At 54.5% G+C, this 57,671-nt stretch carries 48 protein-coding genes, 1 pseudogene and 1 other annotated feature (1 of these 50 running past the window's edge); of the genes and pseudogenes, 25 read left to right on the plus strand and 24 right to left on the minus strand.

What is annotated here, in order from left to right:
* Window positions 1-145 precede the first annotated feature (145 nt).
* Window positions 146-994 (minus strand): formyltetrahydrofolate deformylase, encoded by an 849-nt coding sequence (gene purU / locus EPE01S_RS02970; protein WP_062743110.1) that lies wholly within the window; start codon window positions 992-994, stop codon window positions 146-148.
* Window positions 995-1,036: 42 nt separating this feature from the next.
* Window positions 1,037-1,495, minus strand: coding sequence for a YchJ family protein (locus EPE01S_RS02975; RefSeq protein WP_062743111.1), 459 nt, complete (start codon window positions 1,493-1,495; stop codon window positions 1,037-1,039).
* Window positions 1,496-1,601: 106 nt separating this feature from the next.
* Here EPE01S_RS02975 and rssA point away from each other — a divergent pair, with 106 nt between their 5' ends.
* The 5 genes from rssA to EPE01S_RS03000 all read left to right on the plus strand — a co-directional run bounded on the left by rssA (window position 1,602) and on the right by EPE01S_RS03000 (window position 7,112).
* A complete protein-coding gene (gene rssA / locus EPE01S_RS02980; RefSeq protein ID WP_062743112.1) occupies window positions 1,602-2,510 on the plus strand; it encodes a patatin-like phospholipase RssA in 909 nt (302 codons plus the stop codon).
* Between the two features lie 95 nt (window positions 2,511-2,605).
* Window positions 2,606-3,619 (plus strand): two-component system response regulator RssB, encoded by a 1,014-nt coding sequence (gene rssB, locus EPE01S_RS02985; protein WP_062743113.1) that lies wholly within the window; start codon window positions 2,606-2,608, stop codon window positions 3,617-3,619.
* 195 nt (window positions 3,620-3,814) lie between these two features.
* Window positions 3,815-4,723 (plus strand): UTP--glucose-1-phosphate uridylyltransferase GalU, encoded by a 909-nt coding sequence (galU, locus tag EPE01S_RS02990; protein WP_062743114.1) that lies wholly within the window; start codon window positions 3,815-3,817, stop codon window positions 4,721-4,723.
* A gap of 26 nt (window positions 4,724-4,749) precedes the next feature.
* Window positions 4,750-6,090: a UDP-glucose dehydrogenase family protein gene (locus tag EPE01S_RS02995; protein ID WP_062743115.1), complete on the plus strand. Its 1,341-nt coding sequence runs from the start codon at window positions 4,750-4,752 to the stop codon at window positions 6,088-6,090.
* 14 nt (window positions 6,091-6,104) lie between these two features.
* On the plus strand, window positions 6,105-7,112 hold the full coding sequence (locus tag EPE01S_RS03000; RefSeq protein ID WP_062743116.1) for an NAD-dependent epimerase: 1,008 nt from the start codon (window positions 6,105-6,107) through the stop codon (window positions 7,110-7,112).
* 133 nt (window positions 7,113-7,245) lie between these two features.
* On the opposite strand, the gene hns is transcribed toward EPE01S_RS03000, so the two are convergent.
* Window positions 7,246-7,653: a histone-like nucleoid-structuring protein H-NS gene (hns, locus tag EPE01S_RS03005; protein WP_062743117.1), complete on the minus strand. Its 408-nt coding sequence runs from the start codon at window positions 7,651-7,653 to the stop codon at window positions 7,246-7,248.
* 362 nt (window positions 7,654-8,015) lie between these two features.
* Between hns and tdk the strand changes: the two genes are divergently transcribed.
* Window positions 8,016-8,642, plus strand: a complete 627-nt coding sequence (gene tdk / locus EPE01S_RS03010) for a thymidine kinase (RefSeq protein WP_062743118.1) — start codon at window positions 8,016-8,018, stop codon at window positions 8,640-8,642.
* A 118-nt stretch (window positions 8,643-8,760) separates the two neighbouring features.
* On the opposite strand, the gene adhE is transcribed toward tdk, so the two are convergent.
* Window positions 8,761-11,451: a bifunctional acetaldehyde-CoA/alcohol dehydrogenase gene (gene adhE / locus EPE01S_RS03015; protein ID WP_062743119.1), complete on the minus strand. Its 2,691-nt coding sequence runs from the start codon at window positions 11,449-11,451 to the stop codon at window positions 8,761-8,763.
* Window positions 11,452-11,930: 479 nt separating this feature from the next.
* Between adhE and EPE01S_RS03020 the strand changes: the two genes are divergently transcribed.
* From EPE01S_RS03020 to EPE01S_RS03050, 7 genes are all read left to right on the plus strand, one after another.
* Window positions 11,931-12,578: a YchE family NAAT transporter gene (locus EPE01S_RS03020; RefSeq protein WP_062743120.1), complete on the plus strand. Its 648-nt coding sequence runs from the start codon at window positions 11,931-11,933 to the stop codon at window positions 12,576-12,578.
* Window positions 12,579-13,390: 812 nt separating this feature from the next.
* Complete coding sequence (oppA, locus tag EPE01S_RS03025) at window positions 13,391-15,028, plus strand: oligopeptide ABC transporter substrate-binding protein OppA (protein ID WP_062743121.1); 1,638 nt, start codon at window positions 13,391-13,393, stop codon at window positions 15,026-15,028.
* An 83-nt stretch (window positions 15,029-15,111) separates the two neighbouring features.
* Window positions 15,112-16,032 (plus strand): oligopeptide ABC transporter permease OppB, encoded by a 921-nt coding sequence (gene oppB / locus EPE01S_RS03030; protein WP_062743122.1) that lies wholly within the window; start codon window positions 15,112-15,114, stop codon window positions 16,030-16,032.
* Window positions 16,033-16,046: 14 nt separating this feature from the next.
* A complete protein-coding gene (oppC, locus tag EPE01S_RS03035) occupies window positions 16,047-16,955 on the plus strand; it encodes an oligopeptide ABC transporter permease OppC (protein ID WP_062743123.1) in 909 nt (302 codons plus the stop codon).
* Between the two features lie 11 nt (window positions 16,956-16,966).
* Window positions 16,967-17,983 carry an ABC transporter ATP-binding protein gene (locus tag EPE01S_RS03040; RefSeq protein WP_062743124.1) on the plus strand — a complete coding sequence of 339 codons (1,017 nt, stop codon included), beginning with the start codon at window positions 16,967-16,969 and terminating at the stop codon, window positions 17,981-17,983.
* On the plus strand, window positions 17,980-18,981 hold the full coding sequence (oppF, locus tag EPE01S_RS03045; protein WP_062743125.1) for a murein tripeptide/oligopeptide ABC transporter ATP binding protein OppF: 1,002 nt from the start codon (window positions 17,980-17,982) through the stop codon (window positions 18,979-18,981). Before EPE01S_RS03040 ends, oppF begins: the two co-directional genes overlap by 4 nt.
* A gap of 136 nt (window positions 18,982-19,117) precedes the next feature.
* Window positions 19,118-19,975: an ion transporter gene (locus EPE01S_RS03050; RefSeq protein ID WP_062743126.1), complete on the plus strand. Its 858-nt coding sequence runs from the start codon at window positions 19,118-19,120 to the stop codon at window positions 19,973-19,975.
* Window positions 19,976-19,996: 21 nt separating this feature from the next.
* Here EPE01S_RS03050 and EPE01S_RS03055 read toward each other — a convergent pair whose 3' ends face one another.
* Window positions 19,997-20,320, minus strand: coding sequence for an HI1450 family dsDNA-mimic protein (locus EPE01S_RS03055; protein ID WP_048915935.1), 324 nt, complete (start codon window positions 20,318-20,320; stop codon window positions 19,997-19,999).
* Window positions 20,321-20,365: 45 nt separating this feature from the next.
* The gene (gene cls, locus EPE01S_RS03060) at window positions 20,366-21,826 is read right to left on the minus strand and encodes a cardiolipin synthase (RefSeq protein WP_062743127.1); all 1,461 of its coding nucleotides are present in this window, start codon (window positions 21,824-21,826) and stop codon (window positions 20,366-20,368) included.
* 170 nt (window positions 21,827-21,996) lie between these two features.
* On the opposite strand from cls, the gene EPE01S_RS23340 reads away from it, so the two are divergent.
* Window positions 21,997-22,170: a YciY family protein gene (locus EPE01S_RS23340; RefSeq protein ID WP_137269397.1), complete on the plus strand. Its 174-nt coding sequence runs from the start codon at window positions 21,997-21,999 to the stop codon at window positions 22,168-22,170.
* A gap of 44 nt (window positions 22,171-22,214) precedes the next feature.
* On the opposite strand, the gene EPE01S_RS03065 is transcribed toward EPE01S_RS23340, so the two are convergent.
* Window positions 22,215-22,511, minus strand: coding sequence for a YciI family protein (locus EPE01S_RS03065; protein ID WP_062743128.1), 297 nt, complete (start codon window positions 22,509-22,511; stop codon window positions 22,215-22,217).
* Between the two features lie 202 nt (window positions 22,512-22,713).
* Here EPE01S_RS03065 and tonB point away from each other — a divergent pair, with 202 nt between their 5' ends.
* On the plus strand, window positions 22,714-23,439 hold the full coding sequence (gene tonB / locus EPE01S_RS03070) for a TonB system transport protein TonB (protein WP_062743129.1): 726 nt from the start codon (window positions 22,714-22,716) through the stop codon (window positions 23,437-23,439).
* Window positions 23,440-23,543: 104 nt separating this feature from the next.
* On the opposite strand, the gene yciA is transcribed toward tonB, so the two are convergent.
* The 3 genes from yciA to EPE01S_RS03085 all read right to left on the minus strand — a co-directional run bounded on the left by yciA (window position 23,544) and on the right by EPE01S_RS03085 (window position 25,390).
* The gene (gene yciA, locus EPE01S_RS03075; protein ID WP_062743130.1) at window positions 23,544-23,969 is read right to left on the minus strand and encodes an acyl-CoA thioester hydrolase YciA; all 426 of its coding nucleotides are present in this window, start codon (window positions 23,967-23,969) and stop codon (window positions 23,544-23,546) included.
* A 71-nt stretch (window positions 23,970-24,040) separates the two neighbouring features.
* On the minus strand, window positions 24,041-24,577 hold the full coding sequence (locus EPE01S_RS03080; protein WP_062743131.1) for a septation protein A: 537 nt from the start codon (window positions 24,575-24,577) through the stop codon (window positions 24,041-24,043).
* 75 nt (window positions 24,578-24,652) lie between these two features.
* A complete protein-coding gene (locus EPE01S_RS03085) occupies window positions 24,653-25,390 on the minus strand; it encodes a YciC family protein (RefSeq protein WP_062743132.1) in 738 nt (245 codons plus the stop codon).
* A 375-nt stretch (window positions 25,391-25,765) separates the two neighbouring features.
* Between EPE01S_RS03085 and ompW the strand changes: the two genes are divergently transcribed.
* Window positions 25,766-26,401: an outer membrane protein OmpW gene (gene ompW / locus EPE01S_RS03090; RefSeq protein ID WP_062743133.1), complete on the plus strand. Its 636-nt coding sequence runs from the start codon at window positions 25,766-25,768 to the stop codon at window positions 26,399-26,401.
* 58 nt (window positions 26,402-26,459) lie between these two features.
* Here ompW and EPE01S_RS03095 read toward each other — a convergent pair whose 3' ends face one another.
* The 6 genes and pseudogenes from EPE01S_RS03095 to EPE01S_RS03125 form a co-directional block, all read right to left on the minus strand.
* Window positions 26,460-26,774, minus strand: a complete 315-nt coding sequence (locus EPE01S_RS03095) for a BON domain-containing protein (RefSeq protein WP_062743134.1) — start codon at window positions 26,772-26,774, stop codon at window positions 26,460-26,462.
* A gap of 151 nt (window positions 26,775-26,925) precedes the next feature.
* Complete coding sequence (gene trpA / locus EPE01S_RS03100; protein ID WP_062743135.1) at window positions 26,926-27,732, minus strand: tryptophan synthase subunit alpha; 807 nt, start codon at window positions 27,730-27,732, stop codon at window positions 26,926-26,928.
* Complete coding sequence (gene trpB, locus EPE01S_RS03105; protein WP_062743136.1) at window positions 27,732-28,922, minus strand: tryptophan synthase subunit beta; 1,191 nt, start codon at window positions 28,920-28,922, stop codon at window positions 27,732-27,734. Before trpB ends, trpA begins: the two co-directional genes overlap by 1 nt.
* 14 nt (window positions 28,923-28,936) lie before the next feature.
* Window positions 28,937-30,298 (minus strand): bifunctional indole-3-glycerol-phosphate synthase TrpC/phosphoribosylanthranilate isomerase TrpF, encoded by a 1,362-nt coding sequence (gene trpCF, locus EPE01S_RS03110; protein WP_062743137.1) that lies wholly within the window; start codon window positions 30,296-30,298, stop codon window positions 28,937-28,939.
* A gap of 2 nt (window positions 30,299-30,300) precedes the next feature.
* Window positions 30,301-31,892, minus strand: a pseudogene (gene trpD / locus EPE01S_RS23870) (bifunctional anthranilate synthase glutamate amidotransferase component TrpG/anthranilate phosphoribosyltransferase TrpD).
* The gene (locus EPE01S_RS03125) at window positions 31,892-33,454 is read right to left on the minus strand and encodes an anthranilate synthase component 1 (RefSeq protein ID WP_062743140.1); all 1,563 of its coding nucleotides are present in this window, start codon (window positions 33,452-33,454) and stop codon (window positions 31,892-31,894) included. Before EPE01S_RS03125 ends, trpD begins: the two are co-directional and overlap by 1 nt.
* A 23-nt stretch (window positions 33,455-33,477) precedes the next feature.
* Window positions 33,478-33,576 (minus strand) — a sequence feature (Trp leader region).
* Between the two features lie 155 nt (window positions 33,577-33,731).
* Here EPE01S_RS03125 and rnm point away from each other — a divergent pair.
* Both rnm and EPE01S_RS03135 read left to right on the plus strand, forming a co-directional pair.
* Window positions 33,732-34,607: an RNase RNM gene (gene rnm / locus EPE01S_RS03130; RefSeq protein WP_062743418.1), complete on the plus strand. Its 876-nt coding sequence runs from the start codon at window positions 33,732-33,734 to the stop codon at window positions 34,605-34,607.
* 36 nt (window positions 34,608-34,643) lie between these two features.
* Window positions 34,644-35,264 carry an L-threonylcarbamoyladenylate synthase gene (locus tag EPE01S_RS03135; protein WP_062743141.1) on the plus strand — a complete coding sequence of 207 codons (621 nt, stop codon included), beginning with the start codon at window positions 34,644-34,646 and terminating at the stop codon, window positions 35,262-35,264.
* 56 nt (window positions 35,265-35,320) lie between these two features.
* Here the strand turns inward: EPE01S_RS03135 and EPE01S_RS03140 are convergent, their stop codons facing one another.
* Window positions 35,321-35,947: a S1 family serine peptidase gene (locus tag EPE01S_RS03140; protein ID WP_062743142.1), complete on the minus strand. Its 627-nt coding sequence runs from the start codon at window positions 35,945-35,947 to the stop codon at window positions 35,321-35,323.
* A gap of 853 nt (window positions 35,948-36,800) precedes the next feature.
* On the opposite strand from EPE01S_RS03140, the gene rluB reads away from it, so the two are divergent.
* The gene (gene rluB / locus EPE01S_RS03145; RefSeq protein WP_062743143.1) at window positions 36,801-37,694 is read left to right on the plus strand and encodes a 23S rRNA pseudouridine(2605) synthase RluB; all 894 of its coding nucleotides are present in this window, start codon (window positions 36,801-36,803) and stop codon (window positions 37,692-37,694) included.
* A gap of 54 nt (window positions 37,695-37,748) precedes the next feature.
* Here rluB and cobO read toward each other — a convergent pair whose 3' ends face one another.
* Window positions 37,749-38,339: a cob(I)yrinic acid a,c-diamide adenosyltransferase gene (gene cobO / locus EPE01S_RS03150; RefSeq protein ID WP_062743144.1), complete on the minus strand. Its 591-nt coding sequence runs from the start codon at window positions 38,337-38,339 to the stop codon at window positions 37,749-37,751.
* Complete coding sequence (locus EPE01S_RS03155) at window positions 38,339-39,100, minus strand: YciK family oxidoreductase (protein WP_062743145.1); 762 nt, start codon at window positions 39,098-39,100, stop codon at window positions 38,339-38,341. Before EPE01S_RS03155 ends, cobO begins: the two co-directional genes overlap by 1 nt.
* Before the next feature lie 223 nt (window positions 39,101-39,323).
* Between EPE01S_RS03155 and sohB the strand changes: the two genes are divergently transcribed.
* On the plus strand, window positions 39,324-40,373 hold the full coding sequence (gene sohB, locus EPE01S_RS03160; protein WP_062743146.1) for a protease SohB: 1,050 nt from the start codon (window positions 39,324-39,326) through the stop codon (window positions 40,371-40,373).
* 37 nt (window positions 40,374-40,410) lie between these two features.
* On the opposite strand, the gene EPE01S_RS03165 is transcribed toward sohB, so the two are convergent.
* The 5 genes from EPE01S_RS03165 to EPE01S_RS03185 are packed head-to-tail and all read right to left on the minus strand — an operon-like array spanning window position 40,411 to window position 50,770.
* Window positions 40,411-42,423, minus strand: coding sequence for a YehQ family protein (locus EPE01S_RS03165; protein ID WP_062743147.1), 2,013 nt, complete (start codon window positions 42,421-42,423; stop codon window positions 40,411-40,413).
* Window positions 42,420-43,556: a vWA domain-containing protein gene (locus tag EPE01S_RS03170; protein WP_062743148.1), complete on the minus strand. Its 1,137-nt coding sequence runs from the start codon at window positions 43,554-43,556 to the stop codon at window positions 42,420-42,422. The genes EPE01S_RS03165 and EPE01S_RS03170 overlap by 4 nt, the downstream gene beginning before the upstream one ends.
* Before the next feature lie 10 nt (window positions 43,557-43,566).
* Window positions 43,567-45,867 (minus strand): DUF5682 family protein, encoded by a 2,301-nt coding sequence (locus EPE01S_RS03175; protein ID WP_062743149.1) that lies wholly within the window; start codon window positions 45,865-45,867, stop codon window positions 43,567-43,569.
* A complete protein-coding gene (locus tag EPE01S_RS03180; protein WP_062743150.1) occupies window positions 45,864-46,943 on the minus strand; it encodes an ATP-binding protein in 1,080 nt (359 codons plus the stop codon). Before EPE01S_RS03180 ends, EPE01S_RS03175 begins: the two co-directional genes overlap by 4 nt.
* A 29-nt stretch (window positions 46,944-46,972) precedes the next feature.
* The gene (locus EPE01S_RS03185; protein ID WP_062743151.1) at window positions 46,973-50,770 is read right to left on the minus strand and encodes a DUF4132 domain-containing protein; all 3,798 of its coding nucleotides are present in this window, start codon (window positions 50,768-50,770) and stop codon (window positions 46,973-46,975) included.
* 616 nt (window positions 50,771-51,386) lie between these two features.
* Between EPE01S_RS03185 and topA the strand changes: the two genes are divergently transcribed.
* The 5 genes from topA to acnA form a co-directional block, all read left to right on the plus strand.
* Complete coding sequence (gene topA, locus EPE01S_RS03190) at window positions 51,387-53,987, plus strand: type I DNA topoisomerase (RefSeq protein ID WP_062743152.1); 2,601 nt, start codon at window positions 51,387-51,389, stop codon at window positions 53,985-53,987.
* 298 nt (window positions 53,988-54,285) lie between these two features.
* Window positions 54,286-55,260 carry an HTH-type transcriptional regulator CysB gene (cysB, locus tag EPE01S_RS03195; protein ID WP_062743153.1) on the plus strand — a complete coding sequence of 325 codons (975 nt, stop codon included), beginning with the start codon at window positions 54,286-54,288 and terminating at the stop codon, window positions 55,258-55,260.
* 501 nt (window positions 55,261-55,761) lie between these two features.
* Window positions 55,762-55,920, plus strand: coding sequence for a YmiA family putative membrane protein (locus EPE01S_RS22730; RefSeq protein WP_072277393.1), 159 nt, complete (start codon window positions 55,762-55,764; stop codon window positions 55,918-55,920).
* A gap of 3 nt (window positions 55,921-55,923) precedes the next feature.
* Entirely contained in the window at window positions 55,924-56,091 is a 168-nt protein-coding gene (locus tag EPE01S_RS23345) for a YciX family protein (protein ID WP_118664070.1), read from the plus strand.
* A gap of 553 nt (window positions 56,092-56,644) precedes the next feature.
* On the plus strand, window positions 56,645-57,671 hold the start of the coding sequence (gene acnA, locus EPE01S_RS03200) for an aconitate hydratase AcnA (RefSeq protein ID WP_062743154.1). The gene runs 1,655 nt beyond the window's last position; only the first 1,027 of its 2,682 coding nucleotides appear in the window; it begins with the start codon at window positions 56,645-56,647; its stop codon lies beyond the right edge, outside the window.

A 57,671-nucleotide genomic window follows, 5' to 3' on the forward strand; every position in this document is an offset into this window, starting at 1 on the left:
ACTGGCCTTACTCACTCTGCTTGTTAAGCGGGGCGCATCATATCAAATGAAGTGACGCTGTAAAGCCCCGTTTTGTATAAAGCGGCGTGTTTGCCGTTTTTTTGCCCGGGATGCTGTTTTGTCAGACAAAACAGCATCATCCGGCTTACAGAATGATGGTGCGGTTACCATAAACAAAGACGCGCTGCGCCAGTACCTGATAGAGCGCACGGCTAAGCGCATTCTTCTCAACATCGCGACCGGCACGCATCATATCTTCAGCGGTGTAGGTGTGATCGACGTGGATCACGTCCTGCATAATAATCGGGCCTTCGTCCAGATTATCATTCACATAGTGCGCGGTTGCGCCGATGATCTTCACGCCACGCTCATACGCCTGATGGTAAGGGCGTGCGCCGATAAAGGCCGGCAGGAACGAGTGGTGAATATTGATGATCTGATTGGGATAACGCTGTACAAATCCTGGCGTCAACACGCGCATGTATTTTGCCAGCACCACGTAATCAGGCTGATAGCGGTCAATTTCTGCCGCCATATTGGTATCATGTTCTTCGCGGGTTAATCCTTCGTGGCTGACCAGAACGAAGGGGATGTCGAAGCGCTCGACCAGGGTACGCAGGGTATCGTGGTTACCAATGACCGCCGCAATTTCAACATCCAGGCCACCATAGGCACTCTTCATCAGCAGATCACCCAGGCAGTGTGCCTCTTTGGTAACCAGAATAACAATCCTGCGACGGCCAGCCGGTTGCAACTCACGTACAGAGCCCACTGGTAGTGCACTGTCAAGGTCGGCAAGCAGCGTACTGTCGTTGAATATGCCTTCCAGCTCGGTACGCATGAAAAAACGCCCGGTACGGTGATCAACGAACTCATTGTTTTGCACAATATTCAGCTCGTGTTTGTAGCAAATATTGGTAATTTTAGCGATCAGCCCTTTAGCATCCGGGCAGATGGTGCGTAGAACTTTACGTTGCAGTGTTTGCGCTTGCATTGCGATGGTAATCCTGTCGATACAGATGGGAAATCCAGGTCACTACTGACCACAGCATTTCTTGTATTTTTTACCTGAGCCACAGGGGCACTGGTCATTACGCCCGATTGGCGGGAAGGTTCCGTCAATATAGTACCAGCGTTGCTCCTCCCGAAGAAAGCGCGAACGTTCATGAATAAAACTTTCGCGGCCATTTTCCGTAAAACGCGCAAAAAATGTCACATATCCCATAGCCTTTTCGGGCAAGGTTTCCATACTGATTAGCGTTAAGCCACGCCAGTGAGTATGGGCATAACTCTCCTCAATACTGGTCGCAAAATGCTGCGCGTTACAGGAGGGGTGCCAGGTGGCGACCAGATAGGGTGTATCCTGCTTCACGTAAGCACTGTAACGTGACCGCATTAAGGCTTCTGGGGTGGCCGGGAGTGTGCTCCCGTTTAGATACGGCTCGCAACATAGGCTATACTGCAATCCGCTACCGCACGGACAATGTTCAGACACGTTGACTCCGGAAGTTTTTATAACAGGTAAAATGAGATTCAGGCGTCATGATAACCGGGGAGACGCGGTGATGCCATTTGATCGTTGAGTACTGGCCAGAGGTGGAATGAGACAGGTAAAGATCGGGCTTGCGTTGGGATCGGGAGCGGCCAAAGGATGGGCCCATATCGGGGTGATTAATGCGCTGGAGCGCGCTGGCATACGTATTGACGTCGTGGCGGGGTGCTCGGTGGGCGCGCTGGTGGGTGCCGCCTATGCGAATCAGCGCTTGCCGTTAATGGAACGCTGGGTCCGATCTTTCAGCTACTGGCAGGTGATCCGCCTGATGGACTTTTCCTGGCAGCGGGGCGGCTTAATCCGCGGTGAAAGAGTATTCAGCCATGTCCGCCGTTTGATGGACTGCGACACTATTCAGCAGTGCTCTCTCCCTTTTGGGGCCGTCGCCACCAACCTCAGCACGGGGCGTGAACTGTGGCTGACGGAAGGGGATATTCATCAGGCAGTGCGTGCTTCCTGCAGTATGCCAGGCTTACTGGCACCAGTAAGCTGGAATGGATACTGGCTGGTGGACGGTGCCGTCGTCAATCCTGTTCCTGTATCACTGACGCGTGCGCTGGGCGCGGACATCGTGATTGCTGTCGACCTGCAACATGATGCTCACCTTATGCAACAAGACTTGTTTTCCGTAACGCCGGAGCCTGAAGGGCCGGACATGCCGCTATCCGTTGACAGCTGGAGTGGCCGACTGCGGCAGCGTATCGGGCGTTTTAAATCGCGCAGAATGAATTACACGCCCGGTGCCATGGAAATCATGTCTACATCCATCCAGGTCCTGGAAAACCGGCTTAAGCGTAATCGCATGGCGGGTGACCCTCCTGATGTTCTGATACAGCCATTCTGCCCGCAAATTTCCACCCTGGATTTTCATCGGGCAGAGGAAGCGATTGAAGCGGGGAGACTATCCGTTGAGAAAAAAATGGACGAACTGTTACCGCTGGTGCGTGACAGACAATAGCGTGGTCAATTAAGCATGCTACTTCAGGAAATTCTGAGAGGCGCAAAGGCCGTTTATAGACCACTATTGAGGTATCTGTTATGCAGGGGGACACAATGGAAAAACCATTAAGCGGAAAACATATTCTCATCGTTGAGGACGAAGTCGTTTTCCGTTCCCTGCTGGACAACTTCCTTACCGGGCTTGGCGCCGTCGTCACGTTGGCTGATGACGGTGTTCACGCGCTTGAACAAATGAGCCGGACTCAACCCGATCTGATGATTTGTGATCTGGCCATGCCACGAATGGGCGGCATTCAACTGGTCGAGCATATTCGCAGTCGTGGCGGTGCGCTGCCAATTCTGGTGATTTCAGCGACTGAAAACATGTCGGATATTGCGAATGTGCTGCGCATTGGCGTGCAGGATGTGCTGCTGAAGCCGGTGAAAGATCTTGGCAGGCTGCGTGAAGCGGTCTTCGAATGTCTTTATCCCTCAATGTTTACTTCGAAGGTGGAGGAGGACGAGCAATTATTCCAGGACTGGGATGCGCTGGTCAATGACCCTCAGTCTGCGGCAAAACTGCTGAAAGAGCTGCAGCCCCCTGTGCAGCAGACTATCGCCCATTGTCGGGTGAACTACCGTCAACTGACCATGGCAGAACAGCCGGGTCTGGTCTTAGACGTGGCGGCACTCTCTGAAAAAGATCTCGCCTTCTACTGCCTCGATGTGACGCGTGCAGGAGATAACGGGGTACTGGCTGCGCTGTTGTTGCGCGCCCTGTTTAATGGCCTGCTGCAAGAGCAGCTTTCCGGTCAGGGGCCAAGGCTACCTGAACTGGGCGCACTGCTGAAACAGGTTAATCTGTTACTCCGCCAGGCCAATTTAAAAGGGCAGTTCCCATTGCTGGTGGGTTATTATCATCAGGGTTTAAAAAATCTTATCCTGGTTTCTGCTGGTTTAAACGCCACTCTCAATATCCATACCCACCAAATTCAATTAAGCAATGGTGTTCCGTTGGGCACATTTGGCAGCACACATCTTAACCAAATCAGCCAGCGTTGTGATGCCTGGCAATGTCAGGTGTGGGGGGCCGGAGGGCGACTGCGCCTGATGTTATCGGCCGAATGACCGCCACCCAACGCTTTTCAACTGGCCCTGGCAGACAGGGCCAGTGATAACCTTTACAATTGGGTAATTATCTTAATTTATGCAGAAAAGGTTTATCCAGGATAAATCCGCGTGGGTTCCACTGGTATACTCACTTCGTTATTTTAACTCGACATATCAAGTAATAACTTGAACGGCCTAAAGAGAGGTACTTTGATGTCTGCCTATAAGTCCAAAGTAAAAAAAGCGGTAATCCCTGTTGCTGGTTTGGGAACGCGTATGTTACCTGCCACCAAGGCGATTCCAAAAGAGATGCTGCCGCTGGTTGATAAGCCGCTGATTCAGTATGTCGTAAACGAGTGTATCGCAGCAGGGATCAATGAAATTGTGCTGGTTACGCACTCTTCTAAAAACTCCATTGAAAACCACTTCGATACCAGTTTTGAGCTGGAAGCCATGCTGGAAAAACGCGTTAAGCGCCAGTTGCTGGAAGAGATCCAGTCAATCTGCCCACCGCATGTGACCATCATGCAGGTGCGTCAGGGCCTGGCGAAAGGCCTTGGCCACGCAGTCATGTGTGCCTGGCCGGTGATTGGCAATGAACCCGTTGCCGTTATCCTGCCCGATGTCATCATCGACGAATACGAATCGGATCTGTCGAAAGACAACCTGGCAGAAATGATGAAGCGTTTCGACGAAACCGGTCACAGCCAGATCATGGTAGAGCCTGTTGCCGATGTAACGGCCTATGGCGTGGTTGACTGCCAGGGTGCCGAGCTGAAGCCTGGCGACAGCGCACCGATGGTCGGTGTGGTAGAAAAACCTAAAGCAGACAAAGCGCCTTCTAACCTTGCGGTGGTTGGTCGTTACATTCTGTCTGCCGATATCTGGCCACTGCTGGCGAAAACGCCTCCAGGTGCCGGTGACGAAATTCAGCTGACCGACTCCATTGCGATGCTGATGGAAAAAGAGACAGTAGAAGCTTATCACCTCAAAGGGATCAGCCACGACTGCGGTAACAAACTGGGCTATATGCAGGCCTTCGTTGAGTACGGTGTGCGTCATAACACGCTGGGCAGCGATTTCAAAGCCTGGCTTGAAAGCACCGTTAATAATAAAAAGTAAGTTTAATTTCTAACCGGGACAATTCAATGAAAGTCACCGTATTTGGTATCGGCTATGTTGGTCTGGTTCAGGCTGCGGTTCTGGCCGAAGTCGGACATGACGTTCTTTGCATCGATGTCGACGAGAACAAAGTCGAGAATCTGAAGAAAGGGATCATTCCTATTTTTGAACCGGGCCTGACGCCGCTGGTGATGCAAAACTATGAGGCAGGTCGCCTCAAGTTTTCTACCAACGCCGAAGATGGCGTTAACCATGGTGTAATGCAGTTTATTGCTGTAGGCACGCCACCGGATGAAGATGGTTCCGCTGACCTGAAATATGTTACAGCGGTTGCGCGTACCATTGCGCAGCACATGAAAGACCACAAAGTGGTGCTGGACAAGTCTACTGTTCCTGTTGGCACAGCCGATCGGGTTCGCAAGGTAATGGAAGAAACGCTGAAGGAGCGCGGTGAAGCGCTGACTTTTGATGTGGTTTCTAATCCGGAATTCCTCAAAGAGGGGGCTGCGGTCAGCGACTGTATGCGTCCTGAGCGTATCGTTATCGGCACTGATAACGACGAGGTGGTTGAACTGCTGCGTGAGCTGTATGAGCCGTTCAACCGCAATCACGACCGTATGATCCTGATGGATATTCGTAGTGCTGAACTGACCAAGTATGCGGCCAACTGCATGCTGGCGACGAAGATCAGCTTTATGAACGAAATCTCCAACCTGGCCGAGCGCCTGGGGGCAGACGTCGAAAAAGTTCGTCAGGGTATTGGGTCTGATTCGCGCATTGGTTACTCGTTTATCTACCCTGGCTGCGGCTATGGTGGTTCCTGCTTCCCGAAAGATGTGCAGGCGCTGATCCGTACGGCTGAGCAGATTGGCTATAAGCCACGTCTGCTGCAGGCGGTGGAAGACGTTAACGACTCGCAGAAGAACAAGCTGCCGACCTTTATCAAACGTCATTTTGGCGACAACCTGCAGGGCAAAACCTTTGCCGTATGGGGCCTGTCCTTTAAGCCAAACACCGATGATATGCGTGAAGCCTCCAGCCGTGTGCTGATGGAAGCACTATGGCAGGCAGGCGCAACGGTTCAGGCGTTTGATCCGGAAGCGATGGACGAAGCACAGCGCATCTATGGCCACCGCAGCGACCTTAAGCTGATGGGAACCAAAGAGGCGGCGCTTCAGGGTGCTGATGGTCTGGTCATTTGTACTGAATGGCAGAATTTCCGCGCGCCTGATTTTGACGTGATTAAAAATGCACTCAAAGAACCCGTGATTTTTGATGGTCGTAACCTGTATGATCCAGAAAGAATCAGCAAACGCGGTTTTGTTTATTATGCAATCGGCCGCGGAGCATCTCTTAACATTGCATAATTAACGAGGGTAGTATGAAATATCTGGTCACCGGCGCAGCAGGATTTATTGGCTTTCATGTCACTCAACGTCTGCTTGCCGCCGGTCACCAGGTTGTCGGTCTCGACAACCTGAATGATTATTACGATGTTAACCTTAAGACGGCACGTCTTGATCTGATTAACACCCACCCGAATTTTACCTTTATGAAAGGCGACCTGGCCGATCGTGAAGGCATCGCTGAGCTGTTTCGCTCTCAGCGCTTCCAACGTGTTATCCACCTTGCTGCTCAGGCGGGGGTGCGTTATTCACTGGAAAACCCCCTGGCTTATGCTGATGCCAACCTGATTGGCCACCTTAATATCCTGGAAGGGTGCCGGCATAATCAGGTGGAACATTTGCTGTATGCTTCTTCCAGCTCGGTATATGGGCTGAACCGTAAAATGCCATTCTCAACGGACGACTCAGTTGACCATCCGGTATCCCTTTACGCGGCGACGAAGAAAGCCAATGAGCTGATGTCACATACCTATTCTCATCTGTATGGTATTCCCACCACCGGCTTACGTTTCTTTACCGTCTATGGCCCGTGGGGGCGTCCGGATATGGCACTGTTTAAATTCACCCGAGCGATTATCGCGGGTGAAAAAATTGATGTGTATAACCATGGTCAGATGCGACGCGACTTTACCTATATCGATGATATTGCCGAAGCTATTCTTCGTTTGCAGGATGTTATCCCACAGGCGGATATAAACTGGACGGTGGAAAGTGGCAGTCCGGCCACCAGCTCTGCGCCTTATCGCGTTTATAATATCGGTAATAGTCAACCGGTCACGCTGATGAAGTATATTGAGGCGCTCGAAAGCGCTCTGGGACAGGTTGCTGAAAAGAATATGCTGCCTATGCAGCCGGGTGACGTGATGGAAACCAGTGCGGATACGACAGCGCTTTACAAAGTCATTGGTTTCAAACCTCAAACCTCAGTAGAAGAGGGTGTGGCCCGCTTTGTAGAGTGGTACAAAGATTTTTATCAGAAATAAGCCTGTCAGGCTGATGCAATGAAAAAGGGAGCCTGATGGCTCCCTTGTTTTATCTTAACCTGATGAAAAAATTAAAATATGACCCAAAACCCCATTTTAACTATGGAATATTAGAGAAGGACCCTGAGCAGTATTACAGCAGAAAATCATCCAGATTCTTGCCTTGCTCTTCAATTGCTTTTTTAATCACAGCAGGCGTACGGCCCTGACCCGTCCAGGTTTTGCTTTCGCCGTTTTCATCAATGTAAGAGTATTTAGCAGGACGTGCTGCACGTTTGGCTTTACCCGGCGCTTTAGCCGCAGCCAGCGTGGAGAGTAATTCATTAGGATCAATGCCATCAGCAATAAGCATGTCGCGATACTGCTGTAGTTTGCGCGTGCGCTCTTCAACTTCTGCCTGAGCCTGACTGTCTTCTTCACGGCGTTCGTTGACGACAACTTCCAGTTTTTCCAGCATTTCTTCCAGCGTCTCCAGGCTACATTCTCTTGCCTGCGCACGCAGTGTACGGATATTGTTCAGAATTTTAAGTGCTTCGCTCATTGTCCAATTCTCTAATTTTAATTGATGGGGATATTTCTGCCTGATAATAATAGTGTTCGCCATTACGAACTGCAATAGTTAATTTTGTAAGAAAATAGATTGTGGTAATAGAAAGTAAAAACGGGGGGAGGTTGAGCGGTTAATAGGATATTTCACAGAAATTAATGGCCAGCATTCAACAGGTATAGCCGCAGTGATGTCGCCGATAACGGCCATTCATTAATAGTAAAAAGCGGTTGGTTTATGCTGAAAATGCCTGTTCTTCTTCTTTTTCGCTGTGATATTTCCGCTGGCAGGAAAGCTTTCATTCCCTTACTTTATGATACACTGCGGCCTTCCTTGATCACTTTGGAGTAGGGTGGGTGGCTCAACTTTATTTCTATTACTCTGCCATGAATGCCGGTAAGTCTACGGCGTTGTTGCAATCTTCTTATAATTATCATGAGCGCGGAATGCGTACGCTGGTGTATACCGCTGAAATCGATAACCGCTTTGGTGCAGGCAAAGTCAGCTCACGAATTGGCCTTTCATCTCCAGCAAAATTGTATAATAACGCGACGTCATTGTATGGCGAGATTAACGCAGAACATCAGTTGGAACCGGTTCACTGTGTCCTGGTTGATGAAAGCCAGTTTTTAACGCGCGATCAGGTTCGGGCACTTTCAGAAGTGGTCGATCATTTAGATATACCCGTACTCTGCTATGGGTTGCGTACGGATTTTCGCGGTGAGTTGTTTATCGGCAGTCAGTATCTGCTGGCATGGTCCGATAAGCTGGTGGAATTAAAAACTATCTGCCACTGCGGCAGAAAGGCCAGCATGGTATTACGGCTGGATGAAAGCGGAAAACCCTTCGAAGAAGGGGAGCAGGTGCAAATTGGCGGCAATGAGCGCTACGTATCGGTGTGCCGTAAACATTATTACGAAGCGTTAAACAGTGGCTCGATGGAGGCTATATTCGGCCATCGCCACCTGACCTCCGGCAACTGACAATATTTTTCAGCAGGGGACTAAGCCAGCCGCTCGTTTCTCCGGTCCGTAAGCGTGGCTTACGGATGATGGAATAAAAAAACCCGCCATCAGGCGGGTTTTTTACGTCAAGGTGGGCTTAACGTTTTACTTTACGTTCACTTTTTTTTGTTTCTGCAGCAACTACCGGCGCGGTTACCGCTTCTGCCACATTAGCGAAGGGTTCGACAAAGTCACGGCCGTAGAAGCTGTCCAGCATAATCTGTTTCAATTCCGCAATCAGCGGATAACGCGGGTTAGCGCCGGTACACTGGTCATCAAAGGCATCGTCGGCCAGTTTATCAACCTTCGCCAGGAAGTCCGCTTCCTGCACCCCGGCTTCACGGATAGACTTAGGAATACCCAGTTCAGCTTTCATTCCGTCCAGCCATACCAGCAGTTTTTCAATTTTCTGTGCGGTACGGTCACCGGGCGCGCTGAGACGCAGGTGATCGGCAATTTCGGCGTAGCGGCGACGCGCCTGAGGGCGGTCGTACTGGCTGAAGGCCGTCTGTTTTGTCGGGTTGTCGTTCGCGTTGTAGCGGATAACGTTACAAATCAGCAGGGAGTTAGCCAGTCCGTGTGGAATATGGAACTCTGAACCCAGTTTGTGGGCCATTGAGTGACACACCCCAAGGAAGGCGTTAGCAAACGCGATACCGGCAATGGTGGCCGCGTTGTGCACACGTTCACGCGCTACCGGGTTTTTCGCCCCCTCGTTGTAACTGGCAGGCAGGTTTTCCTGCAGCAGTTTCAGAGCCTGCAGAGCCTGTCCGTCTGAATACTCATTCGCCAGCACGGAGACATAGGCTTCCAGCGCATGGGTAACCGCATCCAGCCCGCCAAAGGCGCACAGAGATTTAGGCATATCCATCACCAGGTTAGCATCCACAATGGCCATGTCCGGGGTCAGGGCATAGTCTGCCAGCGGATATTTCTGACCGGTCGCATCATCAGTCACTACCGCAAACGGGGTGACTTCTGAACCCGTGCCCGACGTCGTGGTCACTGCGATCATTTTGGCTTTCACGCCCATTTTCGGGAACTTGTAGATGCGTTTACGGATATCCATAAAGCGCAGCGCCAGCTCTTCGAAGTGGGTTTCAGGATGTTCATACATCACCCACATAATTTTCGCTGCATCCATTGGTGACCCGCCGCCCAGGGCGATAATCACGTCAGGCTTGAAGGAGTGCATCTGTTCGGCACCCTTGCGGACGATACTCAGTGTCGGGTCAGCTTCCACTTCAAAGAACACTTCAGTTTCTACACCACGCGCTTTCAGCACGTTAACGATTTGGTCAGCATAGCCGTTGTTAAACAGGAAACGGTCAGTCACGATAAAGGCGCGTTTGGCCCCGTCTGTTGCCACCTCGTCAAGCGCGATAGGCAGTGAGCCACGGCGGAAGTAAATAGACTTAGGAAGTTTGTGCCACAACATATTCTCTGCTCGCTTGGCCACGGTTTTCGTGTTGATCAGATGTTTAGGACCCACGTTCTCAGAAATTGAGTTACCGCCCCATGAGCCACAGCCCAGTGTCAGGGAAGGGGCGAGTTTAAAGTTATACAGGTCACCGATGCCGCCCTGCGAAGCCGGGGTATTGATCAGGATGCGTGCTGTCTTCATCTTGTCGCCAAACAGATTGACGCGTTCACGCTGGTTGTCCTGGTCAGTGTACAGGCAGGAGGTGTGACCGATACCGCCCATGGCCACCAGTTTTTCCGCCTTGCTGACGGCGTCATTGAAGTCTTTCGCACGGTACATAGCGAGGGTCGGAGACAATTTTTCATGAGCGAAAGGTTCTGACTCATCGACCAGCTTCACTTCGCCAATCAGAATTTTGGTGTTACCCGGCACGCTGATGCCCGCCATTTCGGCAATTTTTACCGCCGGCTGTCCGACAATCGCGGCATTGAGCGCGCCATTTTTCAGGATGATATCCTGAACCGCTTTCAGCTCCTGCCCCTGCAGCATGTAACCGCCGTGGCTGGCAAAACGTTCACGGACGGCGTCATAAGCGCTGTCAACGACAATCACTGACTGTTCAGAGGCGCAGATAACGCCGTTATCAAAGGTTTTTGACATCAGGATGGAAGCCACCGCGCGTTTAATATCGGCAGTCTCATCAATCACCACCGGGGTGTTACCCGCCCCGACGCCGATTGCGGGTTTACCTGAGCTGTAAGCGGCTTTGACCATACCCGGGCCGCCGGTGGCCAGAATCAGGTTAATATCCGGGTGATGCATCAACTGGTTGGACAGCTCAACGGAAGGAACATCGATCCAGCCAATGATATCTTTGGGGGCACCGGCAGCAATGGCGGCCTGCAGAACGATATCGGCAGCTTTGTTAGTGGCATTTTTCGCGCGGGGATGGGGCGAGAAGATAATCCCGTTACGCGTCTTAAGGCTGATCAGGGCTTTGAAGATAGCGGTAGAAGTGGGGTTAGTGGTCGGTACAATTCCGCAGATGAGGCCGATAGGCTCTGCGATAGTGATCGTGCCGAAGGTATCATCAGTGGCGAGGATACCGCAGGTTTTTTCGTCTTTATAAGCGTTATAAATATATTCGGAGGCGAAGTGGTTTTTGATGACTTTGTCTTCGACAATACCCATACCGGACTCAGCGACGGCCATTTTGGCCAGAGGAATACGGGCATCGGCGGCTGCCAGAGCGGCGGCACGGAAGATTTTGTCTACCTGTTCCTGACTGAAGTTAGCGAATTCACGCTGGGCTTGTTTAACACGTTCAACAAGGGCATTTAGTTCAGTGATATTAGTAACGGCCATGAGGCTCTCCTGAAAGTTAAACTCTATTAGTAAACAAGTCAGAACTAGAAATTATAGTCATCCTGCCTGTCACTGCCCGCTAAGGGTTTGTCAGAAGACTAAAAACATTCTAATAGGTTTACTAAAAGAGTCTGCCACAGCGCCCGGCTACGGCTCCCTTTAGGTACTTTATCAACTCCTTTTGATGTCACTGAGCATAGCGGTTGTCCTGGGGTGAAAAGATGATTTGGATCATTAATTATGCAAGCTGATACCTTTCAGCCTGGCGAAAAATCTGACATGTGACCGGTAATTTCCACTGGCCGAGGGCATTACACCCTTTGCCTTTTCATTATGCTGAATTTTGATATGTTTTTAGTGAAAAAATCTGGGTATAAGCCATTAATATAGGGTGATATTCCATGCCTGAAGGGATAGTCAACCTGGCGGATTTCCATTACATTAGCCGCCATGAATCCGTCCCCCTACAGGAGCGCAGTGTGAATCCTGCATTATTAGATCTTTCAGGCTATATCAAGTTTTTTGTGGGCCTGTTTGCTCTGGTCAACCCCATCGGGATTATCCCGGTATTTATCAGTATGACCAGTTATCAGGTCCCGGCGGCAAGGAATAAAACGAATCTGACCGCCAACCTGTCGGTGGCGATCATCCTTTGGACCGCGCTATTCCTGGGCGACGGTATTCTGCATATTTTTGGTATCTCCATTGACTCTTTCCGAATTGCCGGCGGTATTCTGGTTGTGACCATAGCCATGTCGATGATCAGCGGGAAGCTGGGGGAAGATAAGCAGAATAAGCAGGAAAAATCAGAGAGTGCCATTCGGGAAAGTATTGGCGTTGTACCGCTGGCGCTGCCGCTGATGGCCGGACCGGGTGCAATCAGCTCAACGATTGTGTGGAGCACGCGCTATCACAGCTGGCAAAACCTGCTTGGTTTTACCGTGGCGATAGCCCTCTTTGCGTTTTGCTGCTGGTTGCTGTTCCGTGCAGCCCCCCTGATGGTGAGAGTGTTAGGCCAGACCGGAATCAACGTGGTGACCCGTATCATGGGCTTATTATTGATGGCCCTGGGAATTGAATTTGTTGTCACCGGCATCAGAGCTCTCTTTCCCGGGTTAACACATTAACCCGGTTTAAATTCTGCAATGGGTCAGCTAAAGCGCATTTAATGCGCTTTTTTTTTCGCACCCCTCGCTTCATTGCACTATTTAAGTGCAAATTACGCATTGTGCGTTCTTTTTTGGTGCATTAATTCATTTCGCTTACTTCACCGCCGCCATTATTAATGTAATTACTGCAAACGAAAAATAAATCCATTCGTTTGTAGTGGGTGTGATTTTTTTAACATTACAACGTAGCGTGTATTTGCTAATTAGCTAGTTTTATATGCTGCTAATCTTGCAAATATTAGTGTTGTGATGACTATTCTTCGTTTTCAGACGATATTTGCTTAAAATTCAGGCGAAAAATTGTTTTTTTTCGATCCTTTTATCGTTAAATATCCTTTTTATGCTTATTTTTCATAATCTTAACTGTTATTTTTCAATAATAAATAACACTTTTCCCCTGCTTTTTATCATGATAAAAGAGAAATGGTTAACATTTTTGCTATTTAGCTTTAGCGGAAATGAGCCCCTTCTGATAATTTTTTAGTGGCCTTGATAAAAAGTGGCACTGGAAATGCAATCCACAAGGGCCGTGACCAGTGATGATCGACATCATCCTGCGTCAGCACAGATAATCCTTATCTGATCCGACACGACAGCGTGCGGCATGGCCGGGCGCTGGAAGGTGATAGCAGGCAGTTCTCAGCAGTTATGAGTATAAAAAAACAAACCGGACGGCCTCGTTCCGCCGTCCGGTGAAGTTTTCCCTAAAAATGGGGTAACCACGGTGCCCGGCACACGTCGGTATTAATAAAAACAGGAGTAGGTAAAAAATGATCAACATCACGAAGAAAAGTCTGATCGCCGCCGGCGTGATGGCCGCACTGGGGTCAATGACAGCGCATCAGGCGCTGGCCGCTGAGGTGCCTGCGGGCGTCGAACTGGCCGCCAAACAGGAGCTGGTGAAAGGGAACGGTGCTGAACTGCAGTCGCTGGATCCCCATAAAATTGAAGGTGTACCTGAATCTAACGTGAACCGTGACCTGCTGGAAGGCCTGGTAATCAGCGATACCAAAGGGCATCCTATTCCTGGCGTGGCCGAAAGCTGGGACAATAAAGACGGTAAGGTGTGGACCTTCCACCTGCGCAAAGATGCCAAGTGGTCAAACGGTGAGCCCGTCACTGCCCAGGACTTCGTCTACAGCTGGCAGCGCCTGTCCGATCCTAAAACGGCGTCACCCTACGCAAGCTATCTGCAATACGGCCATCTTGAGAATATCGATGATATTATCGCCGGCAAAAAAAGCCCCGATACGCTGGGCGTGAAGGCCGTCGATGCGCATACACTGGAAGTCACGCTGAGTGAGCCAGTGCCGTATTTCTTCAAGCTGCTGATCCATCCTTCCATGTCCCCGGTGTATAAACCGGCTGTCGACAAATTTGGGGAAAAATGGACCCAGCCTGCCAACTGGGTAGGCAATGGCGCCTTTAAACTGTCCGAGTGGGTGGTCAACGAACGTATCGTTCTGGTGCGTAATACCGACTACTGGGATAACAAAGACACTAAGCTGGATAAAGTAACCTTCCTGCCGATCTCGTCTGAAGTCACCGACGTCAACCGTTACCGCAGCGGCGGCAGCGACATGACCTATAACAACATGCCTATCGAGCTGTTCCAGAAGCTGAAAAAAGACATCCCGGGTGAGGTTCACGTTGATCCTTATCTCTGCACCTATTACTACGAAATTAATAACCAGAAGCCTCCATTCAACGACCCGCGCGTGCGCGCCGCACTGAAACTTGGCATTGATCGCGACATCATTGTCACCAAGGTGAAAGGTCAGGGCGATCTTCCGGCCTACAGCTACACTCCGCCATACACCGAAGGCATTAAACTGACCCCGCCGGAGTGGTTTGGCTGGACGCAGGAAAAACGTAATGAAGAGGCGAAAAAACTGCTGGCAGAAGCCGGTTATACGGCCGACAAACCGCTGACGTTTAGCCTGCTGTATAACACCTCCGATCTGCATAAAAAGCTGGCCATCGCCGCCTCGTCCATCTGGAAGAAAAACCTGGGTGTGAACGTTAAGCTTGAAAACCAGGAGTGGAAAACCTTCCTTGATACCCGCCATCAGGGTAATTATGATGTCGCCCGTGCGGGCTGGTGTGCCGACTACAACGAACCGACCACGTTCCTGGGCACCATGCAGTCCAACAGCAGTAACAACACCTCGCACTATAAGAGTGAAGCCTTCGATAAAGCGATGGATGCCGCGCTGTCCTCTCCGGATGAAGCCACTCGCGCGACACGTTATGCCGACGCTGAAAAAATCCTCGATAAGGATTCAGTGATCGTACCGGTCTATTACTACGTCAATGCCCGTCTGGTGAAACCTTACGTTGGCGGTTATACCGGTAAAGATCCGCTGGATAACGTTTACGATAAAAACTTGTATATCATCAAACATTAATGACCGGCGTCGGAGAGGAGAAATCCTCTCCGACAGGCCTTTTTTAGAGCAGCGCTGAGGCAGTAAGCCGGGCAGGTAGGGCAATGTTAAAATTTATCTTTCGTCGTTTTCTTGAAGCGATCCCGACGCTATTTATTCTGATTACCATCTCCTTCTTTATGATGCGACTGGCACCGGGGAGTCCGTTTACCGGTGAGCGTACGCTGTCGCCAGAAGTCATGGCCAATATCGAAGCCAAATATCATTTAAATGATCCGATCCTGACACAGTATTTCAGCTATCTGAAACAACTGGCACACGGGGATTTTGGCCCGTCATTTAAATATAAAGATTATACCGTCAATGACCTCGTGGCCGGTTCTTTCCCCGTTTCCGCGAAGTTAGGTGCGGCCGCCTTCCTGTTTGCCCTGGTACTCGGGGTGAGTGCAGGGGTTATCGCGGCACTCAAGCAGAATACCAAATGGGACTATGCGGTAATGGGGGTGGCAATGACCGGGATAGTGATACCCAGTTTTGTGGTTGCGCCACTGCTGGTACTGCTGTTCTCGATCACGCTGAAGTGGCTGCCCGGAGGCGGGTGGAACGGCGGGGCGCTGAAATTTATGATCCTGCCGATGGTGGCGCTGTCTCTGGCCTATATTGCCAGCATCGCGCGTATTACCCGTGGATCAATGATTGAAGTGCTGCACTCCAACTTTATCCGCACCGCACGCGCCAAAGGGCTGCCGATGCACCGCATTGTACTGCGTCATGCCCTGAAGCCTGCGCTGCTGCCGGTGCTGTCCTACCTTGGGCCGGCATTTGTCGGCATCATTACCGGCTCAATGGTCATTGAAACTATTTATGGCCTGCCTGGTATTGGCCAGCTGTTTGTGAACGGTGCGCTGAACCGCGATTATTCGCTGGTGTTAAGCCTGACCATTCTGGTCGGTGCGCTGACCATCCTTTTTAATGCGATTGTGGACGTGTTGTATGCGGTCATCGATCCGAAAATTCGTTACTGATCCTGGAGCCGGGAATGATGTTTGCTAAGAAAAACAGCGAAGCTCTGGATAACTTCACTGAAAAGTTAGAAATCGAAGGCCGCAGCCTGTGGCAGGACGCGCGCCGACGCTTTATCCATAACCGCGCGGCAGTCGCCAGTCTGTTTGTCCTGCTGCTGGTGGCTTTGTTTGTGATATTTGCCCCCATGCTGTCTGCATTTACTTATGACGACACTGACTGGGCAATGATGTCGGCGGCACCGGATATGACGTCGGGCCACTATATGGGGACGGACTCCTCCGGGCGCGACCTGCTGGTCCGTGTGGCGATTGGGGGGCGTATCTCCCTGATGGTCGGTATTGCCGCCGCGCTGGTGGCGGTGGTGCTGGGGACGTTGTATGGCACGCTGGCAGGCTATCTGGGGGGACGGGTTGACTCCGTGATGATGCGTCTGCTGGAGATCCTCAACTCTTTCCCGTTTATGTTCTTCGTTATCCTGTTGGTCACCTTCTTTGGCCAAAATATTCTGCTTATCTTCGTGGCTATCGGTATGGTTTCCTGGCTGGATATGGCACGTATCGTGCGTGGTCAGACTCTGAGCCTGAAGCGTAAAGAGTTTATCGAAGCGGCCGAGGTGGGGGGTGTTTCCACCCTGAATATCGTCCTGCGCCATATCGTGCCGAACGTGCTTGGGGTGGTGGTGGTGTACGCCTCGCTGCTGGTGCCGAGCATGATCCTGTTTGAATCCTTCCTCAGCTTCCTCGGACTGGGGACGCAGGAACCGTTAAGCAGTTGGGGAGCCCTGCTCAGTGACGGTGCTAATTCAATGGAGGTTTCACCCTGGCTGCTGCTGTATCCGGCTGGTTTCCTCGTGATTACCCTGTTCTGTTTCAACTTTATCGGTGATGGCCTGCGTGATGCCCTCGACCCGAAAGACCGTTAAGGAGTTTCCCGATGAGCGTAATTGAACTACAGCCTGCGAAGGCAAAAACCCAGGGAAGCGAACGGCTGCTGGAAGTGAAAGATTTACGGGTGACGTTTTCCACCCCTGATGGTGATGTGACGGCGGTCAATGACCTGAACTTCAGCCTCAGCGCCGGGGAAACACTCGGCATCGTCGGTGAGTCCGGCTCGGGTAAATCACAGACGGCGTTTGCCCTGATGGGGCTGCTGGCCAGCAACGGACGTATTGGTGGTTCGGCACGTTTCAACGGCAGTGAGATCCTCAACCTGCCGGAAAAACAGCTTAACCGGCTGCGTGCAGAACAGATTGCGATGATTTTTCAGGACCCGATGACGTCGCTTAATCCGTACATGCGGGTGGGCGAGCAGTTGATGGAAGTGTTGCAGCTGCATAAAGGCATGAGTGGGGCGCAGGCGTTTGAAGAGTCAGTGCGGATGCTTGACGCGGTAAAAATGCCGGAAGCCCGCAAGCGAATGAAGATGTTTCCCCACGAGTTCTCCGGGGGGATGCGGCAGCGCGTAATGATCGCAATGGCCTTGCTCTGCCGCCCGAAACTGTTGATTGCCGACGAACCGACCACGGCGCTTGATGTGACGGTACAGGCGCAGATCATGACGTTGCTGAACGAGCTGAAGCGCGAATTTAATACCGCCATTATTATGATCACCCATGATCTGGGTGTTGTCGCCGGGATCTGCGACCAGGTGATGGTGATGTACGCAGGGCGCACCATGGAATACGGTAAAGCGCGGGACGTCTTCTACCACCCCTCACATCCATATTCTATTGGCCTGCTGAATGCGGTGCCGCGTCTGGACGCTGATGAAGGTGAAACGCTGATGACCATCCCCGGCAATCCCCCCAATCTCTCACGGCTGCCGAAAGGGTGTCCTTTCCAGCCACGATGCCCGTATGCAATGGATATCTGTTCCAGCGCACCGCCGCTGGAGGCGTTCGGAGAAGGGCGCCTGCGAGCCTGCTTTAAGCCCGTGGAGGAACTGGTATGACAGAGGTTGCAGAAAAGAAAGTCTTACTCGAAATTGCCGACCTCAAAGTGCATTTCGATATCAAAGACGGGCGTCAGTGGTTCTGGCAGCCGCCGAAAACCCTGAAAGCGGTTGATGGTGTCAGCCTGCGCCTGTACGAAGGGGAAACCCTGGGCGTGGTCGGTGAGTCTGGCTGTGGTAAATCGACGCTGGCACGGGCCATCATCGGTCTGGTGAAAGCGACGGATGGCCGGGTTGCCTGGCTGGGGCGTGACCTGCTGGGGCAGAGTGCAGAAGAGTGGCGCGCCGCGCGTAGCGATATCCAGATGATCTTCCAGGACCCGCTTGCCTCCCTCAATCCGCGTATGAATATCGGTGAGATCATTGCAGAGCCGCTGCGCACCTATCATCCGCAGATGCCGCGTCAGGAAGTGAAAGACCGCGTGAAGGAGATGATGATGAAGGTGGGCCTGCTGCCTAACCTGATCAACCGCTACCCTCACGAGTTTTCCGGTGGCCAGTGTCAGCGTATCGGTATTGCGCGTGCGCTGATCCTCGAACCCAAGCTGATTATTTGTGATGAGCCGGTGTCGGCGCTGGACGTGTCAATTCAGGCGCAGGTGGTCAATCTTTTACAGAAACTTCAGCGAGAGATGGGGTTATCGCTGATCTTTATCGCCCACGATCTGGCGGTAGTGAAACACATTTCTGACCGCGTGCTGGTGATGTATCTGGGGCATGCCGTGGAGCTGGGCACCTATAAAGAGGTGTATCAGAATCCGCAGCATCCTTATACCCGGGCACTGATGTCGGCAGTACCGATCCCGGACCCTGACCTCGAAAAGCAGAAAGTCATACAGCTGCTTGAGGGAGAGCTCCCTTCACCGATTAACCCGCCATCGGGCTGTGTGTTCCGTACGCGCTGCCCCATTGCCGGGCCTGAGTGTGCCAAAACCCGGCCTCTGCTGGAGGGCAGCTTCCGCCACGCTGTTTCCTGTCTGAAAGTCGACCCGCTCTAATCTCTCTATCAACGCTATCGTTATCTTCCCGCATTGAACATTCAATGCGGGTTTTTTTTCTGCGTCTGCATAGTGCTTGATCTTCCGGCTGTTGCCTCTTAGTAATATTCCATCGCAAAGGAGTGCCGGAGGGCATATGACCGAACACGATCGGGACTGGCGTCACCGTCTGTATGTTTTTTTATTTGATGTGGGAAGCCCGGCCGGGCGTCGATTCGAACTTTTCTGGATCGTTACTACGCTGGTCAGCGTGATAACGTTGTTTATTGAGTCATCAGAACCCGACAATATTACGCTGCAATTTAAAGAAGCCTCCGTATTCCTTCTGATGGAATATGTTTTTACGCTGCTGTTCAGTCTGGAATATCTTCTGCGGGTAATCACCACCGAGCGCCCGCTGCAGTACATGCTCAGTTTTTTTGGCATCATTGACCTTATCACTACGCTCCCCCTGTACATTTTCTGGCTCTGGCCTGATATCGCGTTGCAATACATGATGGCGATACGTTTGCTACGGGTACTGCGCCTGCTGCGCCTGATGAAATTACTGCGCTATATGGGGTCGGCCAGCGTGCTCTGGGAAAGCCTGATTAGCGCGCGGAAAAAACTGTCGTTATTCTTCGGTGGGGTGATGATATTGCTCTGTATATTCGGCGGACTGATGTACGTGATTGAAGGGCCTGAACACGGTTTTACCAGCCTTCCGGTATCCGTCTACTGGGCCGTGGTCACGATGACGACAGTCGGTTATGGCGATATCACGCCCCATACCCCGCTGGGGCGGATGATTTCGTCGGTGCTCATCCTGCTGGGCTACTCACTGATTGCCATTCCGACCGGTGTAATGAGTTCGTATATGACAGAAGTGATGCAGCGCAACCGCCACCGTCGTCAGTGCAGCGACTGCAAGCAAACCGGTCATGATGATGATGCGCACTACTGCAAAAGTTGTGGGGGGGCGCTGGGGGATAAAAATGGAAAAGGCCCGCTTTAGGCGGGCCTTTTAAGCGGTGACTTACTCTTTCCACAGAATATGGCAGAGTTTGTGATCTTTTTCGCGGCACAGAAGCACGCGGGCAAAGACATCGGTAATCGGCTCACCGTCTTCTTCTCCCAGGCCAATCACGACCTCGGCAAAGAAATCAGGGTTAAGGTCGAAATCAACGTGTTCCGCCCAGTCTTCAGCCGGATCATAAAGCTCTGCGCCGCCGCGCTCCTCAAACTGAAGGTTAAACAGAATAACGTCGGCAGGATCAAGGTTATCCACCGCCAGCTCAAGAAAAATATCGTAAGCCTGTTCGAGGGTTTCATCTTCGGTAAGGCGGTTATTCAAATCCATAGTCTTTCCTGTCATGCCCGTGGGCGCTGTGCATTTTCGCTCGTTTTACAGCAATGGACTGAAGAAGTAAAACAGTCGTTCAACGATACGCTGCCAGTAAGCACGGTGCGCCCAGCGTTTACCGTCTACCAGGCGTGAGCGGGCAATATAATCCTCCTGCACCCGCGCCAGATCGCTGCCAAAACCGTCATCATCAATCACCAGGGTTATCTCGAAATTGAGCCAAAGGCTGCGCATATCCAGATTCACCGTTCCTACCAGGCTCAACTGACCGTCTACCAGGATACTCTTGGTATGTAACAGGCCTCCTTCAAACTGGTAGATTTTTACCCCTGCTTCCAGCAGCTCGCCAAAGAAGGCCCGGCTTGCCCAGCCAACCAGCACAGAGTCATTGTGCCTTGGCACGATAATGATCACCTCCACTCCCCGGTATGCCGCCGTACAGATGGCGTGCAGCAGGTCATCGCTCGGAACAAAATAGGGTGTGGTCATGATCAACTGCTCACGGGCAGCATAGACTGCAGTGAGCAAAGCCTGGTGGATCATATCTTCCGGGAAGCCCGGGCCGGAGGCGATCACCTGAATCGTATGACCGCTCTCTGCCTCGAAGGGCATGATGTTGTCATCCGGCGGCGGAGGCAGAATGCGCTTGCCGGTTTCTATTTCCCAGTCACAGGAGTAGATGATGCCCATGGTGGTGGCTACCGGGCCCTCCATACGCGCCATCAAATCCACCCACTGGCCGACGCCAGCATCCTGTTTAAAGAAGCGGGGATCCACCAGGTTCATGCTGCCGGTATACGCGATGTAGTTGTCTATCAGCACCACCTTGCGATGCTGACGCAGATCCATACGCCGGAGAAAGACACGCAGCAGGTTGACCTTGAGCGCCTCGATCACGTCGACGCCTGCATTGCGCAGCATTGCCGCCCATGGGCTGCGGAAAAAGTCGACGCTCCCGGCGGAGTCCAGCATCAGCCGGCAGTGAACCCCGCGACGTGCCGCCGCCATCAGCGCTTCTGCCACCTCATCGGCCTGGCCGCCAGGCTGCCAGATATAGAACACCATTTCGATATTGTGACGCGCCAGCTGGATATCGCGCACCAGCGTGCGCAGCGTATCGTCGGTGCTGGTCAGCAGCTGAAGCTGATTCCCTTTGACCCCGGCGATCCCCTGACGGTTCTCACACAGCTGAAACAGCGAGCGGGCAACGTCACTGTTGCTCTCAGCAAAAATATGATGGCTGGATTTCAATTCACTCAGCCAGCGTGCGGTTGAAGGCCACATGGTACGGGCCCGCTCTGCGCGACGTTTCCCCAGATGCAGCTCACCGAAGGAGAGATAGGCGATAATCCCCACCAGCGGCAGGATATAGATAATCAACAGCCAGGCCATGGCCGAAGGCACCGCGCGACGTTTCATCAGGATGCGCAGGGTTACACTGGCGATCAATAGCCAGTAGCCAAAGACCAGCAGCCAGCTCATCACGGTGTAAAAAGTGGTCATTAAGTGAAAATCCTGTTCACACGGAAGTCTTAGGAGTTTACGTGCAGATGAGAGCGCTGGGAACCTTTAAACCATAATCGTTTTAAAGACATCGGACCTGGTGTGAAGGAAGAAAGGTTTATACTGCGCCGCGAGTTTTAACGTATGCAGAAGTGAAGAGTGAGAGAGTCATGAGACGAAGCAGAAATGAAGTTGCACGCTGGCGTATGAGCCGCCAGGTTCAGCGTCGCCGCGCGCGCTGGTTAGAAGGGCAGTCACGTCGTTATGGCCGTATGCACTCTTTCCGGCACATGGTCAGCCAGCAGCAGCGCCGTTCTATTCTGTTTATCACTCAGCATCACTGATGCGCGGGGCTCATCCGGCGGTTCACTGAACCGCCGGAATGCGTTTAAAAGGCCCGTTTAAAGGGTTTAATATCGACATGTTTATACACGCCTGCGGCGATATAAGGGTCGTCCTGCGCCCATGACTGTGCTGATTCCAGTGATGGGAACTCGGCAATAATCGTCGACCCACTAAATCCTGCCACTCCGGGTTCGTTGCTGTCCACCGCAGGCATCGGGCCGGCAATAATCAGACGACCTTCATCACGCAGTAACTGCAGGCGCGCCAGGTGAGCGGGGCGCACGGCGGTGCGTTTTTCCAGTGAGTCACTATTATCTTCAGCGTAAATTACGTAGAGCACCTTCTGAACTCCTGTCGGGGATGAGATTCGGCATCACGTTAAGTGATCGTTAACATTTGTGCAAACGAAAGATAATTTGAGCTTGATAAAGGTCAGGCTGTCACGCTTTAAAGCGCAAAATGGCGATTCATTGTGAGAGGTTATTGAAATTGATTGCTATTTGCATTTAAAATCACCCCCTCACATTTTGACCAGAAAGATTATGACGACGCTAATAACCGATCTACCTCGCCGCTCACCTCTGCCCCTGCTGATTTCGGTCGTCCTGCATGGATCGGTGATCGGGGCGCTGCTGTATGCCTCTTTTCATCAGGCGGTCGAAATGCCCAAAGCGTCTGAACCCATCAGCGTGTCGCTGGTGGCGCCTGAAGTGCAGCCTGAACCTCAACCGGCACCGCCGGTCGTAGAGCCTGTACCTGAACCAGAGCCGGAACCGGAACCTGTACCGGAACCTCCTAAGCCGGAACCCGTACCGATCCCTAAACCGCAGCCAAAGCCGAAACCCAAACCCAAACCGAAACCGGTGAAGAAAGAGGTGGTCAAGCCGAAGCAGGAAGTGAAGCCACGTCCGGCCGCCCCGGCAGAGACCCGGCCGACAGAGCAGACCCGGCCGTCTACGGCACCGAAAACCTCACAGGCCCCGTCAACGGCCGTATCAACTGGCCCGCGCGCGCTGACGATCGGCAAGCCTGGTTATCCGGCGCGAGCCTCTGCCCTGCGTGTGGAAGGGCGGGTACGCATCCAGTTTGATGTTAACAGCGGAGGTCAGGTTGAGAATCTGCGCATCCTTTCGGCAGAGCCGCGCAATATGTTTGAACGTGAAGTGAAGCAGGCCGTGCGCAAGTGGCGTTATGAACCCGGTAAACCGGGCAAGGATGTGACGATGAATATTGTCTTCAAGATGAACGGTGGCAGCAACATCGAATAACACCGCCCTGTCGGGCTGATCCCGGGTGCTTACGTCTTTAAGCGCCCGGGACGGGCAACATGCTGCCGATGGTGGGGCGCAGCAGATGGATAAACAGGGTGAGGTTAGTCTGTTTCTAACGAGAAATGACTTTTATCTTCTGGCAGCGGGCGCGGTTTCCCTTCGGGATCCACGGCCACGTAGATAAACACCGCCTCGGTCGTGCAGTAGCGTTGCCCGATAGGTTCAGACGACACTTTTTTAATCCACACTTCAATATTAATGGTAATAGAGCTGGTCCCGGTGCGGATACAGCGGGCATGGCACGTGACGACATCCCCCACGGCCACCGGCTTCAGGAATGTCATGCCGTCGGCACGCACAGTAACCACGCGGCCTTCGGCAATCTCTTTCGCCAGTATGGCCCCACCCATATCCATCTGCGACATCAGCCAGCCACCGAAAATATCGCCATTAGCGTTAGTATCAGCGGGCATGGCAAGGGTACGCAGCACCATTTCACCCTGCGGTGTTCTTTGTTCTTCACTCATCGTTGTGTTCCTGACATGGCTGACAGCGTCAATACGCTATCACCCGGCATTATTCTGCCGGGCAGCGCGGGTTATTTTTCTTCTTGTGGCATCAGGCGATAAATATAGACGCCGCTTAACAGGGTAAAGATCAGGGTCAACGCACTTAACCCAAACACCTTAAAGTTCATCCAGATATCCTGAGAAAGCCAGAATGCCACATAGATATTGGCCAGGCCACAGCTGAGGAAGAACAGGGCCCAGGCAATATTCAGACGCCGCCAGGCAAACTGAGGCAGCTGGATCTCTTTACCTAACATTTTTTGAATCAGCGGCTGCTGCATAAAGAAGTGGCTGAACAGCAGGGCAAGGGTGAACAGACCGTAAATAATGCTCACCTTCCACTTTATAAAGTCCGGGTTGTGCAGGGCAATCGTCAGGGTACCGAATACGGCAACCAGCGCAAAGGTGACCAGGGACATCTTCTCCAGCTTGCGATACAGAAACCAGCTGATCACCAGCGCCAGCGCGGAGGCGACAATCAGCGCCCCTGAGGCGACAAAAATGTCGTACAACTTATAAAAAATAAAAAACACCACGAGGGGGAGAAAATCGAGTAACTGCTTCATAGCGCTTCCAGATGACAGAATAAACCGAAATATCATTAACCAGCGGAATGCCTCTGTCGAGGCATTCCTGATGAATTAACGTAACAGCATATACAGCCGGGACAAATAGATTATCAGTATGGCTGACACCAGATTACTGAGTCCATTGATCACGACTGAGGCGACATCCGGCGGCAGACGCAGCATGGATGAGGCCAGCAGTAACAAAATAAGTTTGGCAACTATCCACAAGATAACGGCCGGTGCAATCAGGCGCATATGACCCCATCCGAGGCGTACGCTTGAACGCATGGCGGCGAACACACCTACTTTTTCAGTGGTCATGATCATCGGCGACAGCGCCAGCGTAACCGCCAGCAGTACCCCCGGGACGACCAGCACCATAAAGCCCAGCTGAATCACCAGCGTCATCAAAAACGTCAGCAGCAGCAGGCGGGGCAGATAAGGCGCAGAAGCACCGATGGCACGCAGGGCGCTGACGCGCTGACCGGAAGAAACCATCGGAATAAGGCATAACATTCCCCCCAGTAACAGCACATTACCGACCAGTGAGGCGAATGTACCTGCCGCAGAGGCGCGAAGCAGCACCGCCTGTTGCTCCGGTGACATGTTCTGCACCATCTCCATCAGGCTGCTGGCGGAACCGGCTGCGCCATCGCCGAGGATCTGCATCTGGTCGGCATCCGGCGTGAAGGCCTTACCGATCAGCATGGTAATAAATGAAGTCAGTAAAGCCATCAGCACAATGGTGACCAACTGATGGCGGAAGAAATTTCCCGTGTCACGGTATAGCGAACCCGCCGTGATAGACATGTACTCTCCTTGAAAGATCGGTGTTATCGATCCGGCGATTGTACATGTTCAGATGGGGTGCTGGCACCCAGATTGACATAACTTTCGATTTAAGAAGGGATTAACCCTTTTTTACCCCCGCGTGATGATCTCACCTTTCCTGCAGATGACGTCCTGGCGGTCTTACGCCCATTTACCTCAGCGGATCAATAAGAATCCTACTAGGGCAGAGGGGTGAAAATTGATCTAAATCAACCCACTGTTTTTTATCAAGTTTATTGGTATTGATTTGAATGATTTTTGGCATGGAACAGCGTAGAAATATGTCGTGAATTTGCACTAAGGCCTCGAAGCAGGTCACATGCTGACAATAATTTTGAAGAAAAGGAGTGGTCTATGAAACTGAAAGCACTGGCACTGGCCGTTGTTACCTTACTACCGGCTGTCGCTTCCGCGCATGAAGCGGGCGATTTCTTTATGCGTGCCGGATCGGCTACCGTTCGCCCTACAGGGGGATCGGATAATGTTATGGGACTGGGCGAATTTAATGTTGATAACAACACCCAGCTTGGTCTGACGTTTACTTATATGGCTACCGACCATATTGGTGTGGAACTGCTGGGCGCGACACCGTTCAGGCACCATGTTGGCCTGCGTGCTACCGGAACGCTGGCGACCGTGCACCAGCTGCCGCCAACCCTGATGGCACAGTGGTATTTTATGGGGAACACCAGTAAATGGCAGCCTTATGCCGGGATTGGCGTTAACTACACCATGTTCTATAACACCGACTTCAATCAGACCGGGCGCGATGCCGGCCTGAGCAATCTGAGTGTGAAAAACAGCTGGGGTGTGGCAGGGCAGCTGGGCCTGGATTACCAGTTAACACCAGACTGGATGCTGAACGCCTCCCTGTGGTACATGGACATCAACACAAAAGTCCGCTTCGACTCGGCAGCCGCGGGTCGTCAGAGTATTGAAACCCACATCAACCCGTTCGTCTTCTTCTTTGGCGCGGGATACCGTTTTTAAGTTTTTGTAGCAGAAAAAAAGGCGCGAAATTCGCGCCTTTTTGATTGGGAAGGTCAGATTACTTAATCTGCATATTGTTCACAACAGACTTCACACCCGGTACGCCACGCGTCACCTGTACGGCACGGTTAGCCGCCTGCGGTGAGCTGACAAAACCACTCAGCTGTACGCGACCTTTAAAGGTCTCGACATTGATTTCCGTCGACTTCAGCGATTTATCACCCAGCAGCTCCGCTTTTACCTTGGTCGTCACCACGGTGTCATCAATGTATCCACCAGTACCTTCTTTGGTAGACGTTGGCGCACAGGCGCTGACGGACAGTGCAACCACCGCAGCAATAACCACACCCGATAAGACTTTAAACAATTTCATTGCATCTCTCCCTGTCATCATCAATAGGCTGTAACCAGCATAATTGCGGTTCACAGTAATAGTTGTTCAGAGAAGGGAAGAAAGCAAATGAGAAGTGTGAGAAATAGAAATAAAATAATGCCTTATCGCCGGGATAAGGCATTAAGTGAAATTAACGGCGTGTCGCTGCTTTCAGGGTAGCGGCAAAGGCGGTTAGTTCTTTCAGCATCACATCGGGATGTGACACATTGCGCTCAATGATTTTGACAATCGCTGACCCTGAGATCGCACCCGCAGCGCCGGAATCAATCGCTTCCCTGACCTGTGATGCTTCAGAGATGCCGAAGCCCTGCAGCGCCGGAGCGGCGTGATACTCACGCAGTTTATCAACCAGATGCTTCAGCGGCAGATTCGCGCGGGTTTCTGAACCCGTGACCCCGGCGCGTGACAGCAGGTAGGTGTACCCCCGGCCGTGCGAGGCGATTTCGCGCAACAGATCGTCACTGGCATTCGGCGGACAGATAAAGATCGGCGCGACATTATGGCGCATGGCTGACTGGCGGAAAGGGGCAGATTCTTCAACGGGGACATCGGCAATCAGTACCGAATCCACGCCTGCCTGCTGGCAGCGGGCATAAAATTCATCGATGCCGTTAGAAAATACCAGGTTGGCGTACATCAGCAGGCCAATCGGCAGGTCAGGGTATTTCTGACGAATGGTCGCCAGCATTTCAAAACATTGTGACGGTGTCACGCCTGCGGCAAAAGCGCGCAGGTTCGCGTTCTGAATCGTCGGGCCATCTGCCAGCGGATCGGAGAAAGGAATACCCAGCTCCAGCGCATCCGCGCCCCCGGCCACCAACGCATCGATAATCTGTAATGACAGCTCCGGCCCCGGATCGCCCAGCGTGACGAAAGGCACAAACGCCCCTTCATGACGTTCAGCAAGACGTTTAAAACAGCGGTCGTAACGTTCCATCAGATCTCTCCCTTTGCAGTCAAAATGTCATGCACGGTGAAAATGTCTTTATCGCCACGGCCGGAGAGATTAACCACCAGCAGTTGCTCTTTCTCCGGGTTTTCACGCATCATTTTCAGCGCATGGGCCAGGGCGTGGGAGGATTCCAGTGCGGGGATAATCCCTTCACTGCGGCACAGGATTTTAAAGGCCTCCATGGCTTCATCATCGGTGATAGAGACATAGTCGGCACGTCCGATGCTGTTCAGGTGGGCATGCTGTGGTCCCACGGACGGGAAGTCGAGCCCGGCAGAAATGGAGTAAGACTCTTCAATTTGGCCGTCGGTGGTCTGCATCATTGGGGATTTCATGCCGAAATAGATGCCGACGCGGCCATGTTTTAGCGGTGCGCCGTGCTCCCCGCTGTCAATCCCGTGCCCGGCCGGTTCAACGCCGATCAGGCCAACGCTGCTCTCATCAATAAAGTCGGCAAACATGCCAATGGCATTGGAGCCACCGCCTACGCAGGCAATCAGCGCATCCGGCAGGCGGCCTTCTTTTTCCATGATCTGGGCTTTTGTCTCTTCACCGATCATGCGCTGAAATTCACGCACAATGGTCGGGAACGGGTGCGGACCGGCGGCGGTTCCCAGCATGTAGTGGGCCGTGTCATAGCTGCCAGACCAGTCACGCAGGGCCTCATTACAGGCATCTTTTAGCGTGGCGGAGCCGCTGTGCACCGGGATGACCTCTGCGCCCATCAGCTTCATACGGAAGACGTTTGGCGACTGGCGCTCAATATCTTTGGCCCCCATATAAATGCGGCACTTCAGACCCAGCAGAGCGCTGGCGAGGGCGGAAGCCACGCCATGCTGCCCGGCACCCGTCTCGGCAATGATTTCATTTTTACCCATGCGTTTTGCCAGCAAAGCCTGGCCCAGCACCTGATTGGTTTTGTGCGCGCCGCCGTGCAGCAGATCTTCACGCTTGAGATACAGACGGGTTTTTGTGCCTGCCGTCAGATTTTTGCACAGTGTCAGGGCGGTCGGACGGCCAGCATAGTTTTTCAGCAGGTCGGTGAATTCCGCCTGGAACGCAGGATCACTCTGTGCACTGATAAAAGCCTCTTCCAGTTGAAGAAGGGCGGGCATCAGGATCTGCGGCACATACATGCCGCCAAACTCACCAAAATATGGATTTAATCGGGTCATGTCGTTTCTCTTTATCAGTAGGCTTTCAGTGTCTGAAACACTGAAGCAATTTTACCGGCATCTTTCACTCCGGGGGCGCTTTCCACGCCGGAGTTGAAGTCAAGACCTGCGCAGCCGAGCTGTGCGGCCTGTACGCAATTATCCGCGCTGAGGCCCCCAGCCAGCAGCACGTTGTCCAGCGTTTCACCCTGCAGGAGCGACCAGTCAAAAGGCTGACCGCTGCCGCCCTGACCGTGATCGAATACGTAGCGATCAACGCCGTCCCAGTCGCGGGCGGGCAGGTTGCCATTGATGCTGAACGCCTTCCAGATCTGCACGCTTTCCGGCAGCTGGCTGCGTAATGCGCTGACGAAATCGCGGTCTTCATCACCGTGTAACTGGACGGCAGAAAGCGAAAGCTGTCGGGCAAAGGTGACAATGTCACTCATTTTATTGTTGCGGAACACGCCGACATATTTCAGCGTGGCCACCGGAATAATCTGCTGTGCCTGTTCGATGCTGATCTGGCGGGGTGAACCTTCTGCAAAGATCAGACCGCCATACAATGCTCCGGCTTCATGGGCGCTGCGGGCATCTTCGGCACGCGTCAGGCCGCATACTTTATTATCACCCATAATCACCCGACGCACGGCGGCAGCCAGGTCATCCTCGGACATCAGGGCGGAACCGATAAGGAAGCCGTTCGCGAAGTGGCTCAGTTCCCGAACCTGAGCATAGCTGTTGATACCAGATTCACTGATCACCGTCACGCCGTGGGCGACTTTGGGTGCCAGGCGACGGGTGCGGTCAAGGTCAATAGAAAGATCGCGCAGATCGCGATTGTTAATTCCAACCACTTTCGCCCCCAGTGCGGTGGCGCGCTCCAGCTCTTCATCGCTGATCACCTCTGTCAGCACACCCATATTCAGACTGTGGGCAACGGCGGCCAGCTGGCGGTACTGTTCATCGTTCAGCACGGACAACATCAGCAGAATGGCGTCGGCCTGATAATAGCGTGCCAGATAGATCTGATAGGGATCGATAATAAAATCTTTGCACAGCACCGGCTGCGTCACGATGCTGCTGACAATGGGCAGAAAATCAAAACTTCCCTGGAAGTACTTCTCATCCGTCAGTACGGAAATAGCGGAAGCATAGTGTTTGTATACCCCGGCGATGACCGCCGGGTCGAAGTCCTCGCGGATCAGTCCCTTAGACGGGGAGGCTTTCTTACACTCCAGAATAAAGACGGTGCGTGCGCCGCGCAGCGCATCATAGAAGCTGCGCGTTGAGGGGATCACGTCATTCTGGAAGTTGGCCAGCGGCTGCTGCTGCTGACGATCTGCCAGCCACAGCGCTTTATCCTGGACGATTTTAGTGAGTACGGTTTCCTGCATGATTATCCTCTTGCTGCCAGTGCGGCCACATGCTCATAGGCTTTGCCGCTGCGAATGGTTTTCAGCGCCTGCCGGGCATTGTGCCGTAAGTCTTCATGACCAAAAATTTTCAGCAACAGGGCGACGTTTGCCGCCACGGCTTCTTCGTGCGCCAGCTCGCCATTACCCTGAAGTAAACGGGTCAGAATGTCACGATTTTCTTCCGGGGATCCCCCGGCCAGCGCCTCCTGCGGATGATAGCTCAGGCCAAAATCTTCGGCAGTCAGCTGGTAACTGGTGATCTCACCGTCGCGCAGTTCTGCCACGTGTGTGGCACTGTGTAACGCCACTTCATCCATGCCGCCGCCGTGAACCACGGCCGCACGCTGATAACCCAGGACTTTCAGTGTCTGGGCGATCGGCAGTACCAGCTCCGGGCTGTACACACCAATCACCGCCAGCGGCGGGCGTGCGGGGTTAATCAGTGGGCCAAGCACATTAAAAATCGTTCGGGTCTTCAGCGCCTTACGCACCGGCATCGCATGGCGAAAGCCGCTGTGGTACTGCGGGGCGAACAGGAAGCAGACATTAAGCTCATCCAGTGCCTCACGTGCCTGTTCGGCTGGTAAATCGAGGCTGATGCCGAAGGCGGCCAGCAGATCGGACGAGCCTGACTTGCTGGAGACGCTGCGGTTACCGTGTTTTGCCACTTTCAGGCCACAGGCCGCGGCCACAAAGGCACTGGCGGTGGAGATATTGATACTGTTACTGCCATCCCCGCCGGTGCCGACGATATCGGCAAACGGATAGTCAGGGCGCGGAAAGGGTTTGGCATCTTCCAGCAGGGCAGTTGCTGCTCCGGCGATTTCCTGCGGTTGCTCACCGCGAACCTTCATGGCGATCAGCGCTGCCGCCAGCTGTGTTGGCTCCAGTTGACCGGTAATAATGGCGGAAAACAGCTGGTGGCTCTCTGCCTGCGTCAGGATCTCTGCCTGGTATAATTTTTCCAGAATCGTGTTCATCGCTATCTCCATGATTACGCCAGCGCCCAGGCAAGGGTTTGTTCCAGGAGGCGTGCGCCCTGACTGGTCAGAATGGATTCCGGATGGAACTGGAAGCCGCAGACGCGGCGGGCGTCATCACGGACCGCCATGACCATCCCGTTATAGGTCGCGTTCACTGTCAGACCGGCAGGGATATTGCTGCCCACCAGCGAGTGATAGCGTGCTACTGGCAGTGGGTTGCTTAATCCGGCAAACATGCCCTGATCATCATGAACAATCGCCGATGCTTTCCCGTGAAGAATTTCGCCGGCCTGGCCGACGTGGCCACCATAGGCTTCAACAATGGCCTGATGACCCAGGCAGATACCGATAATTGGGAGCTGGCCGCGTAACGTTTGCAGCAGCTCAGGCATACAACCTGCTTCGGAGGGCGCACCCGGGCCAGGCGACAGCATCAGCACGGGGTTTTCCATTTGCTGCAGGCGCGCCGTCAGTTGCTCTGCCGGGACGTTATTACGGTAAATCACCACGTTGTGGCCAAAGGTACGTAACTGGTCGACGAGGTTATAGGTAAATGAGTCGAAGTTATCGAGCAGCAGAATATCGGCCATCAGAACATCTCCTTACTGTGGTGCGCAGTAGCAATGGCACGCAGAACGGCACGCGCCTTATTGCGGCTTTCATCTGCCTCCGCCTGCGGATGGGAATCCAGCACCACTCCGGCGCCGGCCTGAACCGTCGCCACACCGTCTTCGACGTAGGCTGAACGGATAACAATGCAGGTATCGAGGTCCCCGCTGGCGGTGAAGTAACCCACGGCACCGCCGTAGCTGCCGCGGCGCGTACCTTCCGCTTTAGCAATCAGCTGCATGGCACGTACCTTTGGCGCGCCGCTCAGGGTGCCCATATTCATACAGGCCCGGTAGGCGTGCAGGACGTCAATATCGGCACGCAGCTGGCCGACCACACGGGAAACCAGATGCATGACGAAGGTGTAGCGATCGACTTTAGTCAGGTCGGCCACATAGCGCGTGCCGGGCTGGCAGATACGTGCAAGATCGTTGCGGGCCAGGTCGACCAGCATCAGGTGCTCGGCCATCTCTTTATGGTCAGTACGCATCTCCAGCTCAATACGGCTGTCCAGGTCGCGATCCAGCGTGCCGTCGGCATGGCGACCGCGCGGACGTGTACCGGCAATGGGATAGATCTCAATCTGATTGCTGAGGGCGTCATATTTCAGCGAACTTTCAGGCGAAGCACCAAACAGGCTGAAATCGCGATCCTGCATGAAGAACATATATGGACTGGGATTGCTGTTTTTCAGCGTGTCATAGGCCGCCAGCGGTGACGGGCAGGGGAGCGAGAAACGACGTGACGGTACTACCTGGAAAATCTCACCAATGCGGATCGCCTCCTGCATCTGGCGGACCACCTGGCAGTAATCCTCATCACTCTGGCTGATGCTCAGGGTCATCTTATCCACCGTCTGTACCGGCAGCGCGGTGGCCGGCTGCAACATCTGGCCACGCAGCTGTTCAATACGGCTTTGCAGGCGTAAAAACTCAGAGGGTGCGGAAGTGAACAGGCTGGCCTGCAGGCGCGCACTCTGCGTCTGGTGGTCGATCACCAGCAGCGTCTCAGCCAGGTAGAAACAGTAGTCCGGGCAGCGCTGCTCATTTTTAAGCTCAGGAAGGGACTCGAAACCGGCCACCAGGTCATAGGCAAACAGCCCGCCCAGCAGAACCGCTTCGCGCTCCTCAGCGGGTGAACTGACCAACTGGGGGATGAGCCGCAGCGCATCAAACACCGACAGCGCGCGCAGGTTGGCGTCTTCATCAAGAAATTCATGGTTAACCGGGAATACCAGCTCACGGCCATCCGGACGCACGCTGTTGTTCACAGAAGCGGGCAGAGCGGCATCCAGCAGCGGCAGCAGGGCACGACCATTTTCTGACAGGGCCTGCACCTGTACGCGATTATCCAGTGCAGTGATGCGCAGAGCGCTGTCGACAATCAGCAGACTCTTCAGGTTACGCTTACTGTCAACGTCAGCGGACTCCAGCAGCAGCGTTTCAGAACGTGCAGCGCAGAGCTGATGAAAAACCGCTGCCGGATCTTCACGGTAAGGGGCGTTGCCGGTGATCAACTTCACTCCAGGTCTGGCATTTTGCATGTGATGTTCTCTGTTTTTTGCTCAAAAAAAAGCCCGCGTCATGCGGGCCTGAGTATCTGCACTCTGTCTTTAGCGTGCATGACCACCTCGCCCGTTCAGGGAGAAGGACGCCACCAACCAGTCATCAGAGAGAATGAATATGTCATGATACAGATACCCTTGCTTGTGAACTTGCGTACTAGTTAACTGGTTCATGGGGAAAAAGTCAATACTCTTTTTGCCTCAGGATCAAATGTCGGTATCATGCTGCGATGTTTTTCTGTTTGCCGGAGTCCTTTTGACCGCAGTAGCCACCCCATTAAGCGCTTTCCCCATATATGACCTGCACAGCCACACGCGCGCCTCCGACGGTCTGCTGACCCCGGAGCAGCTGGTGCTGCGAGCGGTTGAGCATCGCGTAGGCGTGCTGGCTATCACCGATCACGACACCACGGAGGGCATCAAGCCTGCCCGGGAGGCGATAGCCCGCCATGCGCTGCCGCTGCAGCTCATTAATGGCGTGGAGATTTCTACGCTGTGGGAAAACCATGAGATCCATATCGTCGGGCTGGGGATTGATATCGACCATCCGGCGATGATCGCTTTCCTCGCGGAACAGAGCGCGCGACGGATGGCGCGAGCAGAGCTGATGGCCGCACGGCTGGAAAAAGCGCACATTCCCGGTGCGCTGGCGGGCGCGCTGGCCCTGGCCGAAGGCGGTGCCGTGACGCGTGGGCATTTTGCCCGTTTTCTGATTAACGCCGGAAAGGCGGATACCATGCAGCAGGTATTCAAAAATTACCTGGCGCGGGGCAAAACCGGTTATGTCCCGCCACAGTGGTGTACAATTAAACAAGCTATTGATGCCATTCATCATTCTGGTGGCAGGGCCGTGGTGGCCCACCCGGGCCGCTACGGCCTGTCGGCTAAATGGCTGAAGCGCCTGCTGGCTCACTTTAGTGAGCAGGGTGGCGAGGCGATGGAAGTGGCGCAGTGCCAGCAGGCACCGAATGAGCGTCAGCAGCTGGCACGCTATGCGCAGGACTACCAGCTGGCGGCCTCGCAGGGGTCTGACTTCCATCAGGCCTGTCCCTGGATTGAACTGGGGAAAAAATTATGGCTGCCGGGCGGCGTAGAAGCAGTATGGCACCGGTTTCCTGAAATTGCTGAATAAGTCTGTAGCGATGACGCGCAGAGAAAGAGGTGTGTAATGAGTCAATTTTTCTATATTCACCCGGACAATCCTCAGCCACGTCTGATTAAACAGGCGGTTGAAATGCTCAACAAGGGCAGTGTGATTGTTTATCCGACCGATTCGGGCTATGCCCTGGGCTGTAAGCTGGAAGATAAAAATGCGATGGAGCGAATCTGTCGTATCCGCCAGCTCGACGGCAACCATAATTTCACCCTGATGTGCCGGGATTTGTCGGAGCTGTCGACTTACGCCCATGTTGATAATACCGCGTTTCGCCTGATCAAGAATAATACGCCGGGCAACTACACATTTATCCTGAAAGCGACAAAAGAAGTCCCGCGCCGCCTGATGAGCGAGAAGCGTAAAACCATCGGGCTGCGGGTGCCGTCGAACCCGATTGCACTGGCCCTGCTGGAGGCGCTTAATGAGCCGATGATGTCGACGTCGCTGATGTTACCGGGCAATGACTTTACTGAGTCCGATCCCGAAGCTATTCAGGACGAAATTGGCAAGCTGGTCGATTTGATTATTCACGGCGGTTATCTTGGGCAGCAGCCGACCACCGTTATTGATTTAACGGAAAATACGCCGGAAGTGATCCGCGAAGGCGTGGGCGATATTCAACCCTTCCTGTAATTAATAATTAACAGGCCGCTGAGAATGGGCCTGTTAATTATTCTCATTCATTGTTGTCAGGATGTAGATTTTTCCAGCCACTCTTTAAAATCCTTATAGGGGATGTATAAAGAAACATCCTTAAGCGGAACTGGAGATTTGCGCGGTCTCTTTATTTCGTCGGTAAAACCTACAATGACGCCGCCAATCGTGTCATCGCTATTATATACGGCTCCCCCGGACATCCCTTTCACCACACCTGCATTTGAAGCCATCGCGACGCACGGGCGCTTATTCCACTCATTACGGATCCCCGTCAGCGCAAGGTTAACCCCCGCTGATTCCACTGGCATGGCGGAAATAAAGCTGTAGCCGTACATTTTTATCGGATCGCCGACCGCCCCGCTGCGGAATTTCGGCAGCGTTTTCAGATCATTTTTGTGGTAGATAATGGCGAGGTCACAGTAGGGATGATAAGCCTTTACTTTCTGAACAGAAAGTCTGGCGACATGCGCTGCGGTGAGGCTGTATTCAGGGGTGACAGGAATACTCGAGCCCAGTGCGCCGATGCCCAGAATGGTCGGAATACCGGTAAAATTCATGTCCACGCGTTTCATAGCTTCGCTGCTGTAGTCATATTTGCCTACAGAGCAGCCGGTCAGCATTAGCAATGCCAATGCCGGCAGGGTATTTTTAATTTTCATTATGATCACACTTTGTCGGACACGTCGGTAAAATCCCTGGTGAGGAGTTATGACGTGTAATGCCGATGCTGAGGATTACTCAGCGTTTTTTTTGGCGCTCTCGCGCCTGTTTTTTACTGCCTACAACGAAAAGAAAAACAAAAAGATTATGTGTCACGTTTAACGTGTACTTGTAATATATATTTATGTATCTATTTATGCGGCGCTCTTTTGCCTGAATGAATTGTACACAATCTAATTAGCAGAGCAAATTAATATGACGACGATCACTATAAAAGCCGGGATAATCCAGAATTAACTCAACCTGCAATATTAAAGAACTGATTATTTGATGTTTACACTCCGCTATTAACGTCTGATAGGGCTTATGTCAGCATAAAGTATCGTTAAAATGAACTCACCCGGTGTTTGGAACCAGAAAAATAAAGAAAATTGGGGTGACGGTCTGATTAGTGTGATTTTTGAAGAGGATTCAGGCCGACAGTCGCGTGGGCCGGGGCTGGCAGCTAAGTGACTCATCGGGAATTATCGTAAAGCAAGTGGCTGTTATTACAGTTAATTCAATTTGGAATGAATTCCCGACACCCGGCCAAATGATAAGTGATTATCATTTCATCACTTATCTTTACTGTTAAGTCTTATCAATGTGTATCGTCAGCGGCTTTGCAGCACGAGACATCCGTGTCGGGTTATACGCCAGTCCGATTGGAAGCGGTCAGCACCGGTAACAAACAGGGTTACAGCGCAGTAAAAAGTCTGTATAATGGCACGTGATATACAACTTAAGTTATTGAAAACAAAAGAAATTATGTTTTCACCATGACGCCTGGGAAGGCGACACAGAGGGTGCTCCATGAGCGAGAAGTTACAAAAAGTTTTAGCACGCGCCGGGCATGGTTCCCGTCGTGAAATCGAAACCCTGATCTCTGCCGGACGCGTCAGCGTCGATGGCAAGCTGGCCACACTGGGCGACCGTGTTGAACCCAGCGCATCAATGAAAATTCGTGTAGACGGCCATATTGTGCCCGTCAGTGAATCCATTACAGAAGTTTGTCGCGTTCTGGCGTATTACAAGCCTGAAGGTGAACTCTGTACCCGTAACGACCCGGAAGGGCGGCCAACGGTGTTTGACCGTCTGCCAAAGTTGCGCGGTGCCCGCTGGGTTGCCGTCGGCCGTCTGGACGTCAATACCTGCGGTCTGCTGCTGTTCACGACTGATGGTGAACTGGCTAACCGTCTGATGCACCCAAGCCGCGAAGTCGAGCGTGAATACGCCGTGCGCGTGTTTGGTGCCGTGGATGATGAGAAGATCAAACAGTTAAGCCGTGGCGTGCAGTTAGAAGATGGCCCGGCAGCCTTTAAGACCCTGAAGTTTACCGGGGGCGAAGGGATCAACCAGTGGTATAACGTCACGCTGACCGAAGGCCGTAACCGTGAAGTGCGCCGCCTGTGGGAAGCCGTAGGCGTGCAGGTCAGTCGGCTGATCCGCGTCCGCTACGGCGATATCGATCTGCCTAAAGGTCTGCCGCGTGGCGGCTGGACGGAGCTGGATCTGGAGCCGACTAACTACCTGCGTGAGCTGGTCGGTCTGGCACCGGAAACGGTCAGCAAAGTGCCGGTAGAAAAGGATCGTCGTCGTACCAAGGCGAATCAGATCCGCCGTGCGGTGAAGCGCCATACCACCACCACAACCAAAACCAGTAAGCCGGGCAGCAACCGCCGCTCATCGAAACGCCAGCAGGGCTAGCGCCCACGCTGAGACAAAAAAGGGACCTCCGGGTCCTTTTTTTATGGGCGCGGGTTACCAGTCAATCCCCTGCTGCGCCTGGATCCCGGCATCGAAGGCGTGTTTTACCGGACGCATTTCACTGACGGTATCTGCCAGCGCCAGAATATCCCGGTGACAGCCGCGCCCGGTGATAATCACACTCTGCCCGGCAGGGCGCTGCCGCAGTGCCTCAAGGACCTCCTCCAGCGGCAGATAGTCAAAACTCACCATATACGTCAGCTCATCCAGCACCACCAGGTCCAGCGTCGGGTCCTGCAGCATCCGCCTGCCGTGCTGCCACACTGCCAGGCAGGCGGCGGTATCGGTTTCACGATTCTGTGTGTCCCAGGTAAAGCCGGTGGACATCACCTGAAACTCCACGCCGTGGGGCTCCAGCAAATTACGCTCGCCGTTCGGCCACTCGCCTTTGATAAACTGGATCACCCCTACGCGTTTCTGATGGCCAACGGCGCGGCTGGCGGTACCAAACGCGGCAGTGGTTTTCCCTTTGCCGTTGCCGGTAAAGACCATCAGGATGCCGCGCACGTCGGTGGCTGCCGCAATGCGCGCATCGACCTGCTCTTTCAGACGCTGCTGGCGCTGCTGATGACGATCGGTGGCCATTATTCCGCCGCTCCCGCTTTGCGCCCGGGTTGCGCGTCAAAAGTCTGCCCGGTTTTAAGCCTGCTGTCATCGCCCATCAGCCAGAGATAAAGCGGCATAATTTCGGCCGGGGTCTTCAGCTTGCGGGCGTCTTCCTGCGGGAAAGCGCTGGCGCGCATTTTGGTTCGGGTGCCTCCCGGGTTAATGCAGTTTACCCGCAGTTGCCGCGCATCATACTCTTCGGCCAGCACCTGCATCATGCCTTCGGTGGCAAATTTCGATACGGAGTAGGCCCCCCATCCCGCGCGACCCTGGCGGCCGACGCTCGACGAGGTGAAGACCAGTGACGCTGCATCGGATTTAAGCAGCAGAGGAAGCAGTGCCTGGGTGAGGAAAAACGTGCCGTCAATATTGACGCGCATCACCCGTTGCCAGGTGGCCGGATCCTGCTGATCCATGGGGATGACATCGCCCAGAAGCCCGGCGTTATGCAGCACACCGTCAAGGCGCGGCACCTGAGTGGCCAGTGTCTCTGCCAGCGCACGGCAGCTTTCTGCGGTCGCTGTTTCCAGATCCAGGGTAAACCACAGCGCGGGAACCTGACTGTGCGCGTTCACTTCATCACAGACGCGTTGCAGCTTTTCCGCATTCCGGCCAAGCAACACTACCTGTGCGCCGTAGCGGGCATAGGAGAGTGCCGCTTCCCGACCTATACCATCGCTGGCACCGGTCACAAGAATAATTCGGTTATTAAGTAGATCGCTTTTCGGTTGATAGTACACGGGATGATCCTCTGGCGATGGGGGATATCAGGGGCAGACTGCGATTTTCGCCTGATGTAAGCCCTTGCACGGATTGAATAAAGTGTTTTATGCCTGAAAACGGCGCTGAGTTCAATCGTGCACCCGGGTTATTGGGACGCAGAAACGGGTTGCAGGCGACTCCTGAGCGTGACTCAGCTACACTAAGGCTGTCTCTAACACAATGTAAATCAAGGCGGATTGAGTGGATCTACTCTCTTATTATGGACTTTTCCTGGCGAAGACCGTCACCGTAGTGGTGGCGATCGTGGCAATTGCCATCACCATCGCCACCCTTGCCATGCGTAAACGTGCTCAGGGTGGGCAGCTAAAACTGACGCACCTCGACGAACGTTACCGCGAGATGCAGGACACGATGCGGCTGACGAAGATGAAGCCGCTCCAGCAAAAACTGTGGCATAAAGCGCAGAAGAAAAAAGATAAGCAGGAAGCAAAGACGGCAAAGCAGCAGGCGAAGCTGGGCCATGCGCCGGTGCAGGAAAAACCAACGATCTACGTGCTGGATTTCAAAGGCAGCATGGATGCCGGGGAAGTCTCTTCACTGCGTGAGGAGGTGTCGGCGGTGCTGGCGGTGGCGGCCGCAGGGGATGAGGTTCTCCTGCGCCTGGAGAGTCCGGGCGGCGTGGTGCACGGTTATGGCCTGGCTGCATCGCAGCTTCAGCGTCTGCGGGACAAAAAAATCCCACTGACCGTGGCCGTGGACAAAGTCGCGGCCAGTGGGGGTTACATGATGGCCTGTGTGGCCGACCGGATTGTTGCTGCGCCATTCTCTATCATCGGCTCCATTGGCGTCGTGGCGCAAATCCCCAACTTCAATCGCCTGCTTAAGCGTAATGAAATTGACGTTGAGCTGCACACGGCCGGTGAATACAAGCGGACGCTGACGCTGTTTGGTGAGAATACCGAAGAGGGGCGTGAGAAATTTCGCGAAGATCTGAACGAAACGCACGTGCTGTTTAAGCAGTTCGTGCATCAGATGCGGCCCTCGCTGGACATTGACCGCGTGGCGACCGGTGAACACTGGTACGGAACGCAGGCGCTGGAAAATGGTCTGGTGGACGCCATCAGCACCAGCGACGACCTGATCATCGAACGCATGAACGCACACCAGGTGATCGGCGTGCGCTATGCCCGTCGTAAAAGCGTGATGAGCCGTTTCACTGACAGTGCCTCTGCCAGCGTTGAACGTCTGCTGCTGCGCCTCTGGCAGCGTGGCGATAAACCGCTGCTCTGAGCCTGAGTTAACGCCCGCTTCTGCGGGCGTTATGCCGTTAAGACGCCGCCGGCGTCAGCAGGGACTCCTGCTCCAGCCTGTCACGCAGCAGCACAAAGGCGGTCAGCGTCTTCACCAGCTCATCAGCATCGGCACCCCGCAGGCACGCAGGGATCTGACCCGCCAGCCTCGCCAGTCTTTCAAATCCACAGCGTTGAAGCTCGGCTGCCAGGGCTTCGGCCTCCCGGCACGCACGCTGTTCCTGATGATGCAAGCCGTTATGCAGCCAGTCGACCAGCATCTGTTGGCAGCGCTGAAGCAGTTGCAGCGAGAGCGGCAGGGGGCTTTCAACGGCACCCGACGGCAGTGCCTGCGGCGGATGTTCGCCAGCATGCAGCACCCAGGCCCGTTTCGCGGTCATGACCACCAGAGGTTCCAGTATCAGTTTCCCCCCGGCCAGAGAAACCAGTCCGGAAACCTGACAGATTGGATCATCCGGCTGTTGCAGTACGTTGATGAAGCAATCAATGGCACCCGGTGCGGCCGGGGTGACACTCAGCGACAGACACAGCACGTTATCTTCGCCGGGGCCGCTGATGACTTCGGCTTCCAGCGTCTGACGCCCGGCATCCCAGCGGAGGCTCAGGCACTCACCCAGCGGCAGGATAAACAGGTTGTCGCTGTCACTCAGCGGGCGGGTAAAGGCGGGGGGACGATGCAGCAGATGCTCACGCAGCGCCACCACCCCGGGCTGACTGAGGGGTGAGTCCGTCATGGCCCAGGCGACGGGCGTCAGGGGCGCAACGGCATTGAGGCGATCGCGCGCGCTGAGGTGCAGTTCACCCCGGGCATCACGCTGCGCCGCCTGGGAAATAATCTGACCGCCCGCCAGCATATCAGCCTGAAAGCCGGCAATGCGCCGCTGCCAGCCCGGGGCGTTCTCCTGTTCCGCCAGAGGCCACTGCCGGGAGAGATGTAACACACTGCCGGTATCAGGGTCGGTAAACCAGATGCGCACGCCATAATGCAGCGCGTTCTGCCAGCACTGCATACCCAGCGACACCAGGCGCAGATGATCGAGCCTGACCTGATCCTGCACCCCAAGCCCAACCAGGCTGCGCCAGGGTTGCGCGGGCGTCCGATCGTCAGCGGCAATGCCTGCCATCTCCCGGGCAGCGCACAGACGGGCCGTCAGTGCGGCGAACTGGCTGAGAAACGCTCCTGCACGATAGTGGGAAGCGCGTTGATGAAAGTCATCAATGCCTTCCGATACCTGTTGCAGTGCCAGGGTGACCCAGCGCCAGTCCGCCTGTTTTGCCTGGCGCCGGGCGCGAATAAGAAGAGGCGTAAACGTGACGGCGGGCTGGCTGATGCCGCCGCTCCACAGGGCATAACTCAGGTCATTCAGCTGCGCCAGACCGTCCTCCTCCGGCATCTGTATCGCGGTTGCCCCCGGCTGCCCGGCTGCGGTCTGCCAGGTAAGATGGTCGAAACCAGGATGACGGGCTTCGGCCGCGGCGAAGGCCTGTACCGCAAGAATAATATGTTCACACAGCGTGCCTTCAATACAGTCACAGCGGGCAAAACGCATACTGCTGCGTGAGAAAAACCGCACGTCGCTCATTGGCAGCCTGGCGGCAGGCACCTGGCCGGGAGCACAGTGAAGCTCAATGATCAGGCCTTTATCCGCCAGCAGCTGCGCCCGCTGGCGCGTCGCCGCAGGCAGGGAGGTGAGTTCGGCCAGCCAGTCTCCTGGCTGCCAGCGTGTGTCTGGCAGCGCTGCTGCCGGAGCATGGCTGTGCTGATACCCCAGCACCAGCATTACCCGATGACGACACATACCGCTGGCATTGCAGGTGCAGCTCGCCTCTTTCAGCGCCTGGCCTTCGTTTAACCGGGTCAAGGTACCATCGCTGAACTGTGCGGTCAGCACACCTCCTGCATCGCTGAACAGCGGCAGGTTTCCGGCGGCGATCTCCTTCTGGCTGCGTTTAACAAAACCTGCGTTGCTTAGCGCGGTCAGTGCCTGGGGCGTCAGTTCGAGCAGTTCATTGCGCACGGGAGCACTCATGATTGTAAATTCTCTGCCAGCCACGCTGCCAGTTCTCCCGGCGTCATCGCGGCAATCTGTGCACCGGCATTAACCAGCCGCTGGGCCATTTCCCGGTCATAGCTCGGCGCGGCTTTATTGTCCAGTGCGGCCAGTCCAAGGACTTTGCTGCCATCCTGCACACACTGTCTGACCTGGTTGACCAGCAGGGAGGGAGAACCGCCCTCGAAGAAATCGCTGACCAGCACAATGGCGCTTTTTTCCGGCTGCGTAATGAGTTGCCGGGCGTACTGCACGGCTTTACCGATATCCGTGCCGCCGCCCAGTTGCACTTTCATCAGCAGGTCAACCGGGTCCTGCACGTCGTCCGTCAGGTCAACCACACTGGTATCAAACGCCACCAGATGAGTACGAATGCCCGGAAGCTGCCACAGACAGGCGGCCATCACCGCTGAGTGGATCACCGAATCCACCATCGATCCGCTCTGATCGACCAGCAACACCAACTGCCATTTTTCACTGTGACGTTTAACCCGGCTGAGAAACACCGGGGATTCAATATACAGACGACGGCGATCCGGATCCCAGCGATGCAGGTTATCTCGCAGCGTACTTTTAAAATCGAAGTTACGGGCGATAGCGACCGGTGACCGTCGCCGCCGGTCGCGGGTGCCGGAAAAGGCCTGGCGGACGTCGGTCGCCAGCCGCGCCATAATCTGTTCCACGACCTGGCGCACCAGGCGACGTGCGGCCTGTAATACCTGCGGATTCATCAGGTGCTTGGTATGCAGAACGGCGCGCAGCAGGCCTTCAGAGGGGGCGATGCGTTCCAGGACATCCAGATTGGTGACCACGTCATCAATGCCAAAGCGCAGCACGGCGTCACTTTCCAGACGCTCAATCACCTCCGCGGGGAATAGCTGGTGGATGGCATTAATCCATTCTGGCGTGCTGAGCTGTGAACCCTCCATCCCGCCGTGACGTTCACCACGCTGGATCCGCTGCGGATCGCGCCCGTACAGCCACTCCAGGGCATTATCAATGGCGCGGGCCTGTTCATCCAGCCCACTGAGGCTGTTTTCTGCCGCCTCTCCGAGCAGCAGACGCCAGCGCTGCAGCTCAGGGCTGGATAAAATATCAGAGAGTTCAGGCATCAGTGTTCCTTTACAATATGCCCCAGGCGCGCAGTTGATCGGCTGCGCGTTGATCCTGCTGCTGGTGACGGAAAAGTTCGGCGGGTGTGCAGGACGCCACCTGCGGGGTCTGTAACAGATGTTCAGGCAGGTGTGGCAGCTGATAATGCGCCAGCACCTGACGCGCCAGCGCTGCCCGTTCACGCGGTGGCAGCCAGGCGAGCGCCGCCCGCATATCGGGCAGGGCGCGAATGAACTGATCATCGTCCAGCTGCATCAACTGCTGATTGAATCCCCCGACAAACGCGGGATGCGAGGCCAACTGATGACGGGCAAGCGCAATCAGGCCATGCAGTGCTTCCCCCAGACGATCGGGGGGAAGATCGTTCAGCAGCGCCAGCGCCGCCTGGGTATCGGCATCGGGATGCTCCAGCCGGATGAGCGCGCCCAGCGCCGCACCCCGACTGAGGGCACAGGCGTCTTTCGCCCGGTACCGGCGGGTCAGCACGGCCAGTGCGCGCGGCAGAGGCACCAGTTCGCCCGCGGGCTGGCGGTTCTGTTCATCGCGCAGAATATGGCACAGCGCCTGCCAGCTGTGCAGATGGGAACTGACCTGAGGGGAGCCAATCAGCCCGGTAGACTCCGCCAGCCACAGGGTACGATCAATCGCCGCCCGCAGGGTGGTTTGCAGAACAGCCGCGTCGCGCATGCCGTTGAGGGGATCGTGACGCCACAGGGCGTAAAGCACCTCCAGCGGCGGGCCCATGGCTTCAAAATCACACTCAACCGCAATCTGCTGCTCCAGCCGGGTCAGTAACACCTGGCTGAACGATGACAGTCCGGCGAGGGTTGCGCGCTGCAGCCAGCCCGCCAGCAGGGCAATGCCCTCTGACTCCGCCATGGCAGATGACAGCCGGTGACGGGCCGCTTCCTCCAGCGTTGCGCCATAGCGTGCGGCTTCGATCAGGGCGGCGTGCTGCGCTAACGGCCGCGTCAGCGCCCACTGCTCGTCGCCGTCGCCGGACAGCGCCAGGGTGCTACCGGACAGGCAGATTATTCCCGGGATCTCCAGTACGGCAAGACGGTGCAGGACCTGACTTTGCTGCAGGCCTGTCGCGTCGTAACGGTTAAGCGACAGCGTGGCGGGCAGGGTGATGTTAACCCGCGTCAGTTCGTGGCTGACATCCTGAGGCAGCGGCGGCTGCGGGGTGGCGGCCGCCAGAATACCAAACCGCTGGCCTGCGAGTATATCAACCAGCACGATAAGAATAGGATCGGTTCCGGCCTGCAGCGTTCCGCGATAGCTCCATGGCAGCGGCGCATTGAGGGCTTCTTTGATCAGGCTACCGGCGAGCGCATCCAGCCAGTCGTTACGCAGAGGAAGCCGGTGTCCACGCAGGGCCGCCAGCGCCAGCGCCTGGCTCAGGACATTGGCCATATCCGCCGTCGATGCCGGCAGATGACGCTGACGCAGCGCAGCCAGCACTGCTTCGAGCAGTTGCAGTCCGGCCTGTCGCTGGCCAACCCGCCAGCACCAGTCCTGCCAGACCGGGGCGGGCATTCCCGACAGGTAGCCCGCCAGGACATCCAGTCGCTTTTCACTGTAAGGCGTCAGATAGCTGCCGCTGACGGCACCCGGCTCCGCCGGTTCAGGGGCTGGAGGCCGTTCCGTGGGGTCAGCATCCCGCCACAGACGGCTGAGGGCCGGGGCGTGCCAGCCTCCGCAGACCACCAGCACCGGACCGCTGTTCTGCGCAACCGCCCAGGCGATCCAGCTTGCCATGTAGGCTTCACGTTGCCGATCCTGTTCGCTGCCGCAGCTGCCCTCACGCAGCTGTTCAAACCACAGCGCCAGGGCCTCCGGCAGGCAGGCCTGTTGCGCCTCATCTTCGAAAAGATGATCCCACAGCGCATCACTGCTCTCCATACCACAGGCGTCGAGCATGGCCTGCTGGCGCTGATGATAGTGTGTGTCTGCGTCGTCAGTGTCATCGGCAGACAGGGCCCAGACGGGCAAATCGATAAAGCAGGCCTGTGCGCCGACCACTTCTGCGGCCTGCAGGGCCTGCCACTCCGGGGACCACTCGGCAAAAGGGGTCCAGGCACCCGTTCCGGGCCTCTGATGATCCTGAAACTGACAATAGCTGTAGATGGCGACCGGCAGGGTATGCGGCAGCCGCAGCTCACCGAGGCGGGGCGTAAAATCGGCAGGCCCTTCAATCAGCACCCAGGCCGGGCGGAGCTGTTCGACACTGTCACGCACCAGCCGGGCGCAGGCGGGGCTGTGATGGCGAATGCCGATAATCAGCGGGGCTATGGAGGCGACGGTCATGGCAGGCGGTGGCGAGCCTGATAGTAGGCCTGCCAGTGTGCCCCCGGACGGCTGCCGACCCGCTGTTCAAAATAGCGTCGCAAACGCGCCCGGTCATCCTCATTATCTTTAACGATAGTGCCTCCGATACAGTCCACCAGATCGGCTGGCTCGCTGGCGCGTTGTTCAAGAAACCAGGCGCGCACTCCGACCGCATGGGCCACGTTAACCGCTTCAGCGGTAGACATAATCGCGTTCAGACTGTCCATCGCACTTTTTTTCTCTCCGCCACTGCGCAGGTCACGAAAGGTATGAACCAGCAGTTCCAGCACGTCGTCCGGTACTTTGTGCGGAATGCCGCTATGCGCCAGCAGGCGGGTCGACGCGGTGGACACTAAATCCAGCTCCTGCTGGAAATTCATAATCGGGAATACGGTTTCGAAATCAAAACGTCGCTTTAGCGCTGCGCTCATCTCATTCACTCCCCGGTCGCGGGTGTTGGCCGTGGCAATGATATTAAAGCCTTCCCGTGCATACAGCTGGCTCTCTTCGCCACTGAGCTCCGGCACTGCCATCACGCGATCGGACAGCATACCCAGCAGACAATCCTGCACCTCCAGTGGGGCACGGGTAATCTCTTCGAAGCGCACAATCTTACCGTCACGCATTCCCTGATAGAGTGGCGCCGGGACCAGGGCGGCAGTCGAGGGTCCCTGGTTGATTAACAGGGCATAGTTCCAGGCATATTTGATTTGATCTTCAGTGACTGAAGCTCCGCCCTGGATGGTCAGCCCCGCATCGCCGCTGATGGCCGTGGCCAGCAGCTCTGATAACAGCGACTTTGCCGTACCGGGCTCGCCAACCAGCATCAGGCCACGTCCGGTGGCCAGCGTGACCAGCATCCGCTCCACGCTGGCCACCGAGGTTACCACCTTGGAGGTGATGCCGCGTTCGCTGTCGCCGAGAATAAAGGCGCGGGCGGCGGGCAGGCTCAGCTGCCAGCCCGGCGGCCTTGGCCCGCTGTCATCCTGCTTTAGCCGCGCCAGTTCCGCGGCGTAGAGTACGGCGGCCGGGGGCCGTTGTAACATGTCAGACATGGTCTTTCCTCATACCCGGGGGCCGGGGCTTAATCAAAAAGCGCATCAATATCGCTGAGCATTTCGCTGGCGGTAATAGGGTGCAGGCACGAGAAAGGATGTTTCTGGGGGTGCTGTTCCCCCCAACCATACTGGTGCGCATCCCCCTCCCACAGCCAGATACTGGCCAGCGTCTGTTCTTTATTAAACTCATCCGGCGCCATGCCGACCCCCAGGCCTTCGCCCATTTCCAGCACCAGCGTCATATCGCCCAGCGGTTTCAGCATCCAGCAGATCCAGCCGGCATCCTGTGGAACGCCGCGCAGCCAGCCTTTCGCCGTCAGACCGGCCAGGCGGCCGCTCGGGCAAAGACGACCCTGCCAGCGCTGCAGGTCAACAGATTCTGCCTCCTCTGCGGTCAGCAGATAGCGGTTGCGATCTAACTGACGAAACGGCGGTAGCAGCTCATAATCGGCAAATAACTGGCCAAAAGCCGCCGCTTCAGCCGGCGGGATCTCCAGAACGTGCGGGATACCTGTGTGCGTCGCATTCTGTGGCAGGACATAGAGATCATCATCGGCGGTGCTGTAGCTGTTGTCCTCCGCCACGCGGAAGCAGCTGATAAGCTGATTATCCGCATCATAAGCGGCCCACACCAGGCGGCGGGTGAGGTGGCCTGTCAGCGGATGCCCGACCAGGAACTCCCTGAACTGCTGTTCCGTCCAGCGACGGCGCTGGCACATGGCGGTTTCCAGACGGGCAATCTGCTGACTGGCGACGGTGCGTGCGTCTTTTTTAAGCAGCTTGAAACGATTTACCGCATCAGCTGACAGCCCGGCATCATCACTTTTATTCGGCTTAGGCAGGTCCTTCAGGCGGCTGCCGCTGCTGTCGCGAACATAAGGCTTAAGGGTTTCATCGAAACTGACGGTGAACTGGCGTGGACCAAAATCAAGCAGCAGTGAACCGTTATCGTCCAGCCCCAGATCGGGCGCCAGGCGGTCTTCCAGCTCTGCGACAGTGAGCTCTCGCTTTTCGGCGATTTGGGTGATTTTTTCCCGGGCCCGCTCCTGAAGCGCTTTAAATTTCAGCTTCTGCGCGATGCCGTTAAGCTGCATCAGCGCGATATCGGTACCAATATCGGCCAGGATTTCCAGGCCGGCAACGGCCCGCTTATGCTGCGATTCACCCGGCCAGCTGCGGATTAACGGGGTCAACCGCCGCGCAATATCATCATTGCCAAACAGCCCCAACGTGCTGAAGGCCCATCCCTCTTTCGGCGGTGCCGAGGCGGCCATCCAGGCGTTATACAGATCCCAGGCGAAATCAGCCAGTGAGGCCGGGGAACAGGCCTCTTTTACCTGTTCCAGCCCCGGGTAACGACCATTTTCTGTCGGGAAGCGCAGCATGGTGCCCAGATGAGTCAGCGCCTCTTCAGGCAGCGCCTTGCCGTTGTGCAACTGCGGACGTGCCCACAGTACCGGCTGCCAGAAGGCTGGCAGGGCCGGACGCTTCGCCGGGAAATCGTTCAGCGGGTCGAGTTCTACCAGTGCACTGACTGCCGTCAGCACCTCCGGCTGCTGATAGCGTCCGGCGACCTCTTCAATCAGCGCCTGGTGGCCGTTGTCCAACAGCAGGCGCAATGCCAGACGTGCATTATCCTGCGCTTCACCTGCTTTGCCGAACGCGACCGGCAGCAGTCCCGCCACGGCATGTTCAGGGTATTTAAGCAGCCAGCGGCGGGCCTCTTCGCGCAGGGTTTTCAGTTTAGAGAAGGCGCGGGCGACAGGGACAGCCAGCTCGGTACTGCCGACGCAGATGGCCACGGTCAGGGCTTCCTGCGGCTGGCGTCCTATGCTGTTGATAAAACCGGGCAGCCCATCCAGACCAAAGTGGGCCATGACCAGGGCGATGCCGGTGTGATGTTCGCTGCTGAGAACGTTCCACAGGCCAAGCGCTTTTTCACGCGGTAGTGCGGGAAGAATATAAAGGTTCCAGTCGCTGGCATAATGCGAGTGGTTGGCTGCCCAGTCGGCGAGCAGCTGAGGGTAATCGTCCTCCTCATAAGCTTTCACCGCGGTGGCAGGCAGCGACTGATTCCAGCTGGTGAACCCGAGGCGGGCCAGAACCTGATCGGACGGCAAACCGGCGATCTGCAGCTTACTGTGATTAGACCAGCTTGACAGGATATCTTCCGGTACGCCGTCGAAGACCGGCTCGACCGGCTGTACTGCCAGTGCCAGAAGCGGAATGCTGTTGGCCTGCTTTTTATTCAACCACGGGGGCGACACCAGGATAGCAGGCAGCATATCTGCGCTGGCGCAGTCGGTTTTGACATTCAGGCGCTGCTGGCTGTGAGCCACCAGTGCGGTCTCTTGTTCAGAAAGCCACGGCGCGACGTCAATCGCCAGCTGCGGCTGATTATGCAGCAGGGCATGCAGTTGGGTGCGCCAGAGCGCCTCTTCTTTACCGTTCAGCAGGCGAACCAGTGCGGTGAAAGCGGCATGGGGAAAACGCTGGCTGGCTTTAGCCGCACGTTCGTAGCTGCGCTTACCCTGGCCTGCGGCACGGATTAACATCTCCAGCGCCAGCGGATGATTGACGTGCATCAGCACTTCACCGCAGCGATCGCCGTGGGCATAGGGGGCAAAGCGCGGCAGGGCACGCACGCCCTGTTCCAGCAGAACCGTGGTGGTCAGTAGCTCGCCGTAATACCAGCTGTCGAAGACGTCCAGGCTTTTAAAATCGTGCAGCGCACGGAGCGTGCTCTCATCGGTAGCGGTGATCTTCAACAGTTCCAGTGCACCGATATCCGCATCGGGCCCGGTCTGGCGGAGGATCTCATCGGCCAGCTCAGGTTTTTCCGGCAGCAGGAGTGCTATCAGTGGCCGGCGCCAGGCAGGGGTATGGGGCAGGGCAGCAATAAGACGTTCAGCACATGCCTGCCAGATTTCCTCTTTGGCAGCTGAAAGGTGCCAGCGCAGACGCATTTCGTGCTCGGCAACGTTCTGCTGATAACCTGCAGGGGCATTATCGGCGGGATAAAACGAAATGTGACGGGTGCGGTAATCACGATCAAGACCGATCTGCAGGCTGGCGATAATCATCTCGGTCGCATAGATCAGGCCATAATGAGCAACGATGGCATCAATAAGCAGCGTGGCTTCTTTGCCCGCGTAGGTCTGGTTAATTTTTATCAGTGCTGCACCCGCCATCGGGGAGTTCTGCGGGATGGCTTTGCCCTCTGCCAGGCACTGCTGCGCCAGGGCAATTGCCTGCTGCCAGTCGCTTTCACAGCGGCTGCCCTCCAGCGGCACAGGACCGTTCTTACGGACCTCCTGACTTAATATTTTCATCCGCCGCAGTTGCTCTGCCGGCTCCTCCACTTTACCCGGCGAAGGAAGTGGCCGGTGACGATGGCTCAGGGCCAGTACCGATAATTTGACCGGGAGATCAATCTTCTCATCCTCTGTCAGCCAAAGGGGCGCGGCATCGCCAGCGACAGCGGTGGCCTGCGGGGGAGCCGGATGCGCAGCGGCCGGTGTCGAAACGGGGGCGGAGAGGGCGGTTTTTTCCTCGCGGGAAGACGGCTTAACGATGGTGTCCGAACTGGCGCTGGATCCCGTGCTGACCCGGGTCTCTCCCTCCGCTGCCTGGTAACCTTTACGCGTCTTTTCTTTTATTAACTTTTCACACGCGTTTCTGGCCTGTTCTTCATCGTCAAAGCTTTTAATCTGGCTTTGTCCCTGAGTTCCCACGCGTCCCCAGTTGAGATGGAGTTCCTGCTGTTGCTGTACAACGGTCCAGAATTTATGGGATTTTTCATCCTGATAGATCAAGGTGGTCATGAGGATTCCATTTACGTTAATGCGGTGTCCGCCATCAGGGCGAACACCGTCAAAAAGAGAAGCGATTCTCCGGGCACCCGCTGCTTTTTTAGCCGCTGCGGTAACAGACCGTCGGGTCAATGTAATCAACGGCAGTGGGGGGTTCAAGTGGAAAAATTCAGATGTTATCAACCAATTGTTGCTTATCTGGCTATGCTGAATCACAGATTCTGATTTTTCCTCCTTTATAGTATTGCCGTCAGGTTAACTAAGCGTTACGTAAAATCGCTAATGCGCGTGATGCAAACTGAACAAATTTTTTTGTTTTCGCTGCCATTCCTGGCGGAAATGTGGGCATGGTGCTAATTAAGTTGCGTAACAGATTTTATCAGGTAGAGTGTGGGCGTTTCGGGTTCCGGGCGTAAAACAGACTTTACGCTATGTTAGAGATTCGCTTAACAGGTGGTAAAAGGTACCGTTTATCAATTGGTTGCAACGAGCACTATTATGACTGAATTGATGAAAAGTTAGCCGGGTTGGATCTTTTTAATCCCGATAACCTTAACGTTAGTGCACGATGTGATAAGCATAAACGGCACAAATTACTCTCGGATGTTTTAATCAGGTAAAGGTAACTATGGGAAAAGCTCTCGTAATAGTTGAGTCCCCGGCAAAAGCCAAAACGATCAATAAATATCTCGGTAATGACTACGTGGTTAAATCCAGTGTGGGCCATATCCGCGATTTGCCGACCAGTGGATCAACAGTTAAAAAGAGCGCTGACTCTACAACCAGTAAAACAACCAAAAAGGTCAAAAAAGACGAAAAGACGGCCCTGGTCAACCGTATGGGCGTCGATCCTTATCATGGCTGGGATGCTAATTACCAGATCCTGCCAGGTAAGGAAAAAGTTGTCGCTGAGCTGAAGGCACTGGCTGAGAAAGCTGACCACATCTATCTCGCAACGGACCTTGACCGCGAAGGGGAAGCCATTGCCTGGCACCTGCGGGAAGTGATCGGTGGCGATGAGTCGCGGTACAGTCGCGTCGTGTTTAACGAAATCACCAAAAATGCGATTCGACAGGCGTTTGAAAAGCCGGGCGAACTGAATATAGACCGTGTTAATGCCCAGCAGGCGCGCCGATTTATGGACCGTGTTGTGGGCTACATGGTATCGCCGCTGCTGTGGAAAAAAGTGGCGCGTGGGCTGTCCGCTGGCCGCGTCCAGTCGGTCGCGGTGCGGCTGGTGGTGGAGCGTGAGCGCGAAATCAAAGCGTTTGTTCCGGAAGAGTACTGGGATCTGAACGCTGAGCTGACCACGCCGAAAGGGGTTGATCTGCCGATGCAGGTCACCCACCAGGGAGATAAGCCTTTCCGTCCGGTGAACCGTGAGCAGACTCACGCCGCCGTCAGCCTGCTGGAAAAAGCACGCTATGTGGTGGCCGATCGTGAAGATAAGCCGACCAGCAGTAAGCCAGGCGCTCCGTTCATTACGTCCACGCTTCAGCAGGCAGCCAGCACCCGCCTGGGCTTTGGCGTGAAGAAAACCATGATGATGGCCCAGCGTCTGTATGAGGCCGGCCATATTACTTATATGCGTACCGACTCAACCAACCTGAGCCAGGATGCCGTCAGCATGGTTCGCGGCTACATCGAAGATGAATTCGGCGCGAAATATCTGCCGAAAGCCGCCAATGTCTACAGCAGCAAAGAGAACTCTCAGGAAGCGCATGAAGCCATCCGTCCCTCAGATGTCAAAGTGCAGTCCGAGCAGCTGAAAGATATGGAAAACGACGCGCAGAAGCTGTATCAGTTGATCTGGCGTCAGTTCGTCGCCTGTCAGATGATGCCCGCGCAGTACGACTCCACCACGCTGACCGTTGAAGCCGCAGACTTCAAACTCAAGGCAAAAGGGCGCACGCTGCGCTTTGATGGCTGGACACGAGTGATGGCTGCACTGCGTAAGGGTGATGAAGATCGCGTGTTGCCAGACGTTGCGGTTGGCAGTGAACTCAGCCTGCAGCAGTTGGTGCCGAGCCAGCACTTCACCAAGCCCCCGGCTCGCTTCAGCGAAGCCTCGCTGGTGCGTGAGCTGGAAAAACGCGGTATCGGTCGTCCTTCAACCTACGCTTCGATTATTTCGACCATTCAGGATCGCGGATATGTGAAGGTTGAAAGCCGCCGCTTCTATGCAGAAAAAATGGGCGAGATTGTCACAGACCGTCTGGAAGAAAGCTTCCGCGATCTGATGAATTATGACTTTACTGCCCACATGGAAGACAATCTCGACAAGGTCGCGAAAAACGAAGCGCAGTGGAAAGCGGTGCTGGATCAGTTCTTTGCCGAGTTCAGCGACCAGCTGGCGCAGGCAGAAAAGGATCCGGAAGAAGGCGGTATGCAGCCTAATCAGATGATCCTGACCTCGATCGACTGCCCGACCTGTAGCCGTCAGATGGGTATTCGCACGGCGAGCACCGGCGTGTTCCTGGGCTGCTCTGGCTATGCGCTACCGCCGAAAGAGCGCTGCAAGCAGACGATTAACCTGATCCCCGAGAATGAAGTGCTGAATATTCTCGAAGGGGACGATGCGGAAACCAATGCGCTGCGTGCCCGTCGCCGCTGCCAGAAATGCGGCACGGCGATGGACAGCTACTTAATCGACCCTCAGCGCAAGCTGCACGTCTGCGGTAATAATCCGGAGTGTGATGGCTACGAGATCGAACAGGGCGAGTTCCGTATCAAGGGGTATGACGGTCCGATCGTAGAGTGCGAGAAATGTGGTTCTGAAATGCACCTGAAAATGGGGCGCTTTGGTAAGTACATGTCCTGTACCAATGACGAGTGCAAAAATACGCGTAAAATTCTGCGCAGCGGCGAAGTGGCACCACCGAAAGAAGATCCGGTCCCACTGCCTGAACTGCCGTGTGAGAAGTCAGATGCGTATTTTGTCCTGCGTGACGGGGCTGCCGGTGTGTTCCTGGCCGCTAATACCTTCCCTAAATCGCGTGAAACCCGCGCGCCGCAGGTAGAGGAGTTGCAGCGCTTCCGCGATCGCTTACCGGAGAAACTGCGCTATCTGGCCGATGCCCCGGCGACCGATCCGGACGGCAATAAAGCCGTGGTGCGGTTCAGCCGCAAAACGAAACAGCAGTACGTCAGCACAGAAAAAGACGGAAAAGCCACTGGCTGGTCTGCCTTCTTCGTTGACGGCAAATGGGAAGTCACCGCGAAGAAGTAACGTCGCGCTTCCCGTCAGTGAGCGGGCCGCCCCGTGCGGCTCGCTCCTGCTTATCTTCTCTGCGGCTTTGCTCTGCCGCCACTATACATCTCCCTCATTTTTGATATAGTTGTTATAGATAATCCCTTTCTTATTATTTATTCGTATTATAACCTTCGGACCTGAAGCTGCCGCTGCATGAGCCCTGTCGCTTTGCTGCATCGACAGCGATTACGGTTACAGATCGATTACCTGAGTCCGGCTCTCATTTGCTACCGGGTTGTCGGCGCATTGTTTCAAACCCTGGATGGAATGAAAAATGAAATTGCAGCAGCTGCGTTACATCGTTGAAGTGGTGAATCACAATCTCAACGTCTCTTCAACGGCCGAAGGACTCTACACCTCGCAGCCCGGGATCAGTAAGCAAGTCCGTATGCTGGAAGACGAGCTGGGCATTCAGATTTTCGCCCGTAGCGGCAAACATTTAACCCAGGTCACGCCAGCAGGGCAGGAAATCATCCGCATCGCACGCGAAGTCCTGTCAAAAGTGGACGCCATTAAATCGGTCGCCGGTGAACATACCTGGCCTGATAAAGGGTCGCTTTATGTTGCAACCACGCACACCCAGGCCCGCTATGCGCTGCCGAATGTGATTAAAGGGTTTATAGAACGTTACCCGCGTGTTTCCCTCCATATGCATCAGGGCTCTCCGACGCAGATTGCTGAAGCAGTCTCGAAAGGTAATGCGGACTTTGCCATTGCCACTGAAGCACTGCATCTCTACGACGACCTGATCATGCTGCCGTGTTATCACTGGAATCGCGCCATCGTTGTCACGCCTGATCATCCTCTGGCAGCGAAAAGCAAAGTGTCGATTGAGGAGCTGGCGGAGTATCCGTTAGTGACCTATACCTTCGGTTTTACGGGCCGTTCAGAACTGGACACTGCCTTCAATCGTGCCGGCCTGACTCCCCGTATTGTCTTTACCGCTACAGATGCTGATGTGATTAAAACCTATGTCAGACTGGGCCTGGGTGTGGGGGTGATTGCCAGCATGGCTGTAGATCCGGTCTCTGATCCCGACCTGGTCCGGATTGAAGCCACTGACGTTTTCAGCTTCAGCACAACGAAAATCGGCTTCCGCCGGAGCACCTTCCTGCGCAGCTATATGTATGATTTTATCCAGCGTTTCGCGCCACACCTGACAAGGGATGTGGTGGATACCGCCGTCGGGCTACGTTCTAACGAAGATATCGAAGCGATGTTCAAAGACATCAAACTTCCGGCAAAATAAACTCAGCTGTGATGATGAGTGACATTGAGAGCCGCAGCGCGGCTCTTTTTTTATCTTCTGATGCGCCTCGCTCCTCCATTCTTTAACGTCCTTTCATTATTTTTTCGTAAATGAAACATGTATCACATGTTTATTGATTGTTATTTCTTAAATGAGAAACAGTACACAATTTTCAATCCACCTCTTTGCGCTACCTTAAGATGATTCTCATACTCTAGTTATAAGTTGTCAGTATCGCCCGCAACCAAAGGCTTTTACTGGAAAACTCTAGTTTAGAATGGAACTACTGCAGAAAGCGCTGGGTTGAGTTTGTGTTAAGTCTTATTTATTCCGGCGAAGTTGAGTTAGTACTTTTAATTAATCTTATTCATGGTTGATTAAACCTCTTTATCGTTTTGTACAATAAAAATTACTGGATTTTGCAACAGAGAATGTTTAGGATTCATCCTAATTTCTGATTGGTTCAAACAATCGTTTTAATGAGAGTGATTATCAAAAACTATGGCGACGAGATTATCTGTACAACCCGGCTTCGGGGATAAAACCATCAAGGTTGAGCGTAACAGCAATCTGAGACGCAAAGCCTGGCTGACGGTTTTCGCTGTTTCATCACTGTTTTGGGTGGTCGTGGGCTTATCCGTTTGGCGTATGTGGGGGTAACTAATGTACCTGAGACAGCCAGAGCAGAAACCGCAACAGTTACGCAAAACCAATGAGCGTCTCTGTAAGGGTAAGAATGATCCTCAGCAGGCCATCCCGGCATCCTGGGAAATGAACGACCTGCAGCGTCATTTTATTGAGTCAATGTTCGAAGATACGAAAGCCAAATAATTCAGTCAGTAATTACTCAGTTTTTTTCTGAGACTTATAAATAAAATAGCTCTTATTATCATTCAGGCTGCTTCACTGGTCAGGGCACTTTAACGCCCATTTTTGATGCTAAGCCATCACTTAACGGTAAAACTCGCGGTGTAAATGACGTGAGTTTAATGACGTACGTTACGGTCACAGATGGCCGGAAGGAGTATGACGATGAACTTAACTCAAATTACCTGGTTCAGCACGTGGACATTTTCTGCTCTGTTCTGGACCAGCGCGCTATGGCTTGCAATGATGGTGCGTTAATACCCATTATTAATAAACTTCTCGCGTAGTAACAATAACGCTCTGCCGATGACTGTCGCAGGGCGTTTTTGTTTTTTAATTTTCAGTTTGTTTCAGTACTTGTCAATTAGTGTTGTTATCAAAACGTTGCGTCTTGATTGTGCTATGTTTATACAGACCTTGTTATTAATAAGGTTTTACCCGGCATCTGCATTTGTGGGTTCGCTGCCTCTGCGATGGTTTGGGTTGAATGTATAAAAGAACACGCAATGGAGGAGCAATGTCAACGACCCTACGCCAACTCACTCATGACACCCTGTCTGTCCACGACCAGCAGTATCACTATTACAGCCTGTCAAAAGCCGCTGCTGAACTGGGTGATATCTCACGCCTGCCAAAATCCATGAAGGTGCTGCTGGAAAATCTGCTGCGCTGGCAGGATAACGAATCGGTTACGGCAGAAGATATCCATGCCCTGGCCGGCTGGCTGAAAGATGCCCATGCCGAGCGCGAGATAGCCTATCGGCCCGCGCGCGTGCTGATGCAGGACTTTACCGGTGTACCGGCGGTGGTGGATCTGGCGGCGATGCGTGAAGCGGTAAACCGTCTTGGTGGCGATGTGGCCAAAGTGAACCCCCTTTCTCCCGTTGACCTGGTGATTGACCACTCGGTCACAGTTGACCACTTCGGCGATGACGATGCATTTGAAGAAAACGTCCGCCTGGAGATGGAGCGTAACCACGAACGTTACGTGTTTCTGCGCTGGGGGCAAAAAGCTTTTAACCGTTTCAGCGTGGTGCCCCCCGGAACCGGCATTTGTCATCAGGTCAATCTGGAATATCTGGGTAAGGCCGTCTGGCACGAGCAGCAAGATGGACAGGAAGTGGCTTACCCCGACACGCTGGTCGGCACGGATTCACACACGACCATGATCAATGCGCTGGGCGTGTTGGGGTGGGGAGTGGGGGGCATCGAGGCCGAAGCCGCGATGCTGGGCCAGCCGGTTTCGATGCTGATCCCGGATGTCGTCGGTTTTAAGCTGACCGGAAAGCTCCAGCCTGGGATTACCGCCACTGACCTGGTGCTGACGGTCACGCAAATGCTACGTAAACATGGTGTGGTGGGTAAATTCGTCGAGTTCTACGGTGACGGTCTTGACGATCTCCCGCTAGCTGACCGCGCCACCATTGCCAATATGGCACCGGAATATGGTGCTACCTGTGGTTTCTTCCCTGTTGATGCCGTAACGCTGAGCTACATGAAGCTCACCGGGCGCAGTACGGAACAGGTGGCACTGGTGGAGGCGT

Origin of the sequence: Erwinia persicina NBRC 102418 (assembly GCF_001571305.1) — a bacterium.
Lineage (GTDB): Bacteria > Pseudomonadota > Gammaproteobacteria > Enterobacterales > Enterobacteriaceae > Erwinia > Erwinia persicina.

Excerpts from the sequence above, each read along its gene's own strand:
- EPE01S_RS03170 (WP_062743148.1), bottom strand. The coding sequence starts at position 43,556 with ATGCCTGAACTCTCTGATATTTTATCCAGCCCTGAGCTGCAGCGCTGG.
- EPE01S_RS23345 (WP_118664070.1), top strand. The coding sequence starts at position 55,924 with ATGTACCTGAGACAGCCAGAGCAGAAACCGCAACAGTTACGCAAAACC.
- hns (WP_062743117.1), bottom strand. The coding sequence starts at position 7,653 with ATGAGCGAAGCACTTAAAATTCTGAACAATATCCGTACACTGCGTGCG.
- yciA (WP_062743130.1), bottom strand. The coding sequence starts at position 23,969 with ATGAGTGAAGAACAAAGAACACCGCAGGGTGAAATGGTGCTGCGTACC.
- EPE01S_RS03185 (WP_062743151.1), bottom strand. The coding sequence starts at position 50,770 with ATGACCACCTTGATCTATCAGGATGAAAAATCCCATAAATTCTGGACC.
- EPE01S_RS02995 (WP_062743115.1), top strand. The coding sequence starts at position 4,750 with ATGAAAGTCACCGTATTTGGTATCGGCTATGTTGGTCTGGTTCAGGCT.
- trpA (WP_062743135.1), bottom strand. The coding sequence starts at position 27,732 with ATGGAACGTTACGACCGCTGTTTTAAACGTCTTGCTGAACGTCATGAA.
- galU (WP_062743114.1), top strand. The coding sequence starts at position 3,815 with ATGTCTGCCTATAAGTCCAAAGTAAAAAAAGCGGTAATCCCTGTTGCT.
- EPE01S_RS03095 (WP_062743134.1), bottom strand. The coding sequence starts at position 26,774 with ATGAAATTGTTTAAAGTCTTATCGGGTGTGGTTATTGCTGCGGTGGTT.
- EPE01S_RS03080 (WP_062743131.1), bottom strand. The coding sequence starts at position 24,577 with ATGAAGCAGTTACTCGATTTTCTCCCCCTCGTGGTGTTTTTTATTTTT.
- cls (WP_062743127.1), bottom strand. The coding sequence starts at position 21,826 with ATGACCACTTTTTACACCGTGATGAGCTGGCTGCTGGTCTTTGGCTAC.
- EPE01S_RS03050 (WP_062743126.1), top strand. The coding sequence starts at position 19,118 with ATGACCGAACACGATCGGGACTGGCGTCACCGTCTGTATGTTTTTTTA.
- EPE01S_RS03085 (WP_062743132.1), bottom strand. The coding sequence starts at position 25,390 with ATGTCTATCACGGCGGGTTCGCTATACCGTGACACGGGAAATTTCTTC.
- oppA (WP_062743121.1), top strand. The coding sequence starts at position 13,391 with ATGATCAACATCACGAAGAAAAGTCTGATCGCCGCCGGCGTGATGGCC.
- EPE01S_RS03135 (WP_062743141.1), top strand. The coding sequence starts at position 34,644 with ATGAGTCAATTTTTCTATATTCACCCGGACAATCCTCAGCCACGTCTG.
- cysB (WP_062743153.1), top strand. The coding sequence starts at position 54,286 with ATGAAATTGCAGCAGCTGCGTTACATCGTTGAAGTGGTGAATCACAAT.
- adhE (WP_062743119.1), bottom strand. The coding sequence starts at position 11,451 with ATGGCCGTTACTAATATCACTGAACTAAATGCCCTTGTTGAACGTGTT.
- EPE01S_RS03040 (WP_062743124.1), top strand. The coding sequence starts at position 16,967 with ATGAGCGTAATTGAACTACAGCCTGCGAAGGCAAAAACCCAGGGAAGC.
- trpCF (WP_062743137.1), bottom strand. The coding sequence starts at position 30,298 with ATGCAGGAAACCGTACTCACTAAAATCGTCCAGGATAAAGCGCTGTGG.
- oppF (WP_062743125.1), top strand. The coding sequence starts at position 17,980 with ATGACAGAGGTTGCAGAAAAGAAAGTCTTACTCGAAATTGCCGACCTC.
- rssA (WP_062743112.1), top strand. The coding sequence starts at position 1,602 with ATGAGACAGGTAAAGATCGGGCTTGCGTTGGGATCGGGAGCGGCCAAA.
- EPE01S_RS22730 (WP_072277393.1), top strand. The coding sequence starts at position 55,762 with ATGGCGACGAGATTATCTGTACAACCCGGCTTCGGGGATAAAACCATC.
- rssB (WP_062743113.1), top strand. The coding sequence starts at position 2,606 with ATGGAAAAACCATTAAGCGGAAAACATATTCTCATCGTTGAGGACGAA.
- cobO (WP_062743144.1), bottom strand. The coding sequence starts at position 38,339 with ATGGCCACCGATCGTCATCAGCAGCGCCAGCAGCGTCTGAAAGAGCAG.
- EPE01S_RS03180 (WP_062743150.1), bottom strand. The coding sequence starts at position 46,943 with ATGTCTGACATGTTACAACGGCCCCCGGCCGCCGTACTCTACGCCGCG.
- EPE01S_RS03055 (WP_048915935.1), bottom strand. The coding sequence starts at position 20,320 with ATGGATTTGAATAACCGCCTTACCGAAGATGAAACCCTCGAACAGGCT.
- EPE01S_RS03165 (WP_062743147.1), bottom strand. The coding sequence starts at position 42,423 with ATGAGTGCTCCCGTGCGCAATGAACTGCTCGAACTGACGCCCCAGGCA.
- ompW (WP_062743133.1), top strand. The coding sequence starts at position 25,766 with ATGAAACTGAAAGCACTGGCACTGGCCGTTGTTACCTTACTACCGGCT.
- tonB (WP_062743129.1), top strand. The coding sequence starts at position 22,714 with ATGACGACGCTAATAACCGATCTACCTCGCCGCTCACCTCTGCCCCTG.
- purU (WP_062743110.1), bottom strand. The coding sequence starts at position 994 with ATGCAAGCGCAAACACTGCAACGTAAAGTTCTACGCACCATCTGCCCG.
- oppB (WP_062743122.1), top strand. The coding sequence starts at position 15,112 with ATGTTAAAATTTATCTTTCGTCGTTTTCTTGAAGCGATCCCGACGCTA.
- EPE01S_RS03140 (WP_062743142.1), bottom strand. The coding sequence starts at position 35,947 with ATGAAAATTAAAAATACCCTGCCGGCATTGGCATTGCTAATGCTGACC.
- EPE01S_RS03000 (WP_062743116.1), top strand. The coding sequence starts at position 6,105 with ATGAAATATCTGGTCACCGGCGCAGCAGGATTTATTGGCTTTCATGTC.
- trpB (WP_062743136.1), bottom strand. The coding sequence starts at position 28,922 with ATGACCCGATTAAATCCATATTTTGGTGAGTTTGGCGGCATGTATGTG.
- EPE01S_RS03175 (WP_062743149.1), bottom strand. The coding sequence starts at position 45,867 with ATGACCGTCGCCTCCATAGCCCCGCTGATTATCGGCATTCGCCATCAC.
- EPE01S_RS23340 (WP_137269397.1), top strand. The coding sequence starts at position 21,997 with ATGAGACGAAGCAGAAATGAAGTTGCACGCTGGCGTATGAGCCGCCAG.
- topA (WP_062743152.1), top strand. The coding sequence starts at position 51,387 with ATGGGAAAAGCTCTCGTAATAGTTGAGTCCCCGGCAAAAGCCAAAACG.
- rluB (WP_062743143.1), top strand. The coding sequence starts at position 36,801 with ATGAGCGAGAAGTTACAAAAAGTTTTAGCACGCGCCGGGCATGGTTCC.
- oppC (WP_062743123.1), top strand. The coding sequence starts at position 16,047 with ATGATGTTTGCTAAGAAAAACAGCGAAGCTCTGGATAACTTCACTGAA.
- EPE01S_RS03125 (WP_062743140.1), bottom strand. The coding sequence starts at position 33,454 with ATGCAAAATGCCAGACCTGGAGTGAAGTTGATCACCGGCAACGCCCCT.